Origin of the sequence: Roseateles aquae, from assembly GCF_032337115.1 — a bacterium.
GTDB classification, from domain to species: domain Bacteria; phylum Pseudomonadota; class Gammaproteobacteria; order Burkholderiales; family Burkholderiaceae_C; genus Roseateles_C; species Roseateles_C aquae.
In genome coordinates, this window is sequence record NZ_JAVXZY010000005.1 from 226,318 (window position 1) to 283,210 (window position 56,893).

Consider the following 56,893-nt stretch of genomic DNA (forward strand, 5'->3'; position numbering starts at 1 on the left):
AGCTTTGTCGAGAAGGTGCCCGAGGCGGCCGATGCCGAGCGGGTCTTTCGCGATATGGTCGGCCAGGGCAACACGCTGGTCTTCGGCACCACCTTCGGTTACATGGAGCCGATGCTCAAGGTGGCCGCCGATACGCCCAACGTCAAGTTTGAGCATGCGACCGGCTACAAGCAGGCCGAGAACATGCGCACCTACGACTCGCGCACCTACGAGTGCGCCTATATGGCCGGTGTGATCGCCGGCGCGATGAGCAAGAGCGGCACGCTGGGTGTCGTCGGCTCCATCCCCATCCCTGAGGTGATTCGCAATATCAACAGCTTCACGCTCGGTGCGCAGACCAGCAACCCCAAGGTCAAGGTCAAGGTGGTCTGGGTCAATGAATGGTTCAACCCGCCCAAGGAAACCGAGGCGGCCCAGTCGCTGATCGATGGTGGCGCCGATGTGCTGATGCAGAACACCGACTCCAGCGCCGTGCTGCAGACCGCCGAGAAGAACAAGAAGTTCGCCTTCGGCTGGGACTCCGACATGAAGCATTACGCGCCGAATGCCCACCTCGCCTCGGCAGTGATCAACTGGGCGCCGTACTACAGCAAGGCGGTGCGCGACGCGCTCGAAGGCAAGTGGAGCGGCAAGCAGCACAGCTGGTGGGGCGTCAAGGAAGGCGCGATCGATCTGGTCTCGATCAACGATGCCGTGCCGGCCGAGGTCAAGGAGCGCGTCTGGAAGGTCAAGGCCGGTCTGGCCGACGGCAGCTTCGCGGTCTGGAAGGGCCCGATCGTCGGCCAGGACGGCAAGGATGTGCTGAAGAAGGATGAGACGGCCGACGACAAATTCCTGTCGGGCATCAACTTCTACGTGAAGGGTGTCGAGGGCAAGGTGCCCAACGGCAAGTAAGCGGGCCGGCTTGGGCGGCGTCTGCGTGGCAGGCGCTGCGCCAAGACGGTTCAATGAGTGCTCAACAGCGCCGCTGGTTCGGCGCTGTTTTCATTTCAGCGCAGTGCCGTGGCGCCGCGGCCGTCGGCGTCGCCGCCGTTCAGATCGGCGCGGCGGGCGCCGGTGAAGCGCTTGGCCCAATAGGCTTCGCGCATGTCCTCAACGCGCACCGCACTGCCGACCCGCGGCGAGTGGATGAACTTGCCGTCGCCGACGTAGATGCCCACATGAGAGAAGGTCCGCTTCATCGTGTTGAAGAAGACCAGATCGCCGGGCTTGAGTTCTTCCTGCTTGATCGGCAGCAGGCTGCTCAGCTTGGCCTGTTCATCGGCGCGGTGCGGCAGCACCATGCCCACGCTCATCTCGAAGATGTGGCGGGTGAAGCCGCTGCAGTCGAAGCCGCTCTCCAGCGAATTGCCGCCGCGCTTGTAGGGCACGCCGAGGAAATTCATTGCCGACATCACCAGATCCGAGGCGGTGTCACGCACCTGGCTGAGCAGCCGGGACTCGCCGGACTTCAGCAAGCCGCGCTCCTGCAGGAAGCGCGAGACCGGATCGCTGGCCAGCGTGCTGGTCGTCGCGGGGTCAGGTGTTGCCTGAGCCGCTGGCTGCACGGCGCTGGCCGCTGCGGTCGCCGGCGTTGGGGCACTTTGCAGGCTCTGGCCGTAAGCGCCAGTCATCGTGCCCGGTGGCGGCGTCAGCTTGTTCTGCTGCGCCTCGGCCGCACCCGAAAACCCCAGTCCGGCGCCCAGGCACAGGCTCAACGCGGCAGCCAGGGTCTGGCGGCGAAATGAGCGAGGGCGGGGGGAGCGGGCTGCGGGCATGGAGGACTTGAGGTCGGCCGCGCAGCTTAAGGAGCGGGTCTTGCGGGTGTCAAGCAAAGCGATGGCAAATTCCGGGTTTGCCCGAGCCGCGGACGGTCTCAGGGGCGCAGGTTTCGGCGGGGACTGCGGGTTTGCGCGGGGGCAAGTGCAGTCCGTGGTTCAGTGTTAACCCTTATTGGAACACAGCCGCGGGCGCCAGCCCCTGTTCAGGGGCTTGCGGGCTTGTGCTGGCGCAAGAAAGCGTGAGCGAGTCAACGGGCGGGCGCGGCGGGTCAGTCTGCCGTCAGACCCTGGACTTGAAATGCGTGGCAATTGCTTTCGTCTATTCGCAGGAGCTTTTGCCCATGTCCATGCCGTCCAGCAGCTACGCCGAGTTCTACCGTCGCTCGATCGATGAGCGAGACACTTTCTGGGCCGAGCAGGCGGCCCTGATCGAATGGAACAGCCAGCCGCAGCAGATCTGCGACTACAGCCGGCCGCCGTTCGCGCGCTGGTTTGTCGGCGGCACGACCAATCTCTGCCACAACGCGGTCGACCGCCACGCCCGTGATCGTGGTGCGCAGAACGCGTTGATCTGGGTCAGCACCGAGACCGAGCAGGAGCGCATCTACAGCTTCAGCGAGTTGCAGCGCGAGGTCGAGACCATGGCCGCCATGCTGCTGGCTCAGGGTGTGGGCCAGGGCGACCGGGTGCTGATCTATATGCCCATGATTCCCGAGGCCGCCTTTGCGATGCTGGCCTGTGCGCGGATCGGTGCCATCCACTCGGTGGTGTTCGGCGGCTTTGCCAGCGTGTCGCTGGCCAGCCGCATCGACGACGCCGCACCCAAGCTGATCGTCAGCGCCGATGCCGGCAGCCGCTCGGGCAAGGTCGTGCCCTACAAGCATTTGCTGGACGAAGCGATACAACTCGCCAGCCACAAGCCTTCGGCGGTGCTGATGGTCGACCGCGGCCTGGCGCCGTTCGAGCGGGTGGCCGGGCGCGATCTGGACTATGCGGCGCTGCGCCAGCAGCACGGGGAGGCGCGGGTCGATTGCGTCTGGCTGGAATCGAACACGCCCAGTTACACGCTCTACACCAGCGGCACCACCGGCAAGCCCAAGGGCGTGCAGCGCGATACCGGCGGCTATGCGGTGGCGCTGGCGGCCAGCATGAAGCACATCTACTGCGGCGAGGCCGGCGAAACCTATTTCTCAACCAGCGACATCGGCTGGGTGGTCGGCCACAGCTACATCATCTACGGCCCGCTGCTGGCCGGCATGGCGACCATCATGTACGAGGGCTTGCCAACCCGACCCGATGCCGGCATCTGGTGGAGCCTGGTCGAGAAGTACAGGGTCAGCGTGATGTTCAGCGCGCCGACGGCGGTGCGGGTGCTGAAGAAGCAGGACCCGGCCTATCTGAGCAAGTACGACCTCAGCTCGCTGAAGGCTCTGTTCCTGGCCGGCGAGCCGCTGGACGAGCCGACCGCGCGCTGGATCGCCGAGGCGCTGGGCCGGCCCATCATCGACAACTACTGGCAGACCGAGACCGGCTGGCCGATTCTCTCGGTCGCCAACGGCGTCGAGAAGAAGGCCTCGCGTTTTGGCTCACCGGGCATGGCCATGTATGGCTACCGCGTCAAGCTGCTCAATGAGAGCACCGGCGAGGAACTGCTGGGCGCCAATCAGAAGGGCGTGCTGGCCATCGAGGGCCCGCTTCCACCGGGCTGCCTGCAGACGGTCTGGGGCGACGATGCCCGCTTCGTCAACACCTACTGGAGCAGCATTCCGGACAAACTGGTCTACTCGACCTTTGACTGGGGCATACGCGATGAGGACGGCTACTACTTCATCCTCGGCCGCACCGACGACGTGATCAATGTGGCCGGCCACCGGCTGGGCACGCGCGAGATCGAGGAAAGCATTGCCAGCCATCCGAATGTCGCCGAGGTGGCCGTCGTGGGCGTGGCCGATCAGCTGAAGGGCCAGGTCGCGATGGCCTTTGCCGTGCTGAAGGATGCCAGCCGTGCCGCCACGCCGGACGGCGCGCTGCAGCAGGAGGGCGAGATCATGAAGCGGGTCGACGAGCAACTCGGTGCGGTGGCCCGGCCGGCACGGGTGCGCTTCGTCAGCGTGCTGCCCAAGACGCGCTCGGGCAAGCTCTTGCGCCGCGCCATCCAGGCGGTCTGCGAGCAGCGCGACCCCGGCGATCTGACCACCATCGAAGACCCCAGCGCCTTGCAGCAGATCCGCGATCTGCTCGCGCCGGCCTGAGCCGGGCGGGGTGCCGGGCGGCACTCCGGGTAGACCCTGCGCCCTGATCCTTTGGCAGGGGGGGCATGGCGATGGACAATCGCCGCGCCGCCCGCTGCTGAGATGCTGCGCGGGCTCTCGACCTGGAGATGCAATGAAGAGCAAGACCTACAAGATCACCGGCGCGGTGCTGAGTTTTCTGGCCCTGGCCGCCTTTGGCCCAGGCGCGGGCGCCGAGCCCACGAGCCTGCCCGGGCCAGCTTTCCCGCAGCTCAAGAGCGCGGCGCAGATCAAGAGTGTTTGCGATGCCGGCCTGCTGGCCGCCAAGAAGCGCGTGGCCGAGCTGGAACGGCGCAAGATCGATCTGGGCTGGCTGGCTGCCTACGACGACTACGCCGCCTTTGTTGAAGACACCCAGGGGCCGGTCGACTTCGTGCTCAATGTCCATCCCGACAAGGCCGCGCGTGACGCCGCTCAGGCCTGCTCGATGCGCTGGGCCGATTTCAATTCCAGCTTCAATCAGAACGAGCGCCTCTTCAATGCGCTGAAGCGCGTGCCCACGCCCGATGCGATCGATCGCGAGCTGCAGCGGGTTTCGCTGGGCGGCTTCGAAGACAGCGGTGTGGCCCTACCGCCGGCCAAGCGCGCGCGCGCCAAGCAGATCCTCGATACGCTGGTCGAGCTGGACCAGCAGTTCAACAAGAACATCCGTGATGCCAATGTGAAGGTGGTCTTCAGCGAGGCGGAGTTGAAGGGCGTGCCCGAGGGCGTCTGGAAAAACGCGCCGCGCAATGAGCAGGGGCAGATCGTGCTGGGCGTCGATTACCCCAGCATGGGACCGGTGCTGCAGAGTGCCGAGGAGGGCGCCGCCCGCGAGCGGATGTGGCGCGCCAAGACCAACGAGGGCGGCGATGCCAATCTGAAACTGCTGGCCCGCATTGCCGAGTTGCGCCATGAGTACGCGCAGCTGTTCGGCTTCAGCAATTATGTGGACTTCAGCCTGCGCCGCCGCATGGCCAAGAACGCCGCCACGGCGACCAAGTTCCTCGACTCGGTCAAGAGCAGCGTCACCGAGCGCGAGAAGCTCGATCTGGAACAGCTGCGTGAGGCCAAGGCCAAGCACCTGGGCACGCCGCTGGCCGACACCCGCGTTGAACGCTGGGATGCCAGCTTCTATGCCGAACGGATCCGCCAGGCGCGCTACAGCGTCGACCAGGAGGCTTTTCGCGAGTACTTCCCGGCCCAGCACAGCCTGCAGTTCGCGATGCATGTGATCGAGAAGCTGATGGGCGTGCGCTACAGCCGCCTGCCGGCCGAACTCTGGCATGAGGAGGCGCAGGCCTATGCGGTCAGCGACGCGGCCACCGGCAAGCCGCTGGCGACGCTGTATGTCGATCTGTTCCCGCGCGAGGGCAAGTACAACCATGCGGCGGTCTGGCCGCTGCGCTCCAGCGCCACCCGCATCGGCCGCACGCCGACGGCCGCGCTGGTGGTGAACTTCAATCGCAAGGGCCTGACGCTGGATGAGGTCGAGACCTTGCTGCATGAGCTGGGCCATGCGGTGCACAACAATCTGTCCAACACCCGCTATGCGCTGCAGGGCGGCACCAGCGTGATGATGGACTTCGTCGAGGCGCCCTCGCAGATGCTGGAAGACTGGGTCTATGACCGCAAGGTGCTGGGCCTGATGCAGGAGGTCTGCGCCGACTGCAAGCCGGTGCCTGATGCGCTGCTGGACAAGGCCATTGCCGCCCGCGAGTTTGCCAAGGGCAGCAAGTACGGCCGCCAGCATCTCTATGCCGGCTACGACCTGGCCCTGCACGGTCCGGTGGTGCCCGATCCGCTGGCCCTGTGGGCCAAGATGGAGGGCGATACGCCGCTGGGCTATGTGCCTGGCACCAAGTTCCCGGCCGGCTTTGCTCATATCGCCGGCGGCTATGGCTCGGGCTATTACGGCTATCTGTGGAGCCTGGTCGTGGCCATGGATCTGCGTACCGCCTTCGCGGCCGACAAGCTCGATGCCAAGGTCGGCAGTGCCTATCGCAACAAGGTGCTGGCCCAGGGCAGCCAGAAGCCGGCGCCCGAGCTGGTGCGCGACTTCCTCGGCCGCGACAGCAATGCCCGTGCCTTCTTTGACTACCTGAACAAGTAAACGGCCTGCCGCCAGGCAGTCTCCCGCCCGCCGACGGACCGCTCGCCCCGAGCGGCGCCACGGCGGGCGTTTTTCCTCGTGCAATGCATTCGTGCGTTATTCACGCAAGTGTTTTCCCTAGCTGTAGGAGCTTTCAGCTTGGTGGACTTGTTACAGATTTGTCGCACCTCTGACGTCACAATCGCCGACCATTCACGGCATGCAGTGGAGTAGCGGCTGTTCCCGTGACAGGAACAAGACCGGACAGGGACAACGCATCCCTGAACCAGCGGATACAAGAAAAATGGGATTCTCAGCAGTAATTCGGATAGGGGTCAGGTCTTGCCTGATCAGCCTGGCACTTGGAGTCGGCAGCGCGCAGGCCTTGGTGCTGGCCGTCAACGAAGGCGTGACCTACCGGGTGCCTCTGTCGGAGATCCGTGCCCGCTATGAGGCCATTGCGGCCGACCTCAGCAAGCTGTTGCACCAGAGCGTCAGCATCGAACCGGTGGGCGACTACCGGACGCTGCGGGCTGGGCTGGCGGAGCACCGTTGGGAGCTGGCGCTGGTGCATCCGGCTCATGTGTCGATCCAGGCCATCAAGCAGTCCGATTACCGACTGGTGGCCGTGACCAAGGGCTTCACCGGCTACAAGGCCAGCTTTCTGGTGCGCGCCGATTCGCCGCTGAAGGCTCTGGCCGAGCTCAAGGGTTTGCGAATCGGTGCTCCGGACGAAGATTCGATCACCGCGGTGATGATGCGTGCGACGCTGCGCGACGCCGGTGTGCCCATCGTGCCCGCGGTCATTACCTATACCCGTTATCAGGACGCGGTACCCTTCTTTGTCGAGAATCGGCTGACCCATGTCGGCGTGACGGCGGCCTCGGCGGTGATCAAGGACTGGCAGGCCAAGGGTGGTCGTGTCATGGCCAGCTCGACCGCGGTGCCGATCAAGCACATCATCGCCAGCCCGGCGCTCAGCGCCGAGCAGTTCGAAAAGGTGCAGGCCTATCTGGTGGGCCTGGATGGCAGCGACGAAGGCAAGAAGAAGCTGGAGCCCACCAAGTGGAAGGGCTTCGAGTTGTACGACCAGGCCGCGCTGCTGAAGCTGGGCGCCTGGCTGGGTTTGTAGGAGTGGGCAATGTCAGAGGATTCCCTGTTCGGGCTGCTGCAGGCGGCTGATGATCACGCCATCGCCTTGCGTGCGCCCGATCGCCCCGCGCTCAGGCACGCGGGCCTGCGCCAGCTGGTGGCCGGTACGGTGGCGCGACTCAATGCGCTGGGCATAGGCCGCAACGAGCGGGTGGCCCTGGTGCTGGCCAATGGCCCGGAAATGGCGAGCTGCTTTCTGGCCTGCGCCTGCGGCGTGGCCGCCGCACCGCTGAATCCGGCCTACCGGGCCGACGAGTTCGAGTTCTATCTCGGCGACCTGAACGCCCGCGCCCTGATCGTCGAGCGCGGCAGCAGTTCGCCGGCCATCGCGGTGGCCGAGAAGCTGGGCGTGCGGGTGCTGGATCTGGTGGTGGCCGAGGGCGCGCCGTCCGGCTTGTTCACACTGGAGGAGCGCTCGCCGCAAGCCACTGCCCCAGCCACTGCCGGCGGCTACGCCCAGCCCGATGACGTGTCCATGGTGCTGCATACCTCGGGCACGACCTCGCGGCCCAAGATCGTGCCACTGTCGCAGCGCAATCTTTGCGCCTCGGCACGCAATATCCGCCAGAGCCTGCAGTTCACGGCCGCTGATTGCGGCCTGAACATCATGCCGCTGTTCCATATCCACGGCCTGATTGCCGGCGTGCTGGCGCCGCTGTCGGCCGGCTCGCAGGTTTTCTGCACGCCGGGCTTCAATGCGCTGAAGTTCTTTGCCTGGATGGATGAGGCCAAACCGAGCTGGTACACCGCCGTGCCAACCATGCATCAGGCCATCCTCTCGCGCGCCAGCAAGAACGCCGAGGTGATTGCCCGCCATCCGCTGCGCTTCATGCGCTCCTCGTCCTCGTCGATGCCACCGCAGGTGATTGCCGAGCTGGAGCAGGTGTTTGGCGCCCCGCTGATCGAGGCCTATGGCATGACCGAGGCCACCCACCAGATGGCCAGCAACCCCTTTCCGCCGCGTACCCGCAAGCCGGGCACCGTGGGCCTGGCGGCCGGGCCCGAGGTGGCCATCATGGACACGAACGGGGCACTGCTGGCGGCCGGCGAAACCGGCGAGATCGTCATTCGCGGCGCCAATGTCACGGCCGGCTATGAAAGCAATCCCAGCGCCAATGCCGAGGCCTTCAGCCATGGCTGGTTCCGCACCGGCGACCAGGGGCAGATGGATGCCGAGGGCTATATCAGCATCACCGGCCGGCTGAAGGAAATCATCAACCGCGGTGGCGAGAAGATCAGCCCACGCGAGGTGGACGAGGTCTTGATGGACCACCCGGCGGTGGCCCAGGTGGTCTGCTTCGGCATGCCGCATGCCAAGCTGGGCGAGGAAGTCGCTGCGGTGGTCGTGCTGCGCGATGGGCAGCAAGCCAGCGAACGCGAGCTGCAGGACTTCGTGGCCCAGCGCCTGGCTGATTTCAAGGTGCCCAAGAAGCTGCTCTTCATGGACGAGATCCCCAAGGGCGCGACCGGCAAATTGCAGCGCATCGGCCTGGCGCAGAAGCTCGGCCTGACGGGTTGAATCAGCGGCCAGCTCAAGCGCTGCAGCATCACAAAGCTTTGTTTGGAGGGACAGACCCGTGTTGACGATGAAGAGCAAGAAGACCGTTTCCACCCTTGGCCGCCGCGCCGCTCTGGCGCTGGCCCTGGGCAGCGCCTGGCTGGCCCAGGCGGTGCAGGCCGCGCCCTGGCAGCCGAGCAAGCCGATTGAATTCGTGGTGCCGGCCGGCACCGGCGGCGGTGCCGATCAGATGGCGCGTTTCATCCAGGGCATGGTGGCCAAGCACCAGCTGAGCCCGCAACCCATCGTCGTTGTCAACAAGTCCGGCGGCGCAGGCGCCGAGGGCTTTCTCGATGTGAAGAACGACAAGGGCAATCCGCACAAGCTGGTCATCACCCTGTCCAATCTCTTCACCACGCCGATGGCCACTGGCGTGCCTTTCAACTGGCGTGACCTGACGCCGGTCTCCATGCTGGCGCTCGATCAGTTCGTGCTCTGGGTCCATGAGGACACGCCGTACAAGAGCGCCAAGGATTACTTCAACGCGATCAAGAGCCAGCCGGCGAATGCCTTCAAGATGGGCGGCACCGGCTCCAAGCAGGAAGATCAGATCATCACCGTGATGCTGGAGAAAGCGGCCGGCAAGAAGATGATCTACATCCCCTACAAGGGCGGTGGCGATGTGGCGGTGCAACTGGTCGGCAAGCATGTCGACTCGACCGTCAACAACCCGATCGAGGCCGAGTCGCATTGGCGCTCCAAGCAGCTGCGCGCGCTGTGCGTGTTTGACGATCAACGGATGCCCTATCCGGACAAGGTCACCGCCACGCAGAGCTGGGCCGACCTGCCAACCTGCGCTTCGCAAGGCATTCCGGTCAGCTACTTGATGCTGCGCGGCATCTTCATGGCACCGGGCGTGACGGCCGAGCAGACAGCCTTCTACCTGGATCTGGTCGCCAAGCTGCGCCAGTTGCCCGAGTGGAAGGAGTTCATGGCCAAGGGCGCGTTCAGGCAGACCGCGCTGCAGGGCGAGGCCTTCGTCGACTGGCTGGGCAAGAACGAGCAAATGCATCGTGTGCTGATGAAGGAAGCCGGATTCATCGCGAAATGAGCCGGGGCGCCGATGCGGCGCCAGTTCGCCTGAGCCTGGGAGGGCCATATGCAGAATCAAGAAGAACAAGCGGGTTTGCCGCTGCGTTGGGTGGAGTTGCTGCTGGCCCTGCTGTTGGTGGCCGGGGCCTTGCTGCTGATCAGCGACAGCCTGCGTCTGGGCATAGGCTGGGCCGATGACGGCCCGCGCTCGGGCTATTTCCCATTCCGCATCGGCATCGGTCTGGCGGTCTGCAGCGCCTGGGTGGCTGTGCAACAGCTGCTGGCCTGGCGGCGCACGCGAACGCTGTTTGCCGAGCATGGCCAGCTGCGCGATGTGGCCGCGGTGCTGCTGCCCACCGCCGTCTATGTTTGCCTGATCCCCTGGCTGGGCATCTACCTGCCCTCGGCGCTGCTGATTGCCTGGTTCATGTGGCGCAACCGTGGCTACCGCTGGTGGAGCGTGGCGAGCGTGTCGGTCGGCGTCAGCATGCTGGTCTTCATTGTCTTTGAGCGCTGGTTCACCCAGCCCCTGCCCAAGGGGCCAATCGAGCATTGGCTGGGTTTCTGAGCGCGGTGCAGGGAGACTGATGTGGACGATCTGAACAACCTCTTGCACGGCTTCGCCGTCGCGGCCACGCTGCCGAATCTGGCCTATATGCTGATCGGCATCCTGCTCGGCGTGCTGATCGGCGTGCTGCCCGGCTTGGGCGGCGCCAACGGCGTCGCCATCCTGCTGCCGCTGACCTTCTCGATGGACCCGACCACGGCTATCATCATGCTGTCCTGCATCTACTGGGGTGCACTGTTCGGCGGGGCGATCACCTCCATCCTTTTCAACATCCCGGGCGAGCCCTGGTCGGTGGCCACCACCTTTGATGGCTATCCCATGGCGCAGCGCGGCCAGGCGGCGCAGGCGTTGACGGCGGCTTTCACCTCGTCCTTCGTCGGCGCGCTGTTCGCCACCGCACTGATCACCTTCCTGGCGCCGCTGCTGGCCCGCTTCGCGTTGCGCTTCGGCCCGGCCGAGCTGTTTGCGGTGCAACTGCTGACCTTCTGCAGTTTTGTCGGCATGAGCAAGGAAGCGCCGGCCAAGACGATGATCTCGATGTTGCTGGGCTTCGCGCTGGCCACCGTGGGCATGGACGATATGACCGGCCAGCTGCGCATGACCTACGGCTTTGCCGAGTTGCTCAAGGGCTTCGATTTCCTGATTGCGGTGATCGGCCTGTTCGGCATCGGCGAGATCTTGCTGACGATGGAGGAGGGCCTGGCCTTCAAGGGCAAGAGCGCACGCATCAGCCCGAGAATCGTCTGGCAGACCTGGGTGGAGCTGCTGCGCCACTGGAAAACATTCTTGCGTTCGATGGCGATCGGCTGCTGGATGGGCATCACGCCCGGCGGTGCCACGCCTGCGTCCTTCATGAGCTATGGCGTGGCTCGGCGGATGTCCGAACATCCCGAGCGGTTTGGCCAGGGCGAGTTGGCTGGCGTGGTCGCACCGGAAACGGCCGCCCATGCGGCAGGCACCTCGGCCCTGTTGCCCATGTTGACCCTGGGCATCCCCGGCTCGCCGACCGCCGCCGTGCTGCTCGGTGGGCTGGTGATCTGGGGCCTTCAGCCTGGCCCCATGCTGTTTACCGAGCACAAGGATTTTGTCTGGGGCCTGATTGCCTCGATGTACCTGAGCAATATCGTCGGCCTGTTGGTGGTGCTGACGACGGTGCCGTTCTGGGCCGCGATCCTGCGCATTCCCTTTGCCATCATCGCGCCGGTCATCATCGTCACCTGCGCCATCGGTGCCTACACCGTGCATGGCGCGATGTTCGACGTCTTCATGATGCTGGTCTTTGGTGTGCTCGGCTATGTGTTCAAGAAACTGAAGTACCCGCTGGCGCCGCTGGTGCTGGCGCTGGTGCTGGGTGACAAGGCCGAGGCGAATTTCCGCCAGTCGATGCTGATGTCCCAGGGTGAGCTGAGCATCTTCTGGTCCAACGGCCTGGTCGGCGGCATCACCGGTTTGGCCTTGCTGATGCTGGTCTGGCCGCTCGGTGACGCAGCGCGACAATGGGCCCGCCGCCGCGAGGCCCGTCCTGCCGTGGCGCAGTGAGCGCGAAGGACATGTGAAGGACGTGCGAAGGAAGCCATGGCGATGAAGATTGCGATTGTGGGTGCCGGTGCCATCGGCGGATTGCTGGGCTGCCGGCTGGCTGCAGCCGGCGAGCAGGTGACATTCATCGCCCGCAACAAGAACCTGGCCGCCATCAATGCACAGGGCTTCACGCTGAGCGAGGAAGATGGCAGCGAGTTGCATGTCGCGCCCGGCGCCACGCTGCGTGCGGTGCAGCGCATGAGCGAGGCCGGACCGCAGGACGCGGTGCTCTTGACCGTCAAGGCGCATCAGCTTGGCGACTTGCTCGGCGAATTGCCCGTGCTGTTCGGGCCGCAGACGATGGTGGTCAGCATGATCAACGGCCTGCCCTGGTGGTACTTTCAGGGCCTGGCCGGCGCTCATCAGGGTCGGGTGCTGGAGTCGGTCGACCCCGGTGGCGCGATTGCCGCCTGCATCGCACCCGAGCGCGTGATCGGTAGCATCGTCTACCCGGCCGCTCAGCTGGAGGCTCCCGGCCGCGTACGGCTGATCGAAGGCAACCGCTTCAGCCTCGGCGAGCTCGATGGCAGCCGCAGCGAACGGATCGAGCAGCTCTCGCAAACGCTGATGCGCGCCGGCTTCAAGGCCCCGGTGGCCAAGGACATCCGTTCCGAGCTGTGGGTCAAGCTGTGGGGCAATTTGAGCTTCAACCCGATCTCGGCGCTGACCCACGCGACGCTGGAAGACATCTGCCGCTTCCCGCTGACCCGCGAACTGGCAGCGCGGATGATGAGCGAGGCTCAGACCATCGGCGAGAAGCTCGGCGTGCAGTTCAAGATCTCGCTTGACAAACGCATCGCCGGCGCCGAGGCCGTGGGGGCGCACAAGACCTCGATGTTGCAGGACGTCGAGGCCGGTCGCGCGCTTGAACTCGAAGCGTTGCTGGGCGCCGTCGTCGAGCTGGCCCGCATCACCGAGACACCGTCGCCCAACCTCGATGCAATCTATGCGGTGACCCGGCTGCTGGCGCTGACGCTGCATGAGCATCAGGGTACTTTGACGCTCAGGCGGTCCTGAGACCACGCCGGTGACCATCCTCAGCTGAGCAGCACCAGCAGGCCGAGCAGGACGGCCCCGCTATCGATAGCGAGCCAGAGGCGGCGAGTCGCCCCGCCGCGGTACTGCTGGTTCAGCCTCAGGCCGCGGCGCATCGCAGTCAGCTGGATGGCGAAGAGGCTGATGAAGCTCGCACCCAGCGGTAGCGTGATGGCGGCGCGGTGGCCGCCCAGCATTGCCGTCAGCGCCAGAGCGCCAATCAGCAAGGACAGGCAGCGTGAGGCGCGCAGCAGTGACTTGCTGCTCAGCATCACTTGCAGCTGTCGCGCTCTTCGCGGTCCTTCCACGGGCCGCTGACGCCGAAGTCACCGCCGCCGGAGTAGAAGCTGCTGCTCGAGCCCAGGCTGCCGAAGGCCCCGGAGAAGAAGAACTGGCGCTGGTAGCCGCCAAGCTGCAGCCGTGAGGAGAACGACAGGCTGTCGAAGGCGCTGCCGTTCAGGATGGAGGTGGCCGAGTTCATGAAGAAGTCGACCGATTGGCCGAGCTTGTCCGAGAACGCGTTGTAGGACTCCGGCGCATAAGTCGACCAGAGGTTGTTGATTGCCGTGCCCACGGCATAGCCGGCTGCAAACGATGTGGTCAGGCGCGAGCCCACAAAGCTGGCCGTCTCGTACAGCGCAGCGCGTACCGACAGTGAACCGACAGGCGCTGTGCGGTAGTCAAGGTAGATCTGCTTGATGGTGAAGTCAATGTTCGGTGCCGGTGTACTACCCAGCGCGATCAGGCCGCGATTGGCCGGGCGGCTTTGGGTCAGCGCGCGCTCGGCCATCGGGGAGAGCAGCAGGGACAGCTCGGTGGCCGCGGTAGGTGACAGCCGCGCGGCAGCCGCGTAGGTGTCGGCAAAGCCGAAGTGCTCGCCAATGCGCGCCAGCGTCGGCGTGTCGCACTTGGCTGCGACGATGTCCAGCAGCGCGGCCGGCTTGCTGCTATTGCTGGTGGCGTTGCCGTAGTAATAGGCCAGGTCGTTCAGCTCGGCGGCATTCATTGAAGCCAGCAGACGCTGCAGATCGGCCGCTGGCATACGCTTTAGATTGCTTTCGATCGTGTCCTGAAAACTGCCGGCAATGGCGGCCGGATACTCCCAGTGATAGCGGGCTCCCGGTGCGATGGACGCCTGCTGCAGGGTGCCGGTACCCGGTGTCAGCAGCGCTTCGCGCTTGCCCCCCTTGCAGTCATCATTGGCCGCCAGCGCGGGACCGAAAACGGCAAGCGACACGGCGCCGCTCAGAAAATTTCGACGGTTGCTCATCTGAATCTCCCATGGTTTGCTGAGGCGCTGAACATTTGCTAACGGATTGGAGGCGTGGATCAGCGCCGGGCAAGTATTGGACAGAATCGAGGTGAAGGGCCATCTGTAAGCGCTTACAGGATGCGGCGGGCAACCACGTCATTAACTTGTCACTGACGTGGCACCGGCTGCCTTCGTGCCGTCCTGGTGTGCGCCGGAGCATCCACTTCGCCTGCGTCCAGCAAGGTGGCGTATGGCCGCCGCCCCGAGCAACAGCGCCAGCGGCAGCAGATAGGCGAGTGACATCGGCACACGCTTGGCCGAGGACAGCACGAACAGCAGGCACAGCCAGTGGCTACCGGCGCGGTGCCAGCGCTGCCAGCGTGCGACGCCGAGCCAGCGCTGTGCTGCGCCGTTGGAACTCAGCGCCAGCAGGCTCAGCACCAGATAGCCAGAACCTCCCAACACCAAGCTCAGCGGCGAGGTCAGGCTGGCCCAGAGCGCCGGGCTGGCCAGCGCATGCAGCGCGACGATGCCCGCCGCATGCAGTGCATGAGAGCTGGCAAACAACAAGCCCCATTGGCGGCGTCGCTGCAACAGCCAGCTGCTGAAGGCGCCGGGCCACAAGCGCGGCCAGGCCGAGGCGGTATAGGCCAGCAGGAAGAAGAACAGCGAGCTGCGCGCGGTGGCGCGCACCTGGGCGCGCACGCCGTCCAGCTCCGGCCTGGGGCCGATCAGCAGCACGCACATCAGCAGCAGCGCCGCCGTGCCGAGTAGCCAGCAGCCCCAGGCCGAGCCCAGCGGCCCATACCAGGGGCTGCCGGCGCCGGCAGGCGGCGGCGGGCTTGGGGGCAGGCCAGGGGTGGGGACGTGGGCCATGTCTTTTGGTCGGGCAGTGAAGATGCGCGGATGCTAGGCAGCTGGCCCCAAATGGGCGAGTTCAAATACGCACTGCTTACATGGCCAGGAGGCTTGTCTGAGAACCACCGCGCATCGCAGCTACCACCACGGCAACTTGCGCCGCGCGGTGATCGATATGGCGCTGCAGCTGGCCGGCGAAAGCGGCGAGGATCGCGTCAGCCTGCGCGAAGTGGCACGGCGTATCGGTGTGTCCTCGGGCGCGCCGTTCCGGCATTTCGCCAGCCATGAGGCGCTGATGCAGGCGATCGCCGAGGAGGCGCTCGAAGGGCTGCGCCTGCAGATCGAGCGCGGCCAGCGTGGCGCGGCCGCGCGCGACAGCCTGGCTGCGCTGAAGGCCATGGGCGAAAGCTTTCTCGATTGGGCCTTGCAGCACCCGACGGCATTTCGCCTGACTTCCTCGCGACGGCTCTATCGCTTTGACAGCTCCGAGCGGCTGCGGGCCCAGTTCGCCGCGCTGCGCTCGCACACGCTGCAGGCGGTGCGGCAGGCGCAGGCGGCCGGCCACTTTGTTGGCGCCTCACCTGAGCAGGCCGCACTGGGCTTGCGAGCCATGGCCTATGGCCTGGCGCGCATGCATATCGACGGCCAGTTGCCGCAATGGGAGGTGCCGGCCGGCGCGGTGCCGGAGACCTTGAAGCAGACGCTGTCGCTGATGGTGGACAGCCTGGCCAGCAGCACGGCGGGCCAGCCGTTGAAACGGTCGCAGCGCTGAAGGTGCGAAGGCCTGCAGCGCAAAGGACGCTCAACCGGGCTCGCTGCGCAGCAGCTCGGCCAGCCGCTGCCCGGCGCGGCCCAACGGTCGTTCCAGGCTTTGCACCAGCCAGGGCGTGAAGCGGTAGCGCGAGCCGCCTTCGTAAGCCAACTCGACCAGCTCGCCGCGGGCCAAGGCCTCGTCGACCAGATAGCGCGGCATCCAGCCAAAGCCCATGCCCATCAGCAGGGCCTGGCGCTTGGCCACGAAGCCTGAGAGGTAGAACACCCGCTCGCCGCCGAACATATGGCGGTCGTCGCCGCGTTCGCTGGAGTCCTGCACGCTGAGCTCGACATGGGCGTGCAGATCATCCAGCTGTGCGGGCCTGCCCAGCTGGGCCAGCGGGTGATCCGCGGCCACGCACAGCACGCACTCGACCTCGGGCTGGGCCCGCGCCTGCAGCAGCGCACCGGGGCTGAATTCCTTGGCCAGCATCAGATCGGCCGACTCCTTCTCGAAGCGGTACTGCACGCCGCCGAGAAATTCGATCTTCAGTTGCACACGGGTCGGCACGCCCTCATCGGCCAGGCGCTTGAGCGCGCGCAGGGTGTCGGCCAGCGGCAGGATGCCGTCGACAACGACCAGCAGCCGCGCCTCCCAGCCCGAGGCCAATTGCTGGGCCAGCGCCTCGACCTGGTGGGCCTGACGCAGCAGCCGCCGGCCTTCGTTCAGCACCGCCTCGCCGGCTGGGGTGAGCCGCACACGGTAGGCGCTGCGGTCCAGCAGCGGCAGGCGCAGCTGGGTTTCCAGCTTCTTCACCTGGTAGCTGACGGCCGAGGTCACCTTGTGCAGTTGCTCGGCCGCACTGGCAAAGCTGCCACAGCGAACCACGGCCTCCAAGGCCTCCAGCGCTTCCAGATCCAGCTTCATGTTCTAAATCTTCGATGATGAATGGCGAGGAAATTCGCTTTTATAGATGTTAAAGCCCTACAAGAATTGCGGTCAATCGCCTCTTTTCCGCTTGGGGGCGAGCCACAACGAGGAGACCTCCATGAGCCAGCCGAGCAGCACCACCGTCAGCACGCCGATCAGCAATCCCGTCGGCCTGCGTGGCATCGAATTCACCGAGTTCAGCGGCCCCTCGCTGCCCGCCCTCGAAGAGCTGTTCTGGGCCTTCGGCTTTTCCAAGCTGCGCCGCCATGCCAGCAAGGACATCAGCTATTTCCGCCAGAACGACATCCACTTCCTGCTCAATGGCGAGCGCGACGGCCACAGCGCCCAGTTCGCCCGCAAGCATGGCCCGTCAATCAGCGCCATGGGCTGGCGCGTCGAGAACGCCGAGGCGGCGCTGAAGGCGGCAGTGGCACGCGGTGCCGTCGAGGTGCCGGCGGCGATGAAGGATCATGCCTATCCGGCCGTGTGGGGCATCGGCGAGAGCATCATCTACTTCATCGATGCCGTGCAGGCCGGCCTGCCGAGCATCTATGAGCGCGATTTCATCGCACTGGAGCAGCCGCGCATCCAGGCCGACAAGGGCTTTTTGGTCGTCGACCACCTGACCAACAACGTGCTCCCCGGCGAGCAGGACAAGTGGGCCGCCTTCTACAAGGGCATCTTCGGTTTCACCGAGGTGCGCTACTTCGACATCCAGGGGGTCAAGACCGGCCTGACCAGCTTTGCGCTGCGCTCGCCCGATGGCAGCTTCTGTATCCCGATCAACCAGCCCAAGGACGACAAGGACCAGATCGCCGAGTACCTGCGCGAGTACAAGGGGCCGGGCGTCCAGCATCTGGCCTTCCTGACCGAGGACATCCTGGCCTCGCTGGACCAGCTCGAAGGCAGCGGTATTGAGACCTTGGAGATCGATGCCGACTACTACCGCGAGGTGTTTGAGCGCGTGCCCGGCGTGCGCGAGGACCATGGCCGCATCCAGAAGCACCAGGTGCTGGTCGATGGCGACGAGCAGGGCTATCTGCTGCAGATCTTCACCAAGAACATCATCGGCCCGATCTTTGTCGAGATCATCCAGCGGGCCAACAACCTGGGCTTTGGCGAAGGCAATTTCGGCGCGCTGTTCCGCTCGCTGGAGAAGGACCAGGAGCGCCGTGGCGTGATCTGAGTGCCCGAACCAGGGCGCCGCCAAATCAGCGCCCTGGGCTTCAACTTCGCTAACGATCAGGATCAACAACCATGCAGATGCAGGGCATCCACCACGTCGCTTACCGCTGCCGTGATGTGCAGCAGACGATTGACTTCTACCGCGAGGCGCTGGGCATGCCGCTGCTGCTGGCAATCTCGGAAGACCGCGTGCCCTCGACCAAGGCGCCCGATCCCTATATGCACATCTTCCTCGATGCGGGGCGCGGTAATGTGCTGGCCTTTTTCGAGATCCCCAACTCGCCGGCCATGGGCCGCGACGAGAACACGCCCGACTGGGTGCAGCACCTGGCCTTCCAGGTCGAGGACGAGGCGGCGTTGCTGGCGGCCAAGGCCCGGCTGGAAGGCCTGGGTCTGGAAGTCACCGGCCCGACCAACCACGAGATCTTCCAGTCGATCTATTTCCGCGATCCGAACGGCCACCGCATCGAGTTGGCCGCCAACACCGTCAAGCCTGGCCAACTGGAGCGACTGCGTGAGCTGGCGCCGGCCATGATTGAGGAATGGGGCCGCACCCGCCGCACCGTGCGCCATGCAGCCTGGCTGCATGAGCAGGAGTTTGCGGCGGCGCCGTGAAGCAAGGATCTAGTCACGCAGCAGGCGCCGGCCAGCAAACAGCAGCACGACGATCATCATGGCGAGGCTGAGCAGCAGCAGGCTGGCGCCGAGAGCGGCGGTGTCGGGGTGCGCCCAGGTGGTCTGCAGGCCAAGAGCATCCAGGTGGGCCAGCAGGGGCGCACAGATCTGCTGCGCCAAAGGCACCGAAAGCGTGATCGCCAGGGGCCCGAGTGCCGAGGCGAACGTCCGCCGTACGGCAAAGATGGCACCCTGGCGCTCGATCGGCGTGCGTTGCCGCCAGAGGATTTGCATGGCCGCGTTGACGGGGGGGTGGAAGAAGCTGAACAGGGCGGCCGCCAGACTCAGGGTCCCAGCCTGTTGCCCCAGGGCGTAGAGCGCGATCGACAAGGCGATGCCGGTGGCACCGATGTACAGGGTAGGAATCAAGGCCGCTCGCTGGCCCAATATGCCGCTGCAGATTCCACCCAAGAACAGCCCGATCCCGCCGCAAGCCATGATCTGGGCAATGGCGCCGGAGCCGTGCATCGTCAGTGCCAGCGGCGTTTGCATCGTGGTGAAAATCGTCGCGCCGAAATTGAGCATGCCGACGAAGATCAGCAGACGAAACAGCAGTCGCTGCTGGCGTATCCAGACGAAGCCAAAATTCAGTTCGGCCCTGAAATTGCTTCGGTAGCCGCGCAAGAGCTGCAGCAGCGCGGTGCTGCTGATCTGGCGCGGAAGCTCAAGCCGGGCGACGTTGACCAGGCTGGCGGCAAAGGCCAGCAGCATCAGCCCGAGCAAGGCCTGCAGGCCGGCATGCGTGAGCAGCGCAACTGCCAACAAGGGGGCTGCAACACCCACGCCAGCCTCGATGGCCTCTTCATAGCCGGTGATGCGCGCCATCTGCGCTGCTGGCGACAGTGAAGAGACGGTCGCCAGCAGCGTGGGCCAGCGGACCGTCTGGATCAGCGCCAGTGTCAGCACCAGGAGCGACGCCAGCGGGACGTCGAAATCGAAAGCACGCTGCCAGAGCAGCGCCAGGGCCGCCAGCAACAGCGCGGCCAGGCTGCAGCCCTGCACCAACAGGCCGCGCGGCAGCTTGTCCAGCAGCGGTCCGATCAGCGGTGAGACACAGACGCCCGGCAGCGCAGAGAGCAAGGCCAGGGCGGCGAACAGCGCGTAGGAACCGGTGCGCTGATAGACCCAGACATCGAGAGCGAACACCAGGGTCGAGATGCTCATCGAGGCCAGACCCTCGACCAGCAGGAAGCGCAGCGTGCGCTGCGCGCTGCGCCCCGGGTCCGGCGTGGCCAGGCTGGCCAAGCCGCCGCTCAAACGTGCTCCGCGGCCGCTGGCGGCTGGGCCAGATGTGCAATGCTGGCAGGCTCGTCAACCAGCAGCGTGGCGCAAATGCCGTTCAAACGGGCATCGCCTACAGCGAGCCTGCGTTGTTCAGCATTGCGCTCTATTCGCACATAGGGTGCGGCCTCAGCACTGCCAAAGACAAAGGGGCTGACGCTGTAGCCGAGCAACTCGCTGCGCGAATCGCCCACGAAGGCAAAGGGCAGAGGGGTGGGGCTGACGTTTTGCTGCAGCACCCAGGGCAAGGTGTCTGCCTTTGCTTTTGCAATCGCCTGCTGCCACTGTGCGTCGCTGCATTCGCAACCGATCAGCACGTGCAGAGACGCCCTCGAATGAGTTCGCTTGAGCACGAGGGATCTGCGCTGCTCGAGCGCCAGCGTGGAGAGATCGCCGTCGGTGCTGTCCTGCTCGGCCGGACGCAGAACACGTGTCCAGGGCACCAGAGCATTGACCAGTTGGCGCTCGTCGGTACTGAGCAGCGGCGACTCGTGTTCCGCCAACTCGCTCAATGCGGCCAAGGCCAGCTTGCTTTCGACGCCGAGGTCGGAGGGATCCGAAGCCAGCAGGCAATCGCAGCGCAGCGCGCGCTGCAGCAGCGCCAGGGTGCTGGCGGTGCGTGCGGCCTCATGCGCCAGCGAGGCAAAGCGCCAGACAATGTCGACCGGCCCGGCGCGGTCGCGCAAGCTGGTGCCGCTGCAATGCAGTTCCTCGGTGCAACGCACGCTGGCATTGAGTCCGGGCAGGCTGGCGTTGAGCCGGTTGGCAAAGAGCTGGGCGTGGCGGCGGTCGTAGTCGCCCAACTGTGCATCGATCAGCACAACCAGACGGCAGCGGCGCTTGTCACGGCAGGCCATCAGCTGAGCGACATAGTTGCAGATGGCCGGCCACAGCCTGGGCACGCGATGGCGGCCGCCCCAGGCCATGGTATTGAGCTGCGCAGCACGTTGTTGCGCAAACTCAAGTTCGAAATACCAGCCCAGGCCGGAGTCCAGATTCAACTCGAGCAACTTCAGCTGCCCTTCGACCAGGATGCCATCGGGCCGGGCAATCGGAGCCAGCGCTGGGCCGCGTTCGCGCGCTGCCAGCACCAGCGACCGTTGGTCGGCGCGGCACCAGCGACCCTCAGCATCGAGCTGAAGACTGAGGCGGCGCGCCAACTGCAGCAGTTGATGAACCTGCCCCTGCATGCCTTGCATCTGCTGACGCGGCAGCATCAATGGGCTGAGTGCGTAGGCCCCAGCCTCGTGCAAGGCCTCGTGCTGGCGCAGCTGCGCCGCAGTTTCGCTGGCCCAGACGCGCAACGCGGGCCGCTGCCAGTCGGCGTGGCCAGTGCTGGCAGGCAAGGGGGGCAGGGGCGGCATCTCAATGCTCCACATAGCTGGGCAGTTCGTCGACCACCAGGGCGGGCCGCAGCAGGCCACCGTGGCCCACGTTGACGATGGATTGGCGGGCGCATCGGCCCAGCAGGCCAACCGGCTTGCCGCCATAGAGGAACAGCGATAGCACGTTGTGCATGGGCGGGCGTTGTTCGAGGTCGATCGTCACGGCTTCAGGCTTGGCGTCGATCAAGGCTTGCACCAGCAGCCGCCCGGCCAGCGCCTGTTCCACCAACAGCTGCCATTGCGCCGGCTTGCAGTCGCGGCCGACAAAGACGCCGCGGCCCCGTGTGTCGATGGCGGTCTTGAGCACAAAGCGATGCGGCACCGCCAGCAACTCTGCGGCGGTCCATCGGGGAGCCTTGCATGCCGGGCCCAGGCAGCTGCTCGGCGCCACCAGGCGGTCAATGGCCGCGCACTGCGCTGCACTGAGCGTGCGGCGCACATCGTCCTCGAACAGCAGGGCGAGCGCGCGCTTGTTCTCGGCCACCATCATTGCGGGTAGGGGGCTGAGCGTACGCAGCTGTCCGCTGGCCATGGCCTCCAGAAGCGGACGTGCTTCCTCAGGGTCATGGCGCCAGGCGCACCAGTGGATCAGCCCGTCGGCGCCCAGCGTGGTGTCAATCTTGGTGAAGGCCAGATCGATCGGGCGCCCATCGGCCAAGACCTGGTCCTCCCGAAATACCAGTGATTGCACCGGGCCGATATAGGGCGCTGGCCCGCCCAGGCTGAGGGCGCGGTCGTGAAGTGTCTGAATGTCGTTGCGCAGCGGCTGGAACTCACTCCACAAGAACGCCAGCCTCGCCGGTTGGCGAGGGCTTCGTTCACGCATCAGCTGCAGGAAACCATCGGCGTTCTCGACCGCTTGAACGCGCTCGACAAGGTGGCGGTCGTAGAAATCGCTGGCCCGGAAGGCGCGATTCACGATGCCGGTCAGCGTCAGGCCGCCCGGGCAATCGCTATTGCTCTCAAGCATCTGCCAGCGCCCGTCCGCGCCACGCATCAAGTCGAAACGGGCCAGCGGGATGTCGCGTTGGCCCGATGTGGCATGGGAGATGTAGGGCCTCAAATGGCGCAGCTCGGGAAAGCGTGCCTGGATGTCGGGCTCATCGCAATACAAACGGTTGAGTTGCTCAAGCGCTTGCAGCACCAGCTGGGCGTCGCTCGCCAGCGCCGCATAGTCGCGGCTACGCAGCAAGCATGGCGTCAGCGCGACTGGCAGGGCAGTCGTGCCGTCATAGCGTGCGCCTTGATCCCACAACGTCTGCTGAAACTGCCGCAGCGATTGCTGAGATGCAGTATTGAATGCTGCCCCCATGCTTGCGTCCCATTGTTTGGGGCGCTATTGCAGCGCAGATTTGTGACATGCGCATCGGCATTGTCACCAAGCGGCATCGGGTCAATCCCTAATCTGTCCTCGCCAGTCCTGCTCGATGAAGCGGAGCACGCTGTCTTCGTGGTGCGGGCCTATCACCTGATGGGCCTCGTCCTTGACGGCGTCGATGGCATTGGCCACGGCGATGCCACGGTGGGCGGCGCGCAGCATCTTGATGTCGTTGACATGATCGCCAAAGACGACGACCTCGCGTTCGTGCAGGCCGTAGCGCTCGGCCAGCGTCTTGATCGCCTGGTCCTTGGTGGCGCGGCGGTCGTGGACGGTCAGCCAGGGCCAGCCGGGCCGGTAGAGGTCTTCGGCCAGATGGGTCTCGACGGCGTCGCCGCACAGCGCGTCGATCTCGGCCTGCAAGGCCGCCAGCGGCGCCTCGCGTTCGACGACGACAAAAGTCACCGCCGGCGTGTGCAGCTCGTCCTGCAGCCGCGCACTGTGACGCAGCCGCGGGTCGGCATTGCGCAGGCGCTCGTCGACAAAGGCCTGCTGCGCCTCGTTGTGCACCGACTGGTAGAACAGCTGGTCACCCAGCGGGCCATGGGTCGAGACAAAGGGCATCAGGCCCTGGCGGCGTATCAGCGCAAAGATGGCCTGCGACAACGCCGGCTCCATGGTGTTGACCAGCTCATGCTCGCAGCTGGCCAGGTCGCTGATGTAGGCGCCGTTGGACGAGATCACCGGCAGCTTGAGCGGCAGCGGGCCGAGGATCTTGCGGATGGAGCTGACGTGGCGCGCACTGGCGACGGTGAACAGCAGGCCCTGATCGAGCAGGCGGCACAGGCCGGCACGGGTGCTGTCGGCCAGCTCGCCGCGCGGGTCCAGCAGCGTGCCGTCGAGATCGGAAACATAAAGCGTCATGGCGACATCATCGCGGAAATGAAAAGCGGCCCCGCGGGGCCGCCTGGAGAGCGATTGAGGGCGATTGAGGGCGAAGCGGTTGAGCGTCGGCTCAGAGCACTTCTGATGCGAAGTCGGCCAGCCGTGAACGCTCGCCGCGTGCCAGCGTGACATGGCCGCTGTGCGCCCAGCCCTTGAAACGGTCGACGGCGTAGGTCAGGCCCGAGGAACCTTCGGTCAGATAGGGCGTGTCGATCTGCGCCAGATTGCCCAGGCAGACGATCTTGGTGCCGGGGCCAGCGCGGGTGATCAGCGTCTTCATCTGCTTGGGGGTCAGGTTTTGCGCCTCGTCGATGATGACGTATTTGTTCAGGAAGGTGCGGCCGCGCATGAAGTTCAGGCTCTTGATCTTGATCTTGCTGCGCACCAGATCGTTGGTGGCCGCGCGGCCCCATTCGCCGGCCGTGCTGTCGCCGCGGGCCAGGACTTCCAGGTTGTCGTCCAGCGCGCCCATCCAGGGGCCCATCTTCTCTTCCTCGGTGCCGGGCAGGAAGCCGATGTCCTCGCCCACCGGCACGGTCACGCGGGTGACGATGATTTCGCTGTAGCGGCGCTCATCGAGCACCTGCGAGAGGCCAGCGGCCAGCGTCATCAGCGTCTTGCCGGTACCTGCCGTGCCGGTCAACGTGACGAAATCGCATTCCGGGTCCATCAGCAGATTGAGGGCAAAGTTCTGCTCGCGGTTGCGTGCGGTCACGCCCCAGACCGAGTGCTTCTGGTTGCCGTAGTCCTTCAGCGTGCGCAGCACCGCCGTCTTGCCGGTGATCTCCAGCACCTTGGCATACAGCGGGGCGGCGCCGGGCGCCTCCAGATAAACCAGCTCATTGACCAGCAGCGAGGGCACCAGCGGGCCGCTGATGCGGTAGAAGGTGATGCCGCCCTGCTGCCAGCTCTCCATGGTCTTGCCATGGCGCTCCCAGAAGTCGGCCGGCAAGGCCTGCACGCCGGTGTAGAGCAGGTCGGAGTCTTCCAGCGTCTTGTCGTTGCGGTAATCCTCGGCGGGCAGGCCCAGCGCACGGGCCTTGATGCGCATATTGATGTCCTTGGACACCAACACGACTTCGCGCTCGGGCTGCTGGTTCTTGAGCGCCTGTACGACGCCAAGGATCTGGTTGTCCGCCTTGCCCTGTGGCAGGCCCTGGGGCAGCGGCGTGTCGATCAGCTGGGTCTGGAAGAACAGCTTGCCGCCAGCCTCGCGGTGGCCGGTCTGATCCAGCGGCAGGCCCTTGGACATTTCCTCGATCGAGCTGGTCTTCAAGCTGGCGGCCAGCGCATCCAGATCGCGGCTGACCTGGCGCACATTGCGGGCGACCTCGGTCATGCCCTTCTTGTGGCCGTCCAGTTCCTCCAGCGTGATCATCGGCAGGTAGATGTCGTGTTCCTCGAAGCGGAACAGGCACATCGGGTCGTGCATCAGCACATTGGTGTCGAGCACGAAGAGCTTGGACGCTTCGCTGCCCTTGCTCTTGCTGGCCGCCTTGCTGCGCGCGGCGGGGCGTGCGGCTTTGACGGGTGCGGAGGCCGGTGGGGTCACCGCCGTGGCCGACCAGGCCGGCGCCGCCTTGCTTTCGACCACAGCGGGGGCGGCGACGGTTTTGCCGGCACGCGGTTTCTCCGCTTTCAACTGCAGCACCGGCGCCACCGGTGCGGGAACTGGAGCGGGCGCGGGACGCGCCTCGGCGGCGGGTTTCTTGCTCAGTGCCAGATTGCTGGCATAGGCCGAAGACTCGAGGACAGAGGCGCGCTTGGTCGGGGGCTTGGGCAGTGGCATGTGGGCAAGGGCAGGGCGCGGCGAAGCGCCCTTGAGCTGGAAAGCAAAAGATAGGAGCCGGGGCCAAAAAAGCAAAAAGCCGCACGACAAGCGATGCGGCTTCTTGGGGATTCGTCTCGGCTCAGGGGCATGAACCCATTATGCACAAAGGCCCATGACAGGCTGTCGCAGATCAAGCCTGGCGCCCAAACGCAACAAAGCCGGCGCGAGGCGTCTGCCCGGCCGGCTTTGGCTTGATACTGGAGCGCTGCGCGATCAGCTCATCGATTGAGCGAAGCGGGGCGCCAATCAGCTCAGGCGGCGTCCTTCTTCAGCGCCTTGACGGCCTTCAGCACTTCGTCGACATGGCCGGCGACCTTGATGCCGCGCCATTCTTCGCGCAGCACGCCATTGGCGTCGATCAGGAAGGTCGAGCGCTCGATGCCCTTGACCTTCTTGCCGTACATGATCTTGTTCTTGACCACGCCGAACATATGGCAGAGCTTTTCTTCGGTGTCGGCGATCAGCTCGAAAGGCAGTTCCAGCGTTTGCTTGAACTTCTCGTGCGAGACCATGTTGTCGCGTGAAACACCCAGCACAACTGCGCCAGCCTTCACGAAATCCTTGTGGCGATCGCGAAATTGCATCGCTTCGGTGGTGCAACCGGGTGTATTGTCCTTGGGGTAGAAGTACAACACCACCACTTGACCGTGGAAAGCGTGCGGTGTGAACTTCACACCTCCGGTAGCAAGAGCTTCAATTTCCGGGAGGGGTTTGTTGAGCGCTGGCGTCATGTGGCGTTCTTCGAGTGGTGTGCCCATGTGGGCATAGCCGGCGATTATACGTTGAACAGCGGGGCCCCCATTCGCCACTTCGGGGGATTGCCCGCGCGCCGTTGTGGGCGAACCTCAACCCTGGGGCCAGTCCGGGCTTGACCGCCGACGCGTCTCGCCCGTGCGCCTGCCGCCCGCTGAGGGGCTCAAGCCGCTTCGATCAGCAGCGCCGCCAGCACCGAACGGCCTTCGCTGGCCAGCACGTTGTAGGTGCGGCAGGCCGCCCCCAGGTCCATCGTTTCCAGCCCGATGCGCGCGGCGATCAAGGCGCGGTACAGGGCCGGACGCGCGAAGCGCAGCTTGGCGCCGCTGCCAAAGATCACCAGTTCCGGCTTGAGCGCGAGGATCTGTTCGAAATGCGCCTCGCTGAGATCGTCGAAGCGGGCCAGCGCCCAGTCCTGTACCTCGCCACGCCAGGGCACCAGCAGGCTGGCGCCATGCTGGCGGCCATTGACCCAGACATGCTGGCCGTCGTGGCGGGAGATGCTGTTGCCGCCTTGCGGCTGATCGAGTTGGAATTTCATTGGTGAAAAGACGGTGGCTGCTGGCGAGTGGCGGCACCCGCGAGGGGCTCAGTGTCGTCGACTTCTGCGTCGACCGCTCGGTCGGGTGATGTGCTCGGTGTCGTGCCCGGTATCGTGCTGTTACGCTGTGATTAAATCGAACGTTTTGCGCTGCAGCATTTTCGCCCGGCGCAGGCCTTGCCACCGCCCCTGAGGAGTCCCCGTCTTGAAGCCGATCGCCAAGTCCGCCAAGCTCGCCAATGTCTGCTACGACATCCGTGGTCCGGTGCTGGACAAGGCGCGAGCGATGGAGGAAGAGGGCCAGAAGATCATCAAGCTGAACATCGGCAATATCGCCGCCTTCGGCATCGAGCCGCCGGACGAAATCGTTCAGGACATGATCCGCAACCTGCCCGCCGCTGCTGGCTACACCGATTCCAAGGGGCTGTTCGCCCCGCGCAAGGCGGTGGTGCACTACTGCCAGGAAAAGAACATCCGCGGCGTCACCGTTGATGACGTCTATCTGGGCAATGGCGCCTCCGAGCTGATCGTGATGGCACTCAACGCCTTGCTGGACAACGGCGACGAGGTGCTGCTGCCGGCGCCCGACTATCCGCTCTATACCGCGGCGGTGGCGCTGTCCGGCGGCACGCCGGTGCACTACATCTGCGACGAGCAGAGCGACTGGATGCCGGATATTGCCGACATCCGCGCCAAGATCACGCCGCGCACCCGCGCCATCGTCGTCATCAACCCGAACAACCCGACCGGCGCGCTGTACCCGGACAGCCTGCTGAAGGAGATCGTCGAAGTCGCCCGTCAGCACCAGCTGATCATCATGGCCGACGAGATCTACGACAAGACGCTGTTCGACGGCAACAGCCACACCAGCATTGCAGCGCTGTCCGACGATGTGCTGACGCTGACCTTCAACGGCCTGTCGAAGAACTACCGCAGCTGCGGCTATCGCGCCGGCTGGATGGTGGTGTCGGGCGAGAAGCATCATGCGCGCGACTACATCACCGGGCTGAACATGCTGGCCTCGATGCGGCTGTGCGCGAACACGCCGGGCCAGCTGGCGATACAGACCGCGCTGGGCGGCTATCAAAGCATCAAGGACCTGGTCGCCCCCACCGGCCGGCTGTGCCGCCAGCGTGATCTGGCCTATGAGCTGTTGACGCAGATTCCTGGAGTTAGCGTCGTCAAGCCCAAGGCGGCGCTGTACATGTTCCCCCGCCTGGACCCCAAGATCTACCCGATCGAGGATGACCAGCAGTTCGCCTACGAGCTGCTGTCCGAGGAAAAGGTGCTGATCGTGCAAGGGACGGGCTTCAACTGGACAGCCCCCGATCACTTCCGCCTGGTCTTCCTGCCCAATACCGACGATTTGAGGGACGCGGTGGGCCGGATCGAACGATTCCTGGCCCATTACCGCAAGCGGCATGGCCGTTGAGCTGCCGCGCAGGGCTCGGAGCAAATACAGATGAGAAAAGCGAGTTGATGATGAAAGCGATCAAAGTCGGCCTGATGGGCATCGGCACCGTCGGCAGCGGCGTCTTCCACGTGCTGAACCGCAACCAGGCAGAGATTCGCGGCCGAGCCGGCCGCGGCATCGAGATCACCATGGTGTCGCGCCGCAATGTGGGGCTGGCGCGCGAGATCGTCGGCGAGGCCGCCCAGGTGGTGGCCGATCCGCGCGAGATCATTGCCAACCCTGAGATCGACATCGTGGTCGAACTGATCGGCGGATGTACGCTGGCCCGCGAGCTGGTGCTGGAAGCCATCGCCGCCGGTAAGCATGTGGTCACGGCCAACAAGGCCTTGCTGGCCGTGCACGGCACCGAGATCTTTGCCGCGGCGCGCAACAAGGGCGTGATGGTGGCCTTCGAGGCCGCTGTGGCCGGTGGCATCCCCATCATCAAGGCGCTGCGTGAGGGCCTGACCGCCAATCGCATCGAATGGCTGGCCGGCATCATCAACGGCACGACCAATTTCATCCTGTCGGAGATGCGCAGCAAGGGCCTGGACTTCAGCGTGGTGCTGAAGGAAGCGCAGCGCCTGGGCTATGCCGAGGCCGACCCGACCTTCGACATCGAAGGCGTCGATGCCGCCCACAAGCTGACCATCATGAGCGCGATCGCTTTTGGCGTGCCGGTGCAGTTCGACCGCGCGCACGTCGAGGGCATCAGCCAGCTGCAGGCGGCTGACATCAAGTACGCCGAGCAGCTCGGCTACCGGATCAAGCTGCTGGGCCTGACGCGCCGTCGTCCCGATGTGCAGGGAGGCGGCATCGAGCTGCGCGTGCACCCGACGCTGATTCCCGCCAACCGGCTGATTGCCAATGTCGAAGGGGCGATGAATGCGGTGGTTGTGCAGGGCGATGCCGTCGGCACCACGCTGTACTACGGCAAGGGCGCTGGTGCCGAACCGACCGCCTCGGCGGTGATTGCCGATCTGGTTGACATCACCCGGCTGCACACCGCCGACCCCGACCACCGCGTGCCGCACCTGGCCTTCCAGCCTGATGCGATGAGCAACACGCCCATTCTCAGCATGGATCTGGTGCAAACCAGCTTCTACCTGCGTCTGCGTGTGGCGGACGAGGCCGGCGTGCTCTCGCGCATCACCACCATCCTGGCCGAGAACGACATCTCGATCGACGCGGTGCTGCAGCGCGAATCCAATGAAGGCGAGCGCCAGACCGACCTGATCATCCTGACCCACCAGACGCTGGAGGGCAGCATGAACAAGGCGCTGACGCAGATGCAGGGCCTGCCGACGGTGCTGGCGCCTATCGTGCGCTTGCGCAAGGAAGAACTCGCGTAATGGCCCACCCCCTACGCGCTGCGCGCGCCCCTCAAGGGGGCGAGTTCGGCCGACCGGCAAAGCCGGATCGGCGAACTCCGCTGGATGGCGGTAGAGGACTGCGGTCGGTGAAGCGTTGAAGAGACAAGCATGAAATACATCAGCACCCGTGGCGACAAGACCGAGCGCCGCTTTTGTGAAATCCTGCTGGAGGGCCTGGCGCCGGATGGTGGGCTGTACCTGCCGGTGACTTACCCGCTGGTCGACGCGGCGACGCTGGCGCGCTGGCGCGGCCTGCCCTATGCGGATCTGGCCTTCGAGATTCTGTCGCTGTACATCGACGACATCCCGGCCGAGGACCTGTGTGCGATCACGCGGCGCACCTACACGGCCGAGGTCTTTGGCACGGCGGAGATCACGCCGATCAAGGTCTTGGAGCCGGGGCTGGCGCTTGAGGCGCTGTCCAATGGCCCGACGCTGGCCTTCAAGGACATGGCGATGCAGCTGCTCGGCCAGCTGTTCGAGTACGAACTCAAGCGCCGCGGCGAGACGCTCAACATCCTCGGCGCCACCTCGGGCGACACCGGCAGCGCGGCCGAGTACGCGATGCGCGGCAAAGAGGGCGTGCGCGTCTTCATGCTCTCGCCGGCCGGCCGCATGAGCCCCTTCCAGCAGGCGCAGATGTTCAGCCTGCAGGACGAGAACATCCACAACATCGCCATCGAAGGCGTGTTCGACGACTGCCAGGACATCGTCAAGGCGGTCTCCAACGATCTGGCCTTCAAGCGCCAGCACAAGATCGGCACCGTCAACTCGATCAACTGGGCGCGACTGCTGGCTCAGGTGGTCTACTACTTTGCCGGTTATTTCCTGGCGACGAAGGATGGAGCCCCCAGTCTCCGCTCCGCTTCGCCACCCCCCGAGGGGGCCGCGCCGGCTTGGGGCGGCCCGGCGCCGGCGGACCTCGCTGATTGGCCCAAGGTGAGTTTCTGCGTGCCTTCGGGCAATTTCGGCAATGTCTGCGCCGGCCATGTCGCCCGGATGATGGGCCTGCCGATTGCGCATTTGGTCGTGGCGACGAACGAGAACGACGTGCTGGACGAGTTCTTCCGCAGCGGCGTCTACCGCCCGCGCGGCAGCGCCGAGACGCACGAGACCTCCAGCCCCTCGATGGACATTTCCAAGGCCAGCAACTTCGAACGCTTTGTCTTCGATCTGCTGGGCCGCGATGGGGCTCGCGTGCAGGCGCTGTTCAAGACGGCGCTGGAAAGCGAGGGCCGCTTCGAGATCAGCGCCAGCGAGCATGCGGCGATTGCCGGCTACGGCTTCCAGTCCGGCCGCAGCAGCCATGCCGACCGTCTGGCGACGATACGCGACTGCAAGGCGCGCTACGGCGTCGTCATCGACACCCACACCGCCGATGGCCTGAAGGTTGCGCAAGGACTGCGCGAGCCGGGCACGACCATGCTGGTGCTGGAAACGGCGCTGCCGGTCAAGTTCGCGGCCACCATCGTCGAGGCGCTCGGCGAAGAACCGCCGCGGCCCGCGCATCTGCAAGGCATCGAGTCGCTGCCCAAGCGGGTGCAACAGATGCCGGCCGATGCGGCCCAGGTCAAGCGGTACATCGAGCGCCATGTCTGCTGAAGCCGTGCCCGCCCGCAAGCCGCTCGTGAGCCTGGACGAGGCACTGGCGCGTCTGCTGGGCGCCGTGCAGCCGCTCGGCGAAACCGAGACGCTGTCGACCTTTGACGCGCTGGGCCGAGTGCTGGCCACCGAGGTGCGCTCGCAGCTCGATGTGCCGCCGCATCACAACAGTGCGATGGACGGCTACGCGCTGCGCCTTGCTGACCTTCCTGCCGACCTTCCCGCCGACCTTCCCGAGGATGGCTCACCGGCCGTGCTGCCGCTGAGTCAGCGCGTGCCGGCCGGCAGCGTGCCGGCACCGCTGCAGCCGGGTACGGCCGCGCGCATCTTCACCGGTGCGCCCGTCCCCGAGGGCGCCGATGCGGTGCAGATGCAGGAGCTGTGCGAGGCCGTGGCCGATGGCAGCGAGCTCGGCGCCGTGCGCCTGCTGGAGCGGCCGGCCGCCGGCGCCGCGATCCGCCGCCGTGGCGAGGACGTGCAGGCCGGCAGCGTGGTGCTGGCCGCTGGCCACCGCCTCGATCCGGCCGCGCTGGGCCTGGCGGCGACCGTCGGTGCGGCGACGCTCACCGTGGCGCGCCGTGTTCGTGTTGCCTTGTTCTCCACCGGCGATGAACTGGCCATGCCCGGCGAGCCGCTCAAGCCTGGCGCGATCTACAACAGCAACCGCTTCACGCTGCGTGGCCTCTTGCAGCAGCTGGGCTGCGAGATTGAGGACCTGGGCATCGTGCCCGACACGCTGGAAGCCACCCGCGCCGCGCTGCGCGCTGCGGCGACGCAGGCCGATCTGATCCTCACCTCGGGCGGCGTCTCTGTCGGCGAGGAAGACCATCTGCGCCCGGCCGTGCAGGCCGAGGGCCAGCTGGATCTCTGGCAGATGGCGATCAAGCCGGGCAAACCGCTGGCCTTTGGCGCCGTGCGTCGGCCGGGAGCGGCCGACCGCCAGGCCTGGTTCGTCGGCCTGCCGGGCAATCCGGTGTCCAGCTTTGTCACCTTTCTGCTGGCCGTGCGGCCGCTGATCCTGCGCCTGCAGGGCGCCAGCGAACTCGCGCCCAAGACCTATCCGCTGCGAGCCGATTTCAACTGGCCGCGTGCCGACAAGCGCCGCGAGTTCCTGCGCGCACGGCTGAACGCACAGGGCGGCCTTGATCTGTTTGGCAACCAGGGCTCGGGTGTGCTCAGCTCGGCGGTCTGGGGCGACGGCCTGGTCGATGTGCCGCCCAGCACACCGATCGCTGCCGGCGATCTGGTGCGCTTCATCCCCTTCACGGCCTTGCAATGAGTTCCATCATCACGATTCGCTACTTCGCCTCTCTGCGTGAAGTCCTCGGTGCACAGGAGCAAATGCCCTGGACGGCCGGGCAGACCCTGGCCCAGCTGCGCGATGCCTTGCTGACCCGTGGCGAGCCCCATGCCAGCGCGCTGGCCCGCAGCCGCGCGCTGCGCTGTGCGCTGAACCAGCAGCTGGCGCCCGAGTCGGCCGAGATCCCGGCCGGCGCCGAGGTCGCGTTCTTCCCGCCGGTGACCGGCGGCTGAGGCGCCGCGCGATGCAGGGCCTGCACCTGACCGCCGATCTGCGCGGCGTGGATCCGGCGCTGGCGCTGATGAGCGATACGACCGCGCTGGCGGCGCTGTGCGTGGCTGCCGTCGAGCAGGCCGGCCTGGGCGCCGTGGCCGAGCTCTTCCATCGTTTCCAGCCGGGGAGCGAGGGTGCGCAAAGTGGCATTACCGGTGTCGTGCTGTTGGCCGAATCGCATCTGGCGGTGCACACCTGGCCGGAGCTCGGCGGGGTGACGCTGGATGTCTATGTCTGCAACTACGGACAGGACAATAGCGCGCGTGCCGAGGCGCTGCTCGCGGCACTGATTGCCGCCTTTGCGCCGGCGCAGTGCCAGCGTCAGGCCTTGCGCCGCGGCAGCTGAAGTGCGGCCGTCGCGGCGGCCTCCTCGCGCAGCCAGGCGGCCAGCGTCTGGACCTCGGGGCGTTGGGGGGCAGGTCTTGCCCCCGTTGCCGCAATCAGCCAGTAGGCATCGTCCAGCGGCAGGCCTTGTTCCAGCGGCTCCAGTGCCTGCAGCCGGCCATCGGCCAGCAGCGGCGCCACTAGCGCCAGGCGGCCCAGCGCCAGGCCTTGGCCCTGCACGCAGGCCTGCACGACCTGGTCGTACTGGTTGAAACGCAGCATCGAGCGGCTGCGTCGCGCATCCAGCCCGCGCTGCTGCAGCGCATGGGCCCAGTGCAGCCAGGGGCGCTGCGGCGCATCGAACTCCAGCAGCACGGCGCCGTCCAGCAGTTCGCTCAAGCCTCGGCCCTGGGCCAGGCTGCCGGCCGCGACCGGGAGCAAGGTCTCGCTGAACAGGCGCACGCTGCCCGGCGGCACCGCGCTGTCGGCACAGTAGCGCAGCGCCAGGTCGATGCCGTCGGCGCGCAGGTCCAGCACCTTGTCGCTGGCGGCGACGCGCACATCGATGTCCGGATGGGCCTGCTGAAAGCGGGCCAGGCGCGGCAGCAGCCACAACGCGGCCATGCCGATGCTGGCCGTGATGGTCACCGGCCGGCGTTGCGCTGGTTCCAGCAGCTCGCCCAGGGCCGACTGGATCTGCTCGAAGGCCGGGTCGAGCTGCTGGAACAGCCGTGCGCCGGCGGCCGTGAAGCGGATGCTGCGATGGCCGCGCGCGAACAAGGCCGTGCCGAGGCGCTGCTCCAGCGCCGCGATCTGCCGGCTGACCGCCGATTGGGTCAGGCACAGCTGCTCGGCGGCCTGCGTGATGCTCTGCAGCCGGCCCACCGCGACAAAGCCCCTCAAGGCATCCAGCTGCTGCAGCCTCACCAACTCGATTGACATTCCTATTCCTCATATGAATAAGGCGAAGAGATTGCTTGAGCCATGCGTTCACGTCAAGTGAGACTGCGCCCATCGTGAACTCGCTGGGAGGAGGCCGCCATGGACGCCTTGAGACGCTGGGCGCTGCCGCTGCTGTGCGGTGGTGTGTTGATGGGATTGGCGCTGGGCGTGCGCCATGTGCAGGGCCTGTTCCTGCTGCCGATCGCCTTTGATCGCGGCTGGGGGCGCGAGAGCGTGGCGCTGGCGCTGGCGGCGCAAAACCTGATCTGGGGCCTGGCCCAGCCCTTCGCCGGCATGGTGGCCGACCGCTGGGGCTCGCGCCGGGTGCTGTTCGGCGGCGCGCTGCTGTATGCGCTGGGCCTGGCGACGATGGCCGGCGCACAAAGCCTCTGGCAGCTCTACCTGGGTGCCGGCTTGCTGATCGGTGTGGGCCTGGCGGGCACGGCCTTTGGCGTCGTCTACGGTGCCTTGAGCCGCCAGGTCTCGGCCTCGGCGCGCGCCACGGTGCTGGGCCTGACCGGTGCGGTCGGCGGCCTGGGGCAGTTTCTGGCCGTGCCCTTGACCCAGGGCTTGCTGCAAAGCCTGGGCTGGGCGCAGGCGCTGCTGTGCCTGGCGGCGCTGTTTCTGCTGGTGCTGCCGCTGGCCTGGCCGCTGAATGACAGGCAGGACAACACACAGCCTGCCGACGCGGCAGGCGCTGCCGGGGGCTCGATGGGTGCTGCGATCCGGGCGGCGCTGGCTGAGCGCAGCTTCTGGTTGCTGAATCTGGGCTTCCTCGCCTGCGGCTTCCAACTGGCCTTCATCGCCACCCATCTGCCGGCCTATCTGCTCGAGCAGGGCCTGCCGGCCGGCGTGGCGGCGCGTGCGTTGGCCCTGATCGCACTAAGCAATATCGCCGGCACCTATGCCTGTGGCTGGCTGGGCGGGCGCTATGCGAAGAAGCGCTTGCTCAGTGCCATCTACCTGCTGCGCACGGCGGCGATGGCGCTGTTCCTGCTGGCGCCGCCATCGGGCTTGAGCGTGCAGCTGTTCTGCGCGGCCATGGGCCTGCTATGGCTGGGCACGCTGCCGCTGACCAACGGCCTGGTCGGCCAGCTCTTCGGCCTGCGCTATGTCTCGACGCTGTTTGGCTTCACCTTTGTGGGCCATCAACTCGGGGCCTTCCTGGGCGTCTGGCTGGGCGGTCGCTTGTTCGACGCCACACACAGCTACCAGCTGATGTGGTGGCTGGCGATGGCGCTGGGGATCGTGGCCGCGCTGCTGCACTGGCCTATCGATGAGCGCCCCAGCCCGGCGGCCCGCCTGGGGCTGGCGACATGAAGTGGCCGAACGCAGCGCTTTGGCTGGCCGGGCTGGCCCTCTTGCTGCTGCTCGAGGTGGGTTGGTCCGCCTATCAGCGGGATCCGGCGCTGCAGCTGTGGTTGCTGGGCACGGCCTGGTGTGGATGAACAGATGGCATGGCGCATGAAAAACGGCGCCCCGCGGGGCGCCGTTTCCAAGCAGCGTGAAGCCGATCAGGCCGACTTGCCCTGGCGACGGCGCCAGGCCAGCAGACCGACCAGGCCGCCGAAGGCCAGCACAGCGCTGGAGGGTTCCGGCACGGCGGCTGCCAGGCCCAGGTACTGGTACTGGCTGGACGAGGCGAAGCTGCCGGCGCCAATGATGTTCAGGCCCAGATAGTCCGAATGCGAGGCGTCGCTGGTGATGGTGCAGTTGGCCATGTGATAGCACTCGGCCGTGGTCCAGGCGCGGTAGCCCAGCGAGATGTCGACATTGGTCGGCAGCGTGAACACATAGGTGTCGGTGGCGGTGTAGTGACCGTCACCGAGGCCGAAGCGCACAACCTGGCGCGCGCCGGTTTGCCCGTTGCGCTGGTATTCGACCTGGCCGCTGACATCGGAGTTGGCGTTCTCGTTGATGTTCAGCGTCTGCTGGGTTTCGGGCGGGCAGTACATGCCGTCGCTGCCGTAGTCGATGCAGGTGGCATTGGGGTCGAAACTCGGGTTGGCGATCGTGTAGTTCAGGCTCAGGCTGCGGTTCGAGCCTGCGCGGACGAGGTGGTCGATCAGCTGATAGGCGCTGAACTGCTGCTGGTCCATGCCACTGAGAACGCTGTCGTGCGACAGCGTGAAGCTGACCTGAACGGTGTCGCCAGGACCGCTGAAGCGCAGCGTGTCGCTCAGATTGAAGCTGGCATAGCCATAGGCGGTGCTGGTCGGCAGCCCGCTGCCGACGCTGGCGGTGACGATGGACTTGAAGGCGCCGGTGTTCGGGTTCGCCCAAGCCTGCAGCGTTGCGCTGCCATCGCTGGTCGCGATGTGTTGCAGGCCGCTGTTCAGCGTCGGCGGCAGGGCGCTGCTGTCAAGGTAAGCGTATTGCTGGGTCAGGCCGTTCTCGACGCCGGCGCTGAAACTCAGCGTCGCGTCAGCCTGGGCCGTGAATGCAGCCAGGGCAAGAATCGAGGTCAGGGCGGCTTGTTTGCGCATGCGAATGTCTTTTCGTTCTGGGTGTGAGAAGCAGTCCGGGTTTATACGGGGGTTTGCTTCGCGCCAGCACCCCCTGGGCGGGGGTACGCAAGCGGCTTTGTGCGACGAATGGAACAGATCGCGGCGACTTTGCAGCAGTTTTTGTGTGATTGCGGTGAGATCGGTAAGGCTTGTATCGAAACGTAGATCGACTCAAGCCCGCTCAGGGCGTTTGTGCGTGGCGTTTGCAGCAGCGCTGGCCTTGAGCTCGCTGGATCGATCACCGAGCCAGTAGCGTGGGCCGGCACCGCGGCTGGCAGCCAGATCGCCGGGGTTGTACAGCGCGCATTTGCTCAGCGACAGGCAGCCGCAGCCGATGCAGGCACTGAGCTGCTCGCGCAGCTGCGTCAGCGCCTGGATCCGTTCATCCAGCAGCGGGCGCCAGCTGCGCGAAAGCCGCTCCCAGTCGGCCGGTGTGGGTGTGCGCTTGTCGGGCAGGCCGGCCAGGGCGGCGCGGATCTGCTCCAGGCTGAGGCCGACGATCTGCGCCGCGCGGATGAAGGCAACGCGGCGCAGATCGGCACGCGCAAACTGGCGCCGCCCGGCGGTACTGCGTGTGCTGTGCAGCAGGCCCTGTTCCTCATAGAAGCGCAGGGCACTGGCGGCGATGCCGGCACGGCGAGCGAACTCGCTGATCGGCAGCACGGCAGTGCCAGGCTTGGCGGCTTTGCCCGCGGATGTGGCGGCGGGTGGGGCGGCGGGTGTGGTGGCGGTTGGCCGCTCAGGCGATGAAGTGGGCATGTGTTGGCGGCGCTGCGGCGAAGACGATGGGGGAAGTGTGGACAGCGTCAAAAGGGCTTGACTTCAAGTTCACTTGAACTTGCAGTATGCGGCCCTCGACGCTTTTCCGAAAGGCCTAGACCATGACGACCATGACGACCTTGACCCACAGCCCCGTCAGCGATCACGACATTCATGGCAGCGCCGCCCGCGATGTTGCCGACGCTGCCAGCACTGCCGATCTGGAGCGCCTGCTCGGCGAGGCGCTGCGCTTTGCCCCTGCCTATGAAGAGGCCATGAGCAACCATTTGCCCATGGCCTTGCATGCGGCCTGGGAGCTGGGCGCATCACCTCAGCGTCTGCAGGCGCTGGTGGAACATGAAGCCGTCAAGCTCGACGCCGCACCGGCGGCCGCCACGGTGCTGCCCGCTGCGATGGCAGAGCCGCAGGGCTGGTTGGCCTGGCGCGGCCAGCAGGCCGCCTACCCGCTGCTCCTGGGCTATTTCCAGCGGGCCCTGGCTGGGGCTCCGGCCGATGAGGTGCTGCGTGCCCATCTGCCCGCCTTGCTGCCGGGCCTGCACAGCTTCGCCTTTCACGGCCTGATCCGCTGCGCCCATGCCGATGAAAGCCATCGGGCCGGCGCCAGCACGGCCGAACTGGCGGCCGCGCTGGCGACCTGGGCGGCCTGGTTCGAGCTGCTGCCGCCGGGCCAGGCGGTCGACGCTGCCGAGCGGCTGCCGCTGCCGGCCTGGGGCGAACAGCTACGCCTGCAAACTGCAGGCTGGCGCTGCGAGCTGGGCATGATCAGCTGGCGCATGCAGGCTGCCAGCCAGACAGCCTTGTACGCCGGCCTGGCCGAGCGGCTGGCACCGGCGCCCACGCTGGCCCAGCGCCGCGATGAGCTGATCAGCTTCGCGCTCGACGCCTATCTGCACAGCCGCAATTTCACGCTGCTGCACCTGATCACCGGCTTGCGGGCACTGCGCGTGCTGCAAGGCCTGCTGGGCGACGATCTCGATCAGCGCAGCGCTCAGGCGCTGCTGGCTCGCGCGGCAGTGTCCGGCTGGATGGCCGGACGGGTGCAGTGGCAGGCCGCGCCCACACTGCCGGATCCGGATCGCCTGGCCTGGCCGTCGCTCCACGCCGCCGCGCTCGCGCAGCACGATGAGCACGCCATCAAGCTGGTGCACGCCTGCTGGCAGGAGGATGGCCTGCGCCCCGATCCGCGCTGGCGCCAAGCGGCGGCGCTGGTGCTGGGCTGAACCGAGAGGCTCAGCCTGCGGCGCTCGAAAAGGGCAGCAAGGCCTTGGCGGCCTCGATGCGCAGCTGCATCGGCTGGCTGGCATCGTTCATCACCGCCAGCAAAAAGGCTCGCGGTTCGCTCCATGTACTCGCCGCAGCGGCGCTGCTCGTGGGCGCTGATGCCGGCGGCTCGCTTGCCGCCGCCGCGGGCGACGCCAGCAGGGCTTCGCGGGCCTGGCGCAAGGGCTCAGCGCCCAGCGGCTGCAGGCGCGCCAGCAGGTCGGCCTGGCCCTCATCGCCGGGTGGGACGTCCAGCCAGGGGCTGTCGGCAAACACCGGTGCCAGGTCTGGCGCCACAAAGGCGGCCCAGCATTCGCCGCCGGTCTTCAATTCAAACGGCGGCAGGCGCGGCGCTTGCGCCTTATCAGCGCTCGGCCACAGGCGCAGCCGGCCAGGTGCCAGCTCGGCGGGCAGGAAGCGCCGGCACAGCGCCTGAAGCAAGACCTGACCCTCGGCGGCCGCCACCGGTTCGGCCAACGAAAACCAGAGCTGGAAACCATCTTCGCCGTTGACGGCGATGGCCGGCGCCGGCAGGCCCAGCTCGGTTTGCACGCCACGCCAGACGGCGCCGAGCAGCTGCCAGTCCGCCGGGCGGGCCAGCTCCAGCAGCAGTGCGCGGCAGCGGCCGTCGGCGTCCAGCAGCGGCGGGGCGGCCAGCGGATCAGGGCTCGTTGCGGTGGCGTTGAAGAAAAGGCGTTGCCAGGCGCTGTGCAGTCGGTTCATTGCGGTGTCGTCAAGAGAGGGCGGGTGCAGAATCGCAAGCTTCCCGACCCGTGCAGCAGCAAGGATAGACCAGCATGCCCATCACGCGTCTGAGCCCGGAACAACTGCGCCTTCGTGTCGACCCGGCCCAGCTGCCGCCCGACACCGCGGCGCTGGTCGATGAGGCGCTGCCCTGGATAGGCCAGCAGCGGGCGGCGCAGGCGGCGCGTTTTGGCCTGCGCATTCTGCAGCCCGACTACCACCTCTTTGTGCTCGGCGAGGTCGGCAGTGGCCGCAGCACCCTGCTGCTGCAGATGATGGCCGAGGAGGCCGCGCGGCGGCCGGTGCCGCCCGATCTTTGCTATCTGCACAATGTCGAGGCACCGGAGCAGCCCTTGGCGCTGCGCCTGCCGGCCGGCGAGGGGCGGCTGCTGCGCACGCTGATGCAGGAGTTCGCTCAAGGGCTGCAACGCGAGATTCCCAAGCGCCTCGCCGCTCCCGATGTGAAGAGCGAGTGCGAGCGCCTGGCTAGCCGCGCCCGGGCCGAAGAAGACACAGGCTATGCCGCGCTCAGCGCCTTTGCCGAGGCGCGCCGATTCAGCCTGGTGCGTGACGAAGGCCGGCTGATCTTCACGCTGCGCGACGAGTCCGGCCAGCCCTTAACCGCCGACAAGGCCCTGGGCCTGGACCGCGAACAGCAAGGCCGGCTCGATGCCGCCGAGGACGAGCTGCGGCTGGAGATCGCCCGCTTCCTTGAACAATCCCGTGAACGCGAGCAGCGGCTGGGCGAGGCGCTGCTGGCGCTGCGCCGGCAGTTGCTGAAGCCGCTGTTGGAGCAACTGCTGCAGCCGGTGCGCCAGGCCATGCGCAAGCAGATCAAGGATGCCGTCAAGCTAGGGCGTTATTTTGAGCAGCTGCTGGTCCATCTGCTGGCCAATCTGGGCCTGTTCCAGTCCGGCGACGAGGACGAACAAACGCGGCGCGATGCGCTCGAGCGGCTGCTGGCGCGGCTGCGCGTCAATATCGTCGTCGACCACCACGACAGCCGTGCCGCGCCGGTGCTGCGCGACGACAACCCGCTGTTCCGCGAGCTGTTCGGCAGCATCGACTACCAAAGCGAAGACGATGTGTTGCTGACCGACTTCTCGCGCATCCGCGCCGGCAGCCTGCTGAAGGCCCATGGCGGTTTTCTGATGCTGCATCTGCGCGATCTGCTGGCCGATGAGCAGGTCTGGGAAAAGCTGCGCCGTTTCCTGCGCAGCGGTCGGCTGCAGATCGAGGAGCCGGGCATGCTCTATGCGCCCAGCGCGGCGGTGTCGCTGAAGCCGGAGGCGGTTGATGTCGATGTGAAGCTGGTGCTGATCGCCTCGGTCGAGGAGTTCTACCAGCTGCAGGAGGCCGACCCTGAGTTTGCTCGGCGCTTTCGTTGCAAGGTCGATTTTGCCGATGCCTTCGAGGCCAGCGAGCCGGCCTATCGAGCGATGGCGGTGTTCGTCAGCCACTGCTGCGCACGGCTGGGCCTGCCGCATCTGACGGCGGCGGCGGTGGCCGCGGTGATCGAGCAAGGCCATCGCGAAGCCGAGGACCAGCGCCGCCTGAGCGCACTGTTCGGCCGCAGCGAGGCCCTGCTGATCGAGGCGGCGGCGCTGGCCAGCGAGGCCGGGCGTGCGCGTGTCGAGGCTGAAGACGTGGCCGCGGCGCTGCAGGCGCGCATCGAGCGGCACAACTACCCCGAGCAGCAGATGCAGGAAGCCATCAGCGACGGCGAGCGCCTGTTGCTGGTCGATGGTCAGCGCGTTGGCCAGATCAACGGGCTGACCGTCGTCGAGCTGGGTGACTATGAGTTCGGCTTTCCGGTCCGCGTGACCGCCTCCACCCATGCCGGCGACGAGGGCCTGCTCAATATCGAGCGCGAGGTCGAGATGTCCGGCCCCATCCACGACAAGGGCGTGCTGATTCTGCACAGCTATCTGTCGGCGCTGTTCGGCCATCTGGCGCCGCTGGCGCTCAACGCGGCCGTGGTGTTTGAGCAGGAGTACAACGGCGTCGAGGGCGACTCGGCGTCCTGCGCCGAGTTCTATGCGCTGCTGTCGGCCCTGTCCGGCGTGCCGCTGCGCCAGGATCTGGCCGTCACCGGGGCGCTCAACCAGCATGGCGAGGTGCTGCCGGTGGGCGGCATCAACGAGAAGATCGAGGGCTTCTTCCTCAGCTGCCAGCGCCAGGGCCTGAACGGGCGCCAGGGTGTGCTGATCCCGGAGCGCAACCGCCGGCATCTGATGCTGTCGCCGGCGCTGATCGAGGCGGCGCGTCAGGGCCTGTTCCACGTCTACACCGTCAGTTCAGCGGCCGCGGGCATGAGTTTGCTGACCGGCATGGACTTTGGCGAGCTGTGCGCATCGACACGCAGCTATCCGCCGCACACCGTGCTGGGCCGCGCCCAGCAGACGCTGCAGGACTATCGCCGCGCTTGTGGCGATGCCGAGGCCGGCGGCAAGGGCAGCGCCTTGCGTGGCGCGATGCCGGCAGCCAGCAGCAGCCGCCCGGTCAGATGGCCCGCTGGGCAGCGGGGGCCGCGGCGCAAGCCCTAGATCACCCGCTCGGCGGCGGCCACGCCCGCGGTGAAGGCCTCTTCAAACACCGAGTAGCCGGCCAGATCGCTGTGGGCAAAGTGCAGCCGAGCCTGGCCGTGCTGGCCGCTGCGCAGTGCGGCCAGGCTGCTTGAGCCGCGCAGGCCCGGTGTGGGAATGCTCATCGCATGGCCCCAGCGCATCAGCTCGATGCGCACGAGCTTGTCGCGCAGATCCGGATGCAGCGCCTGCAGCGGTGCCAGCACGCGTTCGGCCCAGTGCTGCCAGGGCTGGCTGAGCAGGCCGGCGCGCTCAGCCTGAGGCAGGGCCCAGTAGCTGCTCAGCACCGTCGGGCCGGGGCGCGGGTCCAGCCGCTGGTGGCCGGCATCGACATAGCCGAGCTGCTCGCTGCCGAAGCTGACGTTGTCCCAGCTCGGCTGGGCGCCCAGGCGCCCCAGCAGCGGCCCGCTCAGCTGCAGATTGGCGACCAGCCAGGGCGCATGCTGCTGCACCCTAACGAGTTGCCGAAGGGCCTCTGGCGGCTGGCTGAGCAGCCGTGCCGCGATGAACAGCGGCACGGCCATCACGAGCTGCCGGGCCGTCCAGCGCTCGGCCTGCTGGCTCGCAGCGTTCCAGGCCAGCACGCTGACCTCATGCCTGCCGATCTCGGCCTGCAGCACGACGCGCCCGGTCAGCAGCTGCGGCGCCAGCGGCGCGGCCATCTGGCGGGTCAACCAGGCATTGCCTTCGGGCCAGGTCAGCACGGCATCCAGCTCTTCGGCGTTGGCGCCGGCCTCGCCGCCGTGAAAGCCGTGGCGGCTGGCGAAGTAGTGCAGGCCGGCCCAGGCGCTGACGGTGGCGCTGCCGGCGCCGTAGTCGTCGCGGCAGCAGTAGTCCAGGTACCAGCGCAAGCCGGGCTCGCTCAGGCCCTGCGCATCGAGCCAGTGGCTGAAGGGCTGGGCGTCGAGCGCGGCATGGCCACTGGTCCAGCGCGCGCGATGGGCCGGCATCGCAAAGCCCAGCTCGCGCTGCGCCTTGGCGACGGCGGCACCGAAGCGCAGGTAGTGCGCGCGGCGCTCGGCCGAGTCGGCCGGCGGCAGCAGGCCTTCATGCCACTGGCCCTGGTAGAACAGCCGCTCCTGCGGGCTGTGGCAGAGCATGCGCTCGTCATAGACGGTGCGGCCCAGCTGCTGGCGGGCAACGCCCAGTTCGTCCAGCAGCTGCGCCACTTCAGGCGCTTCGGGCCCGGGCGTGGGCAGATAGTGCGCGCCCAGCGGGCAGGCCATGCCGCCGAGGCGGTGGCCGCGGGCATTGCCGCCGGTCTCGTCCTCCAGTTCCAGCAGCGCGAAGTCGCGCCCGGCCGCGGCCAGGCGGCGTGCGCAGGCCAGACCTGACACCCCGCCGCCGACGATCAGCGTCTCGGTCCGCTTGGGCCTGGTGGCGGCCGCGGCACGCAGCAGCGGCTCGCGGGCCTGGGCATCGCGCAAGAGATGGCCGCGCTCGGCGCGCGCGCCTATCCAGCCGCCGGCCAGGGGCTGGGCCGCCCGGCGTTCGCAGCCGCTTTGCAGGGCCAGCAGCGCAGGCGTGGCCGCCAGCAGCGTGCGCCGGCGCATCAGTGCACCTTGCCCCACTCGGCCTCGAACTCGCGCACCAGGGCCTGGTTGGAGAGGCGGTTGATGTCGGTGTCCACACGGGCCATATCGGCCGGAAAGCTCATCATCAGCGGCAGCGTCTCGGGCGTCAGAAAGCGCAGTCCCGGCGGCAGCTGGGCCGGTGCATGCCAGGGCCGGCGCGAGGCCAGCACAAAGCCCCATTCGCCGAAGCTGGGCACATGGGCGTGGTAGGGCGTGGTCGAGAGGCCCACCGCCTCCAGCGTCTTCACCACGGTCCAGAAGCTCCGCCGGGCGATCAGCGGCGAGGTGGTCTGCACGACGGCATAGCCGCTGGCCGACAGATGCTGCTCGACCAGCTGATAAAAGCTCGTCGTGTACAGCTTGCCGAGCGCGAAATTGCTGGGATCGGGGAAGTCGATCACGATGACATCGAACATCCGCTCGGCCGGCTGCTGCTCGAGCCAGCCAAAGGCATCGGCGTTGACGATGCTGAGCTTCTTGCTCAGCAGCGCGTCCTGGTTCAGGCTGCGCAGCAGGGGCATGCTGGCAAACAGCCGGGTCATCTGCGGGTCCAGCTCGACCAGGGTCACCGCTTCGACGCTGGGGTACTTGAGGATCTCGCGCACCGCCATGCCGTCGCCGCCGCCCAGCACCAGCACCCGCTTGGGCGCGCCCTGGGCGGCCATGGCCGGATGCACCAGGGCCTCGTGATAGCGGTACTCGTCGCGCGAATGGAACTGCAGATTGCCGTTCAAGAACAGCCTCACGCCGGCATTGCCGGCGGTGACGACGACGCGCTGGTAGTCGCTGCTCTGCCGCAGGATGATGTGCTCGCCGTAGAAGCGATCCTCGGCCCAGGTGGTCAGCCGGTCGCCCCCCAGCCAGGCCAGCGCCAGCACGATCAGCGCCGCGGCGCAGGCCGTGGCGTGCGAGCGCCAGGCGCGCAGTTCGGCGCGGAACAGCCACAGCGCCCAGACCGCCACCGCGACATTGAGCAGGCCGAAGAACAGCCCCGTGCGCACCAGACCCAGCTGTGGCACCAGCAGCAGCGGAAAGGCCAGCGCGACGACCAGGGCGCCGAGGTAGTCGAAGGTCAGCACCTGCGAGACCAGATCGCGCAGCGCATAGCGGCGCTGCGCCTGGCGCTTCAGAATGCGCATCACCAGCGGGATCTCCAGCCCGACCAGCGCGCCGACCAAGAGCACCAGGCCATAGAGCAGCACCCGAAAGGCTGCCTGCTGGTCTGGCGGCAGCAGGCTGTGCGCGGCAAACAGGCCGGCCGGCATCAGCCCGCCGATCACGCCGACCAGCAGCTCGATGCGCAGAAACTGTGCCACCAGCTGCCGCTCGACATAGCGCGACAGCCAGGAGCCCAGGCCCATCGCGAACAGATAGGTGCCGATGATGGTCGAGAACTGCAGGATCGAGTCGCCCAGCAGATAACTCGCCAAGGCCCCGGCCGCCAGCTCATAGACCAGACCGCAGGCCGCGACAACAAAGACGCTGGCCAGCAGCAGCAGCTCGGCCAGGGCGATGGGCGGGCTGCCTGGCTCGTTCTCTGCGTCGTGAAGGTCGTGAACCTTGGGTTCTTGCGTGTTCATCGCCGCGGCATCAAGAAAAGGGCCGCGCCTTTCGCGCGGCCCGGGCAGCCATTTGGCAACGAGGCATCAATGCTTGGCAGCGCCCAGCTTGCTGACCCAGCCATACAGCGCCAGCGTCAGCAGCAGGAAGGCGCCGCCGCCAATCCACACGGCAGCGCCAGCAAAGCCCTCGCCGACCAGGGCCAGCGGTGCACCCTGGCCGGAGAAGACGACGATGGCGGCCAGCAGCACGCCGATCAGGCTTTCGCCGACGATCAGGCCCGAGGCCAGCAGCACGCCCAGCTGCTTGGTGCCGGCCGCATTGGCGCCACGCTCGGCGCGCTTGTCGAACAGCCAGCCGGCGATGGCACCAACGACGATCATCAGCGTCGACGAGGTCGGCAGATAGATGCCCAGGCCCACGGCCAGCGGCGGCAGATGGGCGCGGCCGGTTTGCTTGAGCACGGCGTCGATGAAGATGGTCACCGCGCCGATGCCGGCGCCGATGGCGATCAGGTTCCAGTCCAGATCACCCTGGATCACGCCCTTGGCCAGTGCCGAGATCAGTGCCGCCTGCGGGGCGGCCAGCGCGTGGGCGGCATCGGCACCAGGGGCGCCGGCAAAGCCATAGGCCTTGTTGAGCAGATCAAGAATCGGCGGGATGACGACGGCACCGGCCAGCACGCCGACGATCAGCGCGACCTGCTGGCGCCAGGGCGTGGCATCGACCAGCTGGCCGGTCTTCAGATCCTGCAGATTGTCGTTGGCGATGGTGGCAACGGCGAACACCACCGAGGTGACGAACAGCGCGAAGGCCACCAGGGCCGGGCCGGCCGAGGCCGGCAGCAGCGGCTTGGCGACAAAGGCCAGCATCAGTGCTGCGCCGATGACGACGATGATGCCGACGCCGGACAGCGGGCTGTTCGACGAGCCGATCAGGCCGGCCATATAGCCGCAGACGGCGGCGACGAAAAAGCTCATCAGCACCACATAGGCCACGCCGCCAATCACCAGCAGCGCGGTCTGGCTGCCGAGGCCGGCGGCCGTGCTGAAGTCGCCCAGCAGCCAGGCAATCGGCAACATGCACAGCGCGGTGATGATGCCGACCCAGCCGATGGGAATATCGCGTTCGGTGCGCGGCAGCGAGGCGGCCTGGCCGGACTTTCGCACCCGGGCCGTCATGATGGCGCCGTGCAAGCCGGTGGCGACCGGCTTGATCAGCTTGAGCAGCGTCCAGATGGCCGCCACACCGATGGCGCCGGCGCCGATGAAGCGCACCTTCTTGCTCCAGACCTGGGTGGCCAGCGCGGCGATATCGGCCACCGGCGCGCCGGCGGCCTGCAGGCCGCTCAGATAAGGCACGGCACCGGCCCAGGCAATCAACGCGCCGACCAGAATCGCCACGCCGACCCACAGGCCGACCAGATGGCCGACGGCCAGCAGCGCAAAGGACAGGCTGAAGTTGTAGCCGCTGGCGCCACCCTTGTCGCCGAGGCGGAAGAACTTGACCACCTCGCCGGCAAAGACCTGTGTCGCCACGACGACGGCAAAGGCCGCCGAGGCCAGCGAGCCGGCGACGATGGCCAGCAGGCCGGCACGATTGGCCTCGGCCGCAGCGGCCTCATTGCTGGCACCGACCTTGAGCACCTCGGCGCAGGCCACGCCCTCGGGGTAGGGCAGATCGGAGTTGGTGACCAGGGCGCGGCGCAGCGGGATCGAATACATCACGCCCAGCACACCGCCCAGAGCGCAGATGGCGCAGGTGACGAAGTAGGGGAAGCCGTTCCACCAGCCAATCATCACCAGGCCGGGCAGCACAAAGATGATGGACGACAGCGTGCCGGCCGAGGAGGCCACCGTTTGCACGATATTGTTTTCCTGCACGCTGGAGCCGCTGAAGCGGCGCAGCAGCGCCATCGAGATGACGGCGGCGGGAATCGAGGTTGCGAAGGTCAGCCCGGCCTTCAGGCCGAAGTAGACGTTGGCGGCGGTGAAGACCAGGGTGATCAGAATCCCCAGGATCAGGCCGCGCAGCGTCAGTTCGCTGCGTTCGACCTCATGGCTTGTGGTGGTGCTCATCGTGTGGTGCTTATGGCTCGTTGTGGGTGGGCGAAGGCCTGCCGGCCGGCGCCGCATCGGGCGCCGCGGCGGACAGCACAGGCGGCCGATGATCGCCGGCCCGGCCGGGCTTGCCTATGGTGTATGCACGGAGCCGGTGGCCCCGGGTGCCGGGATTCAGCCGCGAAGTCAGCCGTGACGTCAGCCGTGAATAGCCGCGGCGACGATCTGGCCGATGGAGATGCACATCGCTGCCACCACGACGGCCAGCGCCATGTTCTTGTGCTCGACGATCTCTTCCCAGAGCTTGTAGGGGGTCAGCTTGTCGATGACGACAAAGCTGATCCAGAACACCAGGACGCCGATCAAGGCGTAGAGGATGGAGCCCAGCACGATGTGCGGGTTCAGCCATTCGCTTGGATTCATGCTTGCATCTCCTTGATCTCGATCGGGTGAGCGCCGCAACTGCCGCGCTCTCATTTGTGCCCACCGCCGCCGCTGCTGAAGCCGCCCCAGGAGCCGCCGCTGCCGCCATTGACGCGCACCCCATTGCTGCCGCGCGAGTTCAGGCATTGCGCGTATTCGGCGCTTTGTTCGCCATAGGTACGGCGGTAGTCCTGGCAGCCATCATCCTGCTTGCTGAACAGGATGATGGCCAGCACGGCCATCACGAACAGCGCAATGACGATCTTGGTCGTCAGGCTGGCGCCGGTGAGGGCCGCGCCCAGATCGGTGGCGCCGGCATCGCGCGTCAGCGCAGCGCGCTGCTCGGGCGCGAGCCGGAAAGCCTTGGCGACCTCGCTGGCGTCAAGCTTGTGCCCATGGCTCCAGACCAGCTCCTGGCCGCTTTGCTCGCAGCTCAGCAATTCGTTGCGGGCCTCGCCCTGGCCGAGGTAGTCGGTGACCAGTGCACGGTCTTCGCGCTGCACCCGCCAGTAGAACTCGCCCAGCACATAGGTCACCTTGGCCGCATAGCGCCAGCGCCGCTTGAAGCGCTTGCCCTGCCAATTGACGGTGTCGCCAGCCACGCCGGCCGGCGCGCCGGTGAGCGGCCGCACCAGGCTCCAGCCGTCCTCGCTGTCGACCAGAAAGGCAAAGCCCTCCTGGCGGTTGAAGAGCAGGTATTCGCGCCAGAAGGTCTGTTCCTCATCGCTGCCCGCGGCGGGCAGATCGCAGCGTTCCTGATAGCCGACGACGGTCCAGGGCAGGTGGGCGGTGCCCGATGAAGCAGGCAGAGGCAGCACGCCGTTGCGGCCCAGTGGCAGCAGTGGCTCCAGGCCGTTCTCTTGCGCATAGTGGGCCAACTCCGCGCCCAGCCCACCCGTGGCCGAGATGTCGACCACGCTCTTGCACTGGCCGCAGACGATGCTCTTGCTCTGCGCCAGCTTGGGTTCCAGCGCGGCGCCGCAGCTGGGGCAGGGGAAGCTGCGCGCGGACAGCGTCTTGCTGCTGTCCTCACGCAAGCCCGCCATGCTCAGATCAGCCAGCCGCACCGGCCGGCCTATCGAGGCCAGCACGCGGCCGGGCAGGCCGTAGTCCAGCGTCGCGACCTCGTTCTGCGGATTGCGCAGCTCCGCGATCAGATAACCGCCGGCCGCCGGTGGCTGTTGCGGCAGCTCGCCCTGGGCACTGGCGCGGGTGATGGTGGTGAGCGCGGCAACGCGCCAGGGTTGGCCGGCGAGCAGCTGCTGGGCGCCGAGCTGCAGCGCGCTGGCGGCCGGCAAGCCCTCGGGGGGCGCTTCAAAGCTGAAGACAAAGCTGCCGTTGTCTTCCGACAGCCAACCGCTGCGGCCGCTGTCGAACAGGGCATGCCATTCGTTCCAGCTGCCGCCGTCGTAGCCGAGCTGAAGCCGGCCGATCAGCCGGAACGCCGCGCCCTGGTAGCGGCCGCTGGCACCGAGCTGCAGCGGCGAGTAGTCGTCGAACAGTTCGGCCGCCTGGCCGATGCGGCGCAGCTGCTCGCCCTCGCGCAGCAAGGTGCTGCGGCAGAAGGAGCAGACAGCGCTGGCCGAAGCCGCCGAGGCGAACTCCAGCGGCGCGCCGCAGTTGGGACACAGCGCGCGCCAGGCGCGCTGCGGGGCTGCGGTCGCCAAATCAGGCGAGCTTCTTCAGCAGTTCAGCCTTCTTGGCGCTGAACTCGTCCTCACTCAAGATGCCCTTGGCCTTCAGCTCGCCGAGCTTTTCCAGCAAGGCGATGATGTCCTCGGCGCTTTGCTGGGGCGCGGCCGCTGTGGCCGGTGCCGCCGGCTGAGCCTGCACTTGCGGCTGGGCAAGACCTGACCCCAGCCCGGCGCCGAGCTGAGCGGCCAGCGTCTGACCGAGGGCAAGACCTGCCCCCAGTCCCATCGCATCGCCGGCGATGCCGCCGCCCTGGCCCACGCCCTCGGCCAGCTTGGGGATGGCCTGGGCGGTCTGGTATTGCATGAACTGGCCCATGTTCTGGCCGATCATGCCCATGCCGATCTTTTGGTCGAGGATCTTCTGCAGCTCTTCGGGCAGCGAGACGCTTTGCAGCGTGACGCTCTCCAGCTTCAGGCCCAGGCGCTCGAATGAGGGCGCCGTGGCGGCCTGCAGGGCCTGGGCGAATTCAACCTGGTTGGCGGCCAGGTCGAGGAAGGGAATGCCGCTCTGCGCCACCGCATCGCTGATGTGCTGCAGCATCAGGCCACGCAGCTGGCCGTCGAGCTCCTGCGCGGTATAGACCTCGCGGGTGCCCGAGATTTCGGTGTGGAAGGCCTTCGCATCGACGATGCGGTAGGCGTAGTTGCCGAAGGCGCGCAGGCGCACGGCGCCGAAGTCCTTGTCGCGGATGGTGACCGGCTGGCTGGTGCCCCAGCGCTGGTCGATCTGCTGGCGGGTGCTGAAGAAGTAGACATCGCTCTTGAACGGCGATTCGAACAGCTTGTCCCAGTTCTTCAGATAGGTCAGCACCGGCAGCGTCTGCGTCGTCAGCTTGTAGCTGCCGGGGCCAAAGACGTCGGCGATCTTGCCCTCGTTGACGAACACGGCCAGCTGCGACTCACGCACCGTCAGCGAGGCGCCGTACTGGATTTCGAAATCCTGCATCGGGTAGCGCCAGGCCAGCACGCCGTCGCCATCCTCGGTCCACTGCAGGATGTCTATGAACTGTTTCTTGATGAAGCTCATCAAACCCATGGTCTCGCTCCTCAACCTCGCAAGGTGTTCAATGCGGACACCCCTGGTCCGCAGCCGCGAGTATCACTCAGCGCAGGGCGGGTCGGCATTCCCCCGCAAGGGAGGGTGCCGCAGGTCATGTTGCAGCATTGAAAACAACCTGAACGCGAACCACAGAGCCACGGAGACACAGAGAAATTCAGCTCGTGCCCTAGGGCCTGTTAACACTACGTCTGCCTGTGCGAGAGGGGCTCCAAGGGCCCCAATTCTCTGCGGACGACGACGCCCAGGCTGGCCGCCTGGGCAAGGAGTTCAACACCGAGTGGGGCCCTTGGAGCCCCTCTCCCGGAGGGTTGTCACACAAATCGCCGTGCACGTCGTTGCAAAGCCTCGCCGGGGGAGCAGCCCCGGCTTCGCTCATTGAAAGCTTGGGCGCCTCGTTCACGGCGATTTGTATGGCAACGCATCAGGCAGACGTAGTGCTAACAGGCCCTAGCTGCTGCCCTAGCGTTTCCTCAGTGAACCCTCTGTGACTCAGTGGCTCTGTGGTTTGTTTTGAGTCATGCACACCTTTCCTATAGCTTTATCTCCAGGCGCAGCTGCCAGTTGGTAAAGGTGCGGCCCAGGTTGTCGGTCTGGATGCGCTGGGTGTCGGTGCTGATCAGGCTGGCGGTGTTGTAGTCCAGCGGGTTCAGGTTGGAGGCCGATAGCCGCAGCAGCGTGTTCATATTGATGTTCCAGCTGACAAAGGCGTCGGTGACCAGCTTGCGCGGCGTGCTGTTGGCCTGCAGCAGGCTTTCCTGCACGGTGTTGGCAGGCGTCCAGTTCAAGCTGGCGCCCACGCTCAGCGGCAGGTTGCGCAAGCGGTAGTCGGCGCCGAGGTTGGCGGTGGCGCGCGGCTGCTGGTCGAGCTTGTTGTTGGGGCCCGGGATGCCGTCGACGTTCGAGTGGAACAGGCTCAGATTGCTGCGTACATTGACCGGCCAGGCCTCGCTGATGAATTCGTCGAGCCGGAACTTGGCTTCGAGTTCGATGCCGGCCGTGCTGGCCTCGCCGATATTGCTCGGCCGCGACACCCAGCGCTGCACGCCGGGCAGGGCCCAGGACACGGTCTCCAGATTCGTCTGCGTGCGTATCAGGTCGTGGATCTGCCGGTAAAAAACATTGGCGCTGAGCAGGCCGCCCTTGCTGAGGTAGTGCTCGAAGCCGATTTCCAGGCCGGTGGCCAGCTCGGGCTTCAACCCGGGGTTGCCGGCGCGGTCGGCGTATTGAATCTGATTGGGGCCGCAGAGCTGGCCAAGCGGGCAGGGGTATTCGTTGTTGATGCTGGGCCGGGCGATCAGATCGTTGAGCTGCGGCGAGCGGTAGCTGCGCGTCAGGCTCATGCGCAGCTGATCACGGCTTTTCTCGTCGAGCTTCCAGACCGCGTGCAGCAGCGGCGTCCAGACGCTGGAGCGGTTGCTGACGGCATAGTTGGCTGCATCGCTCTTGGTCGTGATGCCTTCCCAGCGCAGCCCGGCGTAGAAGGACCACTGCTTGTTGAGCTCCCACTCGTCCTGGCCGTAGACGGCGAGCCGCTGTGTGCTGGCCTTGAGGTTGTCGCCAAAGTCGGCCAGCTCCGGGCGGGGCAGGCCGTTTTGCAGGCTGGTGCGGCTGGAGTCGCGGGTATTGCCCTCGGCCTCGATGCCGCCCACCAGGCTGTGCTCGGACTCCAGCTGGCGCGACAGCTTGCCGACCAGGTTGTAGCTGCGGTCGCGGCTGCTGCTGGTGTCGTCCAGCGTGCGCGTTGCGGCGCCGGCCAGGCTTTCCTGGCGCAGGCTGTGGCCATCGGCCTGGGCGCCGCCGAAGCCGCCGCGCAGCTCCAGCCGCGTGTTCTCGTCGACGCGCTTCTGCCACTGCGAGTTCAGCCGCAGCATCGTGAACTTGTTGTCGCCGCTGGTGCTGGCGGCATCGAAGAGGCGCCCTGGCGTCTGCGTGATCTGGCTGCTGCTGCCGCTCTTGGAGACCACGGCAAAGGGCTGAATCGACAGGTTGTCGCCCTCGCCCAGCCGCCATTGCAGCCTACCCGTCAGATTCAGTGCCTGGCGCCTCTCGGCGCTCTGGCCCAGCGTGGTTTGCTGGTCTTGCAGATGGCCGGCCAGGTCTTCGGTGCTGACGATGGTGTGCACATCGTCGACCCGGTCGGTCTTCATCGCATTGAGCGTCAGGTTGTAGGCGCCGCCGCGCTCGTCGAGCTTGTCGTTGCGCGACCATGACAGCGCCGGCGTCACATGCCCGCGTTCGACGCCAAGGCCGGTGCGCACCTCGTTCAAATGCCGCTGCAAGGCCTCGCGCAGCACCACATTGATGGTGCCGGCCACGGCGCGGGCGCCATGCTCGGCGGTCGGCGCGCGCAGCACTTCGATGCGCTCAACCTGCTCGGGCGGCAATTGGTCCAGCGAGAAGCCCGGCGGCATCCGTTCGCCGTTGACCAGGATCTGCGTGTAGCCGCCGCCCATGCCGCGCATGCGAACGTCGCCGCCGCGCCCGGGGCGGCCGCCGGAGGTGACGCCGGGCAGGCGCTTGAGCACCTCGCCCAGGGTGCTGTCGCCAAAGCGCTCGATCTCTTCGCGGGTGACGACGATCTTGCTGGCGGTGGACATGCGGCGCACCGTGTCGTCGCTGGCACCACCGGTGATTTCGACGCGTTCCAATTTTTCATTGGCCGGTGCGTCGCCGGCCGGCTTGGCCTGTTGTCTTGCGGCAGGCTTCTGTGGCGCGCTGCGCGTGGGCGCGCTGGCGGTCGGGCTGGGCGGCTCGAGCGCGGTTTGCGCCAAGGCGCTCAGCGGCAGCAGGGTCAGCGCCAGGCTCAGCGGATTCAAACGAAGATGGACCTGCATGTGTGCTTGTTCAGAGAACGGCGCAGGCCGGCAGGGCCTCGCACCGGCTACAGGGTGCTGTCGGGGTATGGGCCGAAGTGTCGCGGGAGCCGGACCTGCTGACGAAGGGCACAGCGCCATTTCGCCCGTAATTCATCAATCTTTACCCTGCGGCAAAGCAGCGCTTCGCTGTCAATTAGCCGGGCAGGAAAAAATAGACCTTGCTGATCAGCCCGCCGCTGCAGTGGTAGACGACCAGCAAGGCCTCCGGCGTGTCACCCCGGCCGTGGACGATCTCATGGTCCAGCACCTTGTCGCCGAGCACGATGCGCTGGGCGACTTCGGCACGCACGCCAGGCTGCGCGAACGGCCCGCTCGCATAGCGTTCGCGAAAGGCCGCCATGCCGACCAGGGTGGGCGCCTCGGCCGGCATGCGCCAGACCCCGACGTTTTCGGCATAGCAGGCACAAAAGGCGTCCAGGTCTTTGGCGTTGTAGGCATCAAGCTGGGCTTGGGCCAGCGCGGCGGGGCTCGGCATTGGGCGTGGTGCTGAAGCTGGCATCGGTGCGAGTGTCGCATCGTTGCCAGTCGTGTTGCCTCAGTCGCCATGCTTGAGCTTCAGCTTGTGGCGCGCCTCGCGGCTGCGCTGCTTCCACACCGACACCGCTTCGCGCCGCTCCAGCGGGCCCATCTGCTCGCGCGCGACTTCACGTTGCAGCTTCTGGTAGCTGCGCAGACGCCCCTCCGGCAAGGCCTCGCGCACGGCGCAGCCGGGCTCGCCCTGATGGCGGCAGTTGCGAAAACGGCAGGACTGGGAGAGGTGCTGAACGTCGTCAAACGCGGCGTCGACCTGGCGGGCATCGGCGTCGAGCTGCAACGCGCGCAGGCCCGGGGTGTCGATGATGCAGGCGCCGTTCGGGCAGTGCAGCAGCTGGCGCGCGGTGGTGGTGTGGCGACCCCGGCTGTCGTCGGCGCGCACCGTACCGGTCTGCTGGCTGACGCTCTGAGTCAGCGCATTGGCCAGCGTGCTTTTGCCGGCACCGCTGGAGCCCAGCAGCACCAGCGTCTGCCCCGGGCGTAGCCAGGGGGCCAGCGCGGCGGCACTGTCGGCCGCGGCCGTGCCGTTGAGTGCCAGCACATCCAGCGCGTGGCTGTGCGCCAGATGGCCGTACAGCGGTGCCAGCCGGGCCGGCAGATCGGCGCAGAGGTCGGCCTTGCTCAGCACGATCAGGCAGGGCAGTGCCTGGCTGTGGCAGAGCACCAGATAGCGATCGAGGCGGGCCAGATTGAAATCGTGGTCCAGTCCCATCACCAGCAAGGCCAGATCGACATTGCTGACCAGCGGCTGCCGGAAGCCCTCGGGATTGCGCCGGCACAGCCGGTTCAGCGGCGGCAGCTGCGCATAGGCCCAGGCCTGGCCGCTGGCGTCGACCTCGAACAGCAGCCAGTCACCGACAGCGAGGCTCTGGTCCGCCGCGGCGAGTTGGCGCTGCAGCTCGGGGCGCACACGGGCAGGCAGCGTGCCCTCGGTGTCGTGCAGTTGCAGCTGATCGCGGTGCAGCGCGCACAGCCGCGCGAGGCGGGCGCCGTCGTGCCATGGCGCGGCCTGCAAGGCGGGCAGCAAGGCCTCAGAAAAGCCCAGGCTTTGCAGGGCGGGGAAGTCTTGGTCTTGAAACAGCATGAGATTCGCTCGAATCAGGCCTGCGCGCGCGCCGCGTGGGCATCTGCGCGCTCAGGCCGATGGACAGGCGCTGCCGGCCCGAGCTCGGCGCAAGGCGAGTCGGGTGAAGCAGCTTCGAGAGGGCGAATGTCGGCCGCGCGCTGGGCGCGGCAGTGCTGATCAAGAGGTCGCTCAGGCCGCCGAGGCGATGCTCAGCGACAGCGGTTCAACGCTGAATCAGACGCTGCGGGCGCAGCTGGGGGCCGACAGGAGGTGGGCAATATCAGTCTTGGCCATGGTCGTCTCCTGTGGGGTTGGTGGAAGGCGCGAGTGTCGGCTTGTTGAGCCGGCGGGGTCAAGCCACGATGTGTCGATGTGGCCAGCGGGCGACAGCGCATGCGCCATCGCGAAAACCGGCGCCACAAAAGCAAAGGGCCACCGAGGGTGGCCCTGCTTTCCGGACAGGATGCTTGCGCATCGAGACGGTTCCTCTGGCGCTGGTGACGGGTTCCAGAACTCTGCCCAATCTGCAGCCGGTTTGTCGCCTTGGATGCTTCGCATTGTGCACGCCGCCTGTGACAGTGATTTGACGAAATGCAAGGTTTTCGCGATCCAGTCTTCGCTGCTGTTGGCTGACCCACAAGCGTGAGCTGCGACACAGCTTTCACAGACCTTTACATCGCCGCCTCACACATTTACCGGACTGCTGCCTACGATGGCGGCGAACAGGAGACGCCGATGAAGTCTTACCGCAGCCCCTTGTTCCTGGCCGCACTGAGCCTCAGTCTTGGCCTGGCCCACGCGGCCACGGCACTCAGCGATGGCGATGCGCGGCGATTGCTGATGCAGGGCAGCTTCGGCCCCACCGAAGCCAGCGTCAGCGAGGCCATGCAACTCGGCCGGGCCGGTTGGCTACAGCGCCAGTTCGCTCAGCCGATGAGCGACTACACCGGCTTCGCCTATGTCGACCCGAACACCACCGTCGGCTGCCCGACCGGCTCGCCCAGCACCTGCCAGCGCGACCACTACACCCTGTTCCCGCTGCAGCTGCAGTTCTTCCAGCATGCGCTGACGGGGCCCGACCAGCTGCGCCAGCGCACCGCCCTGGCGCTGAGCGAAATCCTGGTGGTGTCCGGTACCAAGATCCGCTTGCCCTATGCGATGGCGAACTACCAGCGCATCTTTCTGACGCACGCCTTCGGCAACTTCCGCGATGTGCTTCACGACGTGACGCTGAGCCCGGCCATGGGTGCCTTTCTGAACATGGCCAATAACGACAAGCCCAACCCTGCCAAGGGCATCGAGCCGAATGAAAACTATGCCCGCGAGCTGCTGCAGCTGTTCAGCATCGGCCTGTGGCAATTGAACCTGGACGGCACGCCCAAGACCGGGGCCGACGGCAAGCCGCTGCCCAGCTACAACCAGGACAACATCGAAGGCTTTGCCCATGCCTTTACCGGCTGGACCTATCCGCAGCGCCCCGGCGGACGCAACCGCTTCCCCAATCCCAGCAATTTCGCTAGCCCCATGGTCGCCTTTGCGGAGCACCATGACACGGCGGCCAAGACCCTGCTCAACGGGCAGACGCTGGCCGCCGGGCAGAGCGCCGAGGCAGATCTGGAAGCGGCGGTCAGCAATGTGTTCAATCACCCCAATGTCGGCCCCTTCATCGGGCGCCAGCTGATCCAGCATTTGGTCACTGCCAATCCCAGCCCGGCCTACGTGGCCCGTGTTGCGGCTGCGTTCAATGGCGCAGGCGGCTCGCCGCGTGGCGATATGAAGGCGACCCTCTCGGCCATCCTGCTGGACCCGGAGGCCAGCGCGCCGGCCCAGCCAGCCAGTTTCGGCAAGCTGCGCGAACCGATCTTGCAGCTGACCACGCTGTATCGCAGCCTGGGCGGCAGCAGTGATGGCGTCTGGCTGCGCTCGCAGGCGGCCAATCTGGGCCAGCCCATCTTCAGCCCGCCCACCGTCTTCAACTTCTTCCCGCCGGACTACGACCTGCCCAATGACCCGGGTCTCGATGGGCCGGCCTTCGGTGTCTTCAATGCGAGCGCGGCCTTCAAGCTCAGTGGTGTGTTGGCCACCGCGCTCAGCGGCACGCCCATTGCGCCTGATGCGAGCGTGCCCGGCGCCACCGGCACCCGCAT

The 56,893-nt window shown here is 66.6% G+C and carries 48 protein-coding genes (2 of these 48 running past the window's edge); 23 read left to right on the forward strand and 25 right to left on the reverse strand.

Annotated elements, in window-relative coordinates:
- A protein-coding gene (locus RQP53_RS13975; protein ID WP_315650953.1) for a BMP family ABC transporter substrate-binding protein crosses the window boundary here: on the forward strand, window positions 1–894 show its 3' portion. It extends 273 nt beyond the left edge of the window; the window shows 894 of its 1,167 coding nt (coding positions 274–1,167); its start codon lies off the left edge, out of view; its stop codon occupies window positions 892–894.
- A gap of 95 nt (window positions 895–989) precedes the next feature.
- Here RQP53_RS13975 and RQP53_RS13980 read toward each other — a convergent pair whose 3' ends face one another.
- A complete protein-coding gene (locus RQP53_RS13980; protein ID WP_315650954.1) occupies window positions 990–1,757 on the reverse strand; it encodes a C40 family peptidase in 768 nt (255 codons plus the stop codon).
- A gap of 344 nt (window positions 1,758–2,101) precedes the next feature.
- Here RQP53_RS13980 and RQP53_RS13985 point away from each other — a divergent pair, with 344 nt between their 5' ends.
- The 8 genes from RQP53_RS13985 (at window position 2,102) to RQP53_RS14020 (ending at window position 13,030) form a co-directional block, all read left to right on the forward strand.
- Window positions 2,102–4,012 carry a propionate--CoA ligase gene (locus RQP53_RS13985; RefSeq protein WP_315650955.1) on the forward strand — a complete coding sequence of 637 codons (1,911 nt, stop codon included), beginning with the start codon at window positions 2,102–2,104 and terminating at the stop codon, window positions 4,010–4,012.
- A 133-nt stretch (window positions 4,013–4,145) separates the two neighbouring features.
- The gene (locus RQP53_RS13990) at window positions 4,146–6,143 is read left to right on the forward strand and encodes a M3 family metallopeptidase (protein WP_315650956.1); all 1,998 of its coding nucleotides are present in this window, start codon (window positions 4,146–4,148) and stop codon (window positions 6,141–6,143) included.
- 283 nt (window positions 6,144–6,426) lie between these two features.
- Window positions 6,427–7,254: a phosphate/phosphite/phosphonate ABC transporter substrate-binding protein gene (locus tag RQP53_RS13995; RefSeq protein WP_315650957.1), complete on the forward strand. Its 828-nt coding sequence runs from the start codon at window positions 6,427–6,429 to the stop codon at window positions 7,252–7,254.
- Between the two features lie 9 nt (window positions 7,255–7,263).
- On the forward strand, window positions 7,264–8,793 hold the full coding sequence (locus RQP53_RS14000; protein WP_315650958.1) for an acyl--CoA ligase: 1,530 nt from the start codon (window positions 7,264–7,266) through the stop codon (window positions 8,791–8,793).
- A gap of 67 nt (window positions 8,794–8,860) precedes the next feature.
- A complete protein-coding gene (locus RQP53_RS14005) occupies window positions 8,861–9,883 on the forward strand; it encodes a Bug family tripartite tricarboxylate transporter substrate binding protein (RefSeq protein ID WP_315650959.1) in 1,023 nt (340 codons plus the stop codon).
- Window positions 9,884–9,931: 48 nt separating this feature from the next.
- Window positions 9,932–10,432, forward strand: a complete 501-nt coding sequence (locus RQP53_RS14010) for a tripartite tricarboxylate transporter TctB family protein (RefSeq protein ID WP_315650960.1) — start codon at window positions 9,932–9,934, stop codon at window positions 10,430–10,432.
- Between the two features lie 21 nt (window positions 10,433–10,453).
- Window positions 10,454–11,971, forward strand: coding sequence for a tripartite tricarboxylate transporter permease (locus RQP53_RS14015; RefSeq protein WP_315650961.1), 1,518 nt, complete (start codon window positions 10,454–10,456; stop codon window positions 11,969–11,971).
- A gap of 42 nt (window positions 11,972–12,013) precedes the next feature.
- Window positions 12,014–13,030 (forward strand): 2-dehydropantoate 2-reductase, encoded by a 1,017-nt coding sequence (locus RQP53_RS14020; RefSeq protein WP_315650962.1) that lies wholly within the window; start codon window positions 12,014–12,016, stop codon window positions 13,028–13,030.
- A 20-nt stretch (window positions 13,031–13,050) separates the two neighbouring features.
- On the opposite strand, the gene RQP53_RS14025 is transcribed toward RQP53_RS14020, so the two are convergent.
- The 3 genes from RQP53_RS14025 to RQP53_RS14035 all read right to left on the reverse strand — a co-directional run bounded on the left by RQP53_RS14025 (window position 13,051) and on the right by RQP53_RS14035 (window position 15,176).
- Complete coding sequence (locus RQP53_RS14025; protein ID WP_315650963.1) at window positions 13,051–13,320, reverse strand: hypothetical protein; 270 nt, start codon at window positions 13,318–13,320, stop codon at window positions 13,051–13,053.
- A complete protein-coding gene (locus tag RQP53_RS14030) occupies window positions 13,320–14,318 on the reverse strand; it encodes a hypothetical protein (RefSeq protein WP_315650964.1) in 999 nt (332 codons plus the stop codon). Before RQP53_RS14030 ends, RQP53_RS14025 begins: the two co-directional genes overlap by 1 nt.
- Window positions 14,319–14,459: 141 nt before the next feature.
- On the reverse strand, window positions 14,460–15,176 hold the full coding sequence (locus RQP53_RS14035) for a hypothetical protein (RefSeq protein ID WP_315650965.1): 717 nt from the start codon (window positions 15,174–15,176) through the stop codon (window positions 14,460–14,462).
- A gap of 136 nt (window positions 15,177–15,312) precedes the next feature.
- Between RQP53_RS14035 and RQP53_RS14040 the strand changes: the two genes are divergently transcribed.
- Entirely contained in the window at window positions 15,313–15,930 is a 618-nt protein-coding gene (locus tag RQP53_RS14040; protein WP_315650967.1) for a TetR/AcrR family transcriptional regulator, read from the forward strand.
- Window positions 15,931–15,960: 30 nt separating this feature from the next.
- Here the strand turns inward: RQP53_RS14040 and RQP53_RS14045 are convergent, their stop codons facing one another.
- Window positions 15,961–16,839, reverse strand: coding sequence for a LysR family transcriptional regulator (locus RQP53_RS14045; protein ID WP_315650968.1), 879 nt, complete (start codon window positions 16,837–16,839; stop codon window positions 15,961–15,963).
- Between the two features lie 121 nt (window positions 16,840–16,960).
- Between RQP53_RS14045 and hppD the strand changes: the two genes are divergently transcribed.
- On the forward strand, window positions 16,961–18,028 hold the full coding sequence (gene hppD, locus RQP53_RS14050) for a 4-hydroxyphenylpyruvate dioxygenase (protein WP_315650970.1): 1,068 nt from the start codon (window positions 16,961–16,963) through the stop codon (window positions 18,026–18,028).
- A 71-nt stretch (window positions 18,029–18,099) separates the two neighbouring features.
- Window positions 18,100–18,642, forward strand: coding sequence for a VOC family protein (locus RQP53_RS14055; RefSeq protein ID WP_315650971.1), 543 nt, complete (start codon window positions 18,100–18,102; stop codon window positions 18,640–18,642).
- Window positions 18,643–18,651: 9 nt separating this feature from the next.
- Here RQP53_RS14055 and RQP53_RS14060 read toward each other — a convergent pair whose 3' ends face one another.
- From RQP53_RS14060 to RQP53_RS14090, 7 genes are all read right to left on the reverse strand, one after another.
- The gene (locus RQP53_RS14060) at window positions 18,652–19,959 is read right to left on the reverse strand and encodes an MFS transporter (RefSeq protein WP_315650972.1); all 1,308 of its coding nucleotides are present in this window, start codon (window positions 19,957–19,959) and stop codon (window positions 18,652–18,654) included.
- Window positions 19,956–21,347, reverse strand: coding sequence for a hypothetical protein (locus RQP53_RS14065; protein WP_315650973.1), 1,392 nt, complete (start codon window positions 21,345–21,347; stop codon window positions 19,956–19,958). Before RQP53_RS14065 ends, RQP53_RS14060 begins: the two co-directional genes overlap by 4 nt.
- Window position 21,348: 1 nt before the next feature.
- Window positions 21,349–22,560 (reverse strand): hypothetical protein, encoded by a 1,212-nt coding sequence (locus RQP53_RS14070; RefSeq protein WP_315650974.1) that lies wholly within the window; start codon window positions 22,558–22,560, stop codon window positions 21,349–21,351.
- 201 nt (window positions 22,561–22,761) lie between these two features.
- Window positions 22,762–23,610 (reverse strand): HAD family hydrolase, encoded by an 849-nt coding sequence (locus RQP53_RS14075; protein ID WP_315650975.1) that lies wholly within the window; start codon window positions 23,608–23,610, stop codon window positions 22,762–22,764.
- 91 nt (window positions 23,611–23,701) lie between these two features.
- Window positions 23,702–25,420, reverse strand: coding sequence for a PhoH family protein (locus RQP53_RS14080; RefSeq protein WP_315650976.1), 1,719 nt, complete (start codon window positions 25,418–25,420; stop codon window positions 23,702–23,704).
- A 293-nt stretch (window positions 25,421–25,713) separates the two neighbouring features.
- Complete coding sequence (locus RQP53_RS14085) at window positions 25,714–26,193, reverse strand: peroxiredoxin (protein WP_315650977.1); 480 nt, start codon at window positions 26,191–26,193, stop codon at window positions 25,714–25,716.
- A gap of 185 nt (window positions 26,194–26,378) precedes the next feature.
- Window positions 26,379–26,756, reverse strand: coding sequence for an Mth938-like domain-containing protein (locus tag RQP53_RS14090; RefSeq protein WP_315650978.1), 378 nt, complete (start codon window positions 26,754–26,756; stop codon window positions 26,379–26,381).
- 205 nt (window positions 26,757–26,961) lie between these two features.
- Here RQP53_RS14090 and RQP53_RS14095 point away from each other — a divergent pair, with 205 nt between their 5' ends.
- The 6 genes from RQP53_RS14095 to speD all read left to right on the forward strand — a co-directional run bounded on the left by RQP53_RS14095 (window position 26,962) and on the right by speD (window position 33,103).
- Window positions 26,962–28,188: a pyridoxal phosphate-dependent aminotransferase gene (locus RQP53_RS14095; protein WP_315650979.1), complete on the forward strand. Its 1,227-nt coding sequence runs from the start codon at window positions 26,962–26,964 to the stop codon at window positions 28,186–28,188.
- Window positions 28,189–28,238: 50 nt separating this feature from the next.
- Window positions 28,239–29,561, forward strand: a complete 1,323-nt coding sequence (locus RQP53_RS14100; protein ID WP_315650980.1) for a homoserine dehydrogenase — start codon at window positions 28,239–28,241, stop codon at window positions 29,559–29,561.
- 129 nt (window positions 29,562–29,690) lie between these two features.
- Window positions 29,691–31,184 (forward strand): threonine synthase, encoded by a 1,494-nt coding sequence (locus tag RQP53_RS14105; protein WP_315650981.1) that lies wholly within the window; start codon window positions 29,691–29,693, stop codon window positions 31,182–31,184.
- Window positions 31,174–32,463: a molybdopterin molybdotransferase MoeA gene (locus tag RQP53_RS14110; protein WP_315650983.1), complete on the forward strand. Its 1,290-nt coding sequence runs from the start codon at window positions 31,174–31,176 to the stop codon at window positions 32,461–32,463. The genes RQP53_RS14105 and RQP53_RS14110 overlap by 11 nt, the downstream gene beginning before the upstream one ends.
- The gene (locus RQP53_RS14115; protein ID WP_315650984.1) at window positions 32,460–32,717 is read left to right on the forward strand and encodes a MoaD/ThiS family protein; all 258 of its coding nucleotides are present in this window, start codon (window positions 32,460–32,462) and stop codon (window positions 32,715–32,717) included. Before RQP53_RS14110 ends, RQP53_RS14115 begins: the two co-directional genes overlap by 4 nt.
- A gap of 11 nt (window positions 32,718–32,728) precedes the next feature.
- On the forward strand, window positions 32,729–33,103 hold the full coding sequence (gene speD, locus RQP53_RS14120; protein ID WP_315650985.1) for an adenosylmethionine decarboxylase: 375 nt from the start codon (window positions 32,729–32,731) through the stop codon (window positions 33,101–33,103).
- On the opposite strand, the gene RQP53_RS14125 is transcribed toward speD, so the two are convergent.
- A complete protein-coding gene (locus RQP53_RS14125; RefSeq protein WP_315650986.1) occupies window positions 33,079–34,023 on the reverse strand; it encodes a LysR substrate-binding domain-containing protein in 945 nt (314 codons plus the stop codon). The genes speD and RQP53_RS14125 overlap by 25 nt on opposite strands.
- A 99-nt stretch (window positions 34,024–34,122) precedes the next feature.
- Between RQP53_RS14125 and RQP53_RS14130 the strand changes: the two genes are divergently transcribed.
- The gene (locus RQP53_RS14130) at window positions 34,123–35,343 is read left to right on the forward strand and encodes an MFS transporter (RefSeq protein ID WP_315650987.1); all 1,221 of its coding nucleotides are present in this window, start codon (window positions 34,123–34,125) and stop codon (window positions 35,341–35,343) included.
- Window positions 35,340–35,471 (forward strand): hypothetical protein, encoded by a 132-nt coding sequence (locus tag RQP53_RS14135; protein WP_315650988.1) that lies wholly within the window; start codon window positions 35,340–35,342, stop codon window positions 35,469–35,471. Before RQP53_RS14130 ends, RQP53_RS14135 begins: the two co-directional genes overlap by 4 nt.
- Window positions 35,472–35,537: 66 nt before the next feature.
- Here RQP53_RS14135 and RQP53_RS14140 read toward each other — a convergent pair whose 3' ends face one another.
- The gene (locus RQP53_RS14140) at window positions 35,538–36,509 is read right to left on the reverse strand and encodes a PEP-CTERM sorting domain-containing protein (protein WP_315650989.1); all 972 of its coding nucleotides are present in this window, start codon (window positions 36,507–36,509) and stop codon (window positions 35,538–35,540) included.
- A gap of 192 nt (window positions 36,510–36,701) precedes the next feature.
- On the reverse strand, window positions 36,702–37,193 hold the full coding sequence (gene soxR / locus RQP53_RS14145; RefSeq protein ID WP_315650990.1) for a redox-sensitive transcriptional activator SoxR: 492 nt from the start codon (window positions 37,191–37,193) through the stop codon (window positions 36,702–36,704).
- A gap of 218 nt (window positions 37,194–37,411) precedes the next feature.
- On the opposite strand from soxR, the gene RQP53_RS14150 reads away from it, so the two are divergent.
- The gene (locus RQP53_RS14150; protein WP_315650991.1) at window positions 37,412–38,530 is read left to right on the forward strand and encodes a questin oxidase family protein; all 1,119 of its coding nucleotides are present in this window, start codon (window positions 37,412–37,414) and stop codon (window positions 38,528–38,530) included.
- A gap of 10 nt (window positions 38,531–38,540) precedes the next feature.
- Here RQP53_RS14150 and RQP53_RS14155 read toward each other — a convergent pair whose 3' ends face one another.
- Complete coding sequence (locus RQP53_RS14155; protein WP_315650992.1) at window positions 38,541–39,293, reverse strand: hypothetical protein; 753 nt, start codon at window positions 39,291–39,293, stop codon at window positions 38,541–38,543.
- Between the two features lie 74 nt (window positions 39,294–39,367).
- On the opposite strand from RQP53_RS14155, the gene RQP53_RS14160 reads away from it, so the two are divergent.
- A complete protein-coding gene (locus RQP53_RS14160) occupies window positions 39,368–41,860 on the forward strand; it encodes a Lon protease family protein (RefSeq protein ID WP_315650993.1) in 2,493 nt (830 codons plus the stop codon).
- Here the strand turns inward: RQP53_RS14160 and RQP53_RS14165 are convergent.
- The 9 genes from RQP53_RS14165 to rsgA all read right to left on the reverse strand — a co-directional run bounded on the left by RQP53_RS14165 (window position 41,857) and on the right by rsgA (window position 54,764).
- A complete protein-coding gene (locus RQP53_RS14165; RefSeq protein WP_315650994.1) occupies window positions 41,857–43,452 on the reverse strand; it encodes an FAD-dependent oxidoreductase in 1,596 nt (531 codons plus the stop codon). The genes RQP53_RS14160 and RQP53_RS14165 overlap by 4 nt on opposite strands.
- Window positions 43,452–45,053, reverse strand: a complete 1,602-nt coding sequence (locus RQP53_RS14170; RefSeq protein ID WP_315650995.1) for a polyamine aminopropyltransferase — start codon at window positions 45,051–45,053, stop codon at window positions 43,452–43,454. Before RQP53_RS14170 ends, RQP53_RS14165 begins: the two co-directional genes overlap by 1 nt.
- 66 nt (window positions 45,054–45,119) lie before the next feature.
- Window positions 45,120–47,111, reverse strand: a complete 1,992-nt coding sequence (locus RQP53_RS14175) for an OPT family oligopeptide transporter (protein WP_315650996.1) — start codon at window positions 47,109–47,111, stop codon at window positions 45,120–45,122.
- A 180-nt stretch (window positions 47,112–47,291) separates the two neighbouring features.
- Entirely contained in the window at window positions 47,292–47,516 is a 225-nt protein-coding gene (locus RQP53_RS14180; protein ID WP_315650998.1) for a DUF350 domain-containing protein, read from the reverse strand.
- Between the two features lie 50 nt (window positions 47,517–47,566).
- Entirely contained in the window at window positions 47,567–49,183 is a 1,617-nt protein-coding gene (locus RQP53_RS14185) for a DUF4178 domain-containing protein (protein WP_315651000.1), read from the reverse strand.
- 1 nt (window position 49,184) lies between these two features.
- On the reverse strand, window positions 49,185–50,246 hold the full coding sequence (locus tag RQP53_RS14190; protein WP_315651001.1) for an SPFH domain-containing protein: 1,062 nt from the start codon (window positions 50,244–50,246) through the stop codon (window positions 49,185–49,187).
- A 554-nt stretch (window positions 50,247–50,800) separates the two neighbouring features.
- Window positions 50,801–53,104: a TonB-dependent receptor plug domain-containing protein gene (locus RQP53_RS14195; protein ID WP_315651003.1), complete on the reverse strand. Its 2,304-nt coding sequence runs from the start codon at window positions 53,102–53,104 to the stop codon at window positions 50,801–50,803.
- 175 nt (window positions 53,105–53,279) lie between these two features.
- Window positions 53,280–53,621: a nuclear transport factor 2 family protein gene (locus RQP53_RS14200; protein WP_315651005.1), complete on the reverse strand. Its 342-nt coding sequence runs from the start codon at window positions 53,619–53,621 to the stop codon at window positions 53,280–53,282.
- Window positions 53,622–53,681: 60 nt separating this feature from the next.
- Window positions 53,682–54,764, reverse strand: a complete 1,083-nt coding sequence (gene rsgA / locus RQP53_RS14205; RefSeq protein ID WP_315651007.1) for a ribosome small subunit-dependent GTPase A — start codon at window positions 54,762–54,764, stop codon at window positions 53,682–53,684.
- 717 nt (window positions 54,765–55,481) lie between these two features.
- Between rsgA and RQP53_RS14210 the strand changes: the two genes are divergently transcribed.
- On the forward strand, window positions 55,482–56,893 hold the 5' portion of the coding sequence (locus RQP53_RS14210; protein WP_315651009.1) for a DUF1800 domain-containing protein. 211 nt of this gene lie beyond the right edge of the window; only the first 1,412 of its 1,623 coding nucleotides appear in the window; it begins with the start codon at window positions 55,482–55,484; the stop codon falls past the right edge of the window.

What these genes read in the sequence shown, in the direction of transcription:
- RQP53_RS13980 (WP_315650954.1), bottom strand. Translation starts at nt 1,757, where the DNA reads ATGCCCGCAGCCCGCTCCCCCCGCCCTCGCTCATTTCGCCGCCAGACC.
- RQP53_RS13985 (WP_315650955.1), top strand. Translation starts at nt 2,102, where the DNA reads ATGTCCATGCCGTCCAGCAGCTACGCCGAGTTCTACCGTCGCTCGATC.
- RQP53_RS13990 (WP_315650956.1), top strand. Translation starts at nt 4,146, where the DNA reads ATGAAGAGCAAGACCTACAAGATCACCGGCGCGGTGCTGAGTTTTCTG.
- RQP53_RS13995 (WP_315650957.1), top strand. Translation starts at nt 6,427, where the DNA reads ATGGGATTCTCAGCAGTAATTCGGATAGGGGTCAGGTCTTGCCTGATC.
- RQP53_RS14000 (WP_315650958.1), top strand. Translation starts at nt 7,264, where the DNA reads ATGTCAGAGGATTCCCTGTTCGGGCTGCTGCAGGCGGCTGATGATCAC.
- RQP53_RS14005 (WP_315650959.1), top strand. Translation starts at nt 8,861, where the DNA reads ATGAAGAGCAAGAAGACCGTTTCCACCCTTGGCCGCCGCGCCGCTCTG.
- RQP53_RS14010 (WP_315650960.1), top strand. Translation starts at nt 9,932, where the DNA reads ATGCAGAATCAAGAAGAACAAGCGGGTTTGCCGCTGCGTTGGGTGGAG.
- RQP53_RS14020 (WP_315650962.1), top strand. Translation starts at nt 12,014, where the DNA reads ATGAAGATTGCGATTGTGGGTGCCGGTGCCATCGGCGGATTGCTGGGC.
- RQP53_RS14025 (WP_315650963.1), bottom strand. Translation starts at nt 13,320, where the DNA reads ATGCTGAGCAGCAAGTCACTGCTGCGCGCCTCACGCTGCCTGTCCTTG.
- RQP53_RS14030 (WP_315650964.1), bottom strand. Translation starts at nt 14,318, where the DNA reads ATGAGCAACCGTCGAAATTTTCTGAGCGGCGCCGTGTCGCTTGCCGTT.
- RQP53_RS14035 (WP_315650965.1), bottom strand. Translation starts at nt 15,176, where the DNA reads ATGGCCCACGTCCCCACCCCTGGCCTGCCCCCAAGCCCGCCGCCGCCT.
- RQP53_RS14045 (WP_315650968.1), bottom strand. Translation starts at nt 16,839, where the DNA reads ATGAAGCTGGATCTGGAAGCGCTGGAGGCCTTGGAGGCCGTGGTTCGC.
- hppD (WP_315650970.1), top strand. Translation starts at nt 16,961, where the DNA reads ATGAGCCAGCCGAGCAGCACCACCGTCAGCACGCCGATCAGCAATCCC.
- RQP53_RS14055 (WP_315650971.1), top strand. Translation starts at nt 18,100, where the DNA reads ATGCAGATGCAGGGCATCCACCACGTCGCTTACCGCTGCCGTGATGTG.
- RQP53_RS14065 (WP_315650973.1), bottom strand. Translation starts at nt 21,347, where the DNA reads ATGCCGCCCCTGCCCCCCTTGCCTGCCAGCACTGGCCACGCCGACTGG.
- RQP53_RS14075 (WP_315650975.1), bottom strand. Translation starts at nt 23,610, where the DNA reads ATGACGCTTTATGTTTCCGATCTCGACGGCACGCTGCTGGACCCGCGC.
- RQP53_RS14080 (WP_315650976.1), bottom strand. Translation starts at nt 25,420, where the DNA reads ATGCCACTGCCCAAGCCCCCGACCAAGCGCGCCTCTGTCCTCGAGTCT.
- RQP53_RS14085 (WP_315650977.1), bottom strand. Translation starts at nt 26,193, where the DNA reads ATGACGCCAGCGCTCAACAAACCCCTCCCGGAAATTGAAGCTCTTGCT.
- RQP53_RS14090 (WP_315650978.1), bottom strand. Translation starts at nt 26,756, where the DNA reads ATGAAATTCCAACTCGATCAGCCGCAAGGCGGCAACAGCATCTCCCGC.
- RQP53_RS14100 (WP_315650980.1), top strand. Translation starts at nt 28,239, where the DNA reads ATGAAAGCGATCAAAGTCGGCCTGATGGGCATCGGCACCGTCGGCAGC.
- RQP53_RS14105 (WP_315650981.1), top strand. Translation starts at nt 29,691, where the DNA reads ATGAAATACATCAGCACCCGTGGCGACAAGACCGAGCGCCGCTTTTGT.
- RQP53_RS14110 (WP_315650983.1), top strand. Translation starts at nt 31,174, where the DNA reads ATGTCTGCTGAAGCCGTGCCCGCCCGCAAGCCGCTCGTGAGCCTGGAC.
- RQP53_RS14115 (WP_315650984.1), top strand. Translation starts at nt 32,460, where the DNA reads ATGAGTTCCATCATCACGATTCGCTACTTCGCCTCTCTGCGTGAAGTC.
- speD (WP_315650985.1), top strand. Translation starts at nt 32,729, where the DNA reads ATGCAGGGCCTGCACCTGACCGCCGATCTGCGCGGCGTGGATCCGGCG.
- RQP53_RS14125 (WP_315650986.1), bottom strand. Translation starts at nt 34,023, where the DNA reads ATGTCAATCGAGTTGGTGAGGCTGCAGCAGCTGGATGCCTTGAGGGGC.
- RQP53_RS14130 (WP_315650987.1), top strand. Translation starts at nt 34,123, where the DNA reads ATGGACGCCTTGAGACGCTGGGCGCTGCCGCTGCTGTGCGGTGGTGTG.
- RQP53_RS14135 (WP_315650988.1), top strand. Translation starts at nt 35,340, where the DNA reads ATGAAGTGGCCGAACGCAGCGCTTTGGCTGGCCGGGCTGGCCCTCTTG.
- RQP53_RS14140 (WP_315650989.1), bottom strand. Translation starts at nt 36,509, where the DNA reads ATGCGCAAACAAGCCGCCCTGACCTCGATTCTTGCCCTGGCTGCATTC.
- RQP53_RS14150 (WP_315650991.1), top strand. Translation starts at nt 37,412, where the DNA reads ATGACGACCATGACGACCTTGACCCACAGCCCCGTCAGCGATCACGAC.
- RQP53_RS14155 (WP_315650992.1), bottom strand. Translation starts at nt 39,293, where the DNA reads ATGAACCGACTGCACAGCGCCTGGCAACGCCTTTTCTTCAACGCCACC.
- RQP53_RS14160 (WP_315650993.1), top strand. Translation starts at nt 39,368, where the DNA reads ATGCCCATCACGCGTCTGAGCCCGGAACAACTGCGCCTTCGTGTCGAC.
- RQP53_RS14165 (WP_315650994.1), bottom strand. Translation starts at nt 43,452, where the DNA reads ATGCGCCGGCGCACGCTGCTGGCGGCCACGCCTGCGCTGCTGGCCCTG.
- RQP53_RS14170 (WP_315650995.1), bottom strand. Translation starts at nt 45,053, where the DNA reads ATGAACACGCAAGAACCCAAGGTTCACGACCTTCACGACGCAGAGAAC.
- RQP53_RS14175 (WP_315650996.1), bottom strand. Translation starts at nt 47,111, where the DNA reads ATGAGCACCACCACAAGCCATGAGGTCGAACGCAGCGAACTGACGCTG.
- RQP53_RS14180 (WP_315650998.1), bottom strand. Translation starts at nt 47,516, where the DNA reads ATGAATCCAAGCGAATGGCTGAACCCGCACATCGTGCTGGGCTCCATC.
- RQP53_RS14190 (WP_315651001.1), bottom strand. Translation starts at nt 50,246, where the DNA reads ATGGGTTTGATGAGCTTCATCAAGAAACAGTTCATAGACATCCTGCAG.
- RQP53_RS14195 (WP_315651003.1), bottom strand. Translation starts at nt 53,104, where the DNA reads ATGCAGGTCCATCTTCGTTTGAATCCGCTGAGCCTGGCGCTGACCCTG.
- RQP53_RS14200 (WP_315651005.1), bottom strand. Translation starts at nt 53,621, where the DNA reads ATGCCGAGCCCCGCCGCGCTGGCCCAAGCCCAGCTTGATGCCTACAAC.
- rsgA (WP_315651007.1), bottom strand. Translation starts at nt 54,764, where the DNA reads ATGCTGTTTCAAGACCAAGACTTCCCCGCCCTGCAAAGCCTGGGCTTT.